This window comes from Bacillus sp. RB3 (assembly GCF_030164735.1).
Lineage (GTDB): Bacteria > Bacillota > Bacilli > Bacillales > Bacillaceae_G > Bacillus_A > Bacillus_A cereus.
On sequence record NZ_JASNGE010000002.1, the window covers coordinates 115344 to 173014 of the forward strand.

Consider the following 57671-nt stretch of genomic DNA (forward strand, 5'->3'; position numbering starts at 1 on the left):
GCAAAAGCTGCTGTTCCTCCAACAGATAAAAGTCCTAATGTAAGGCCAAAAGCAACTAACGATTTTTTCATTGTATAAAACCTCCCTAGTATTTTTATAAGGTTGTCCCCCTTACACTTTTTAGGTTATATTTTGAATTTGGAAGTGTAAAACTAATAATTTAGACAAAATTATACAATTTTCTCAAATATTGTATAAAAATTCATTGTTCAAAAAGTTGTCAAAATTAAAAAGTGTTTCCCTAGAGAAAAAAACGAATAGTTTATACAAGATTTGTATATTAATTTATTGTTGAAATATTCAAAAATGAGTTGATAAAGGTATTTGAAATGATTTTCCTTAAAATAAGTGATTAAGTGAAATGATTTTTTATGCAAAATGGAGGAGTGGAATTAGGTTTTAAAGGAGTAAAGTTTTAAAAATAAATTTTATTCTAGTGAAAATGGATTTCTAGCGTTTTGTGTTATTGATATAGATGAGGTTATTATATTTTACATGTTGTATCATCTTCTTACCCTGCCTGATGGTGGGGATATTTGTGTTTCAGAAAAAAATATGAGGTAGAATTCTGTTAATATAGAAATATTTTTTATTGATTAGGATGATTAAATTTACTATTTTTCATGTTATGATAAATTTCATAGGGAGGATAAAAATCCCAATATAAAAGCCAATCGTATTACAGTACGATTGGCTTTGAAAGGAGGAGAATTATTATATTCGCCCCAATATCCATATCGGATGTTTGCCAATTAGTTCTTCTATTAATTCTTTTAATGGATAGAAGAAATAGCAAACAGTAATCTTTGAAGCTTATTTGTGTTACAGCACAAATAAGCTTTTTCCATACCTATTATATCCGATTTTATTGACTATAGTACATAAAAATAATTTAGATTTTTATAAATTGATGGATTAACAGGAGGCTTTCCATGTCAAGTTTATCAGAAATACGTATGTATTTTGTTAGATCTTTTTGCAGGTACTGGGGGGCTGATGAGTGATGTTTATCGACAAAAGAAGGGACAAACTTGGGGACGCTTTTGAGGATTTTTCAAAACAGAATAACTATTACGCTATACCTATACAGTTCTTTGAAAAAAGAATAGTGTGGGGATAGCGTAACCCCTTTATCAAAACGTTACCGGAGAACGGGCAAGGACGGTAAGAACCCGCAAAAAGGACGAAAAGACCAATTATATTTATATATTCAGCCGCGGTGCGTGAGTGTCGTGGCTTTTGTGTTTCTTATTGAGCCCAGTAATATTGCTGGGGTGATCGGTGATACAAAATATTTTTTCGTGATATTCCCCAAAAATGTCATTTTCAATTTGTGCTATTAATGGATGGGTGGTAGAGTTATTTCATAGGAAGCCCGGGAACCTATAAAGAAAAATGAAAAAATACATAATTTGAATTGGGTTATCATATTAAAATGATTATTTAATGTAGAGTGAGGGAATAAAGTTTGAATTTTAGATGGATTTTCAATTTTTTACTATTGTTATTGGTTGTTACAGGGGTCATAACAGGATTGTATAGTTGGATGTATAATCAAAACCTTTCATTAGAAATCCTTAAAACTATTGCGCAATTTGCAACGGTAATAACAGCTGTGGGTGCTATTATATCAGCTTATTTCGGGGCGAGGAAATATTTTGATGATAAAAATAGGGAATTCATAGAAAGGAGATTAAATGAAGTATATGCTCCGTTATATGGACTACTGGCAAAGCAAAAAGTGTTAAGAGATATTATAGCACCAGGTATGACTGTAGAAGAAATACCAATCATAAGTATTTCACATACAAAAACTACATCAAAATACAATGAAGAGTTAAAGGAATTTGAAAAAAATGTGGAAGAATTAACAAGTATAGCTGATAAAAAGGAGTTTTTATCTATTATCCAAGGGTCAAATATGGGATTAGCTAGCCCTAATCTAGTCGTATTAATTAATAAGTATGAAACAGCCTTGTGGTTCATGAACCTACCTGAATCACATCCTGAAAGAAAAAAAGTTGAAGATTTAATTTTGGAAATTGAAATATCATTGTGCAAAGAAATAATAATTAGTTATAAATCTTGTATTAAAAAATTAGGTTTGGATAAATCAACTGAAATTGATCATTTGGATGTAAAGACGGGATTTTTTAATTAAATAATTTTTGAGAAAAAGCATCTATTTGGGGTGCTTTTTCTTTTGCGCAAAACAAACTCGAGCGTTAGTATATTTTGAGGCCCTTAATGAGCTGAGTAATTTTATTAAGTTCATATGTAACATAATATCTTCCTCTATATATCTGAATTCAAAAATGTAGTGTATAATTAATGGAATCATAATTAGGAGAGAGGGAGAAGTAAATGAACACACAAGCTGCTATAGAAGCTGCGAAAATCGCCGCAGAAACAGCTGCACGAAATGCTTTGATTACAACGATAGTTGCGGTAATTACTTTGCTTATCACGAGTGGGATTTCAATTTGGTCAGTGATGAGAAATAGTAAAATCACTAAGGAATTAGGAGAAAAGAATCTTAAGTCTGCAGAACAAAATAGATATATAGACGCAATAAGTCAAGAGAGAGTAAAATGGATAAATATAATGAGGGATAAATTTAGCGAGTACGTCAAGATTTCAAACCTTCTAATGAACGATATGAACAAATTGAAACATGGTAAAGGTGATGTTGATGATAGCCTAATGAGAGTGAGATATCACGAACTTACATATATAAGTAATAATATATATTTTTTATTAAATCCAACAGAACCTGTTAGTAAAGAAATAAGGAAATTGCAGGGAACAATTAATAGCCAATTACGTAGAGGTAAAATTTCTGAGTTTGATTCTGATCAGATGAGAGATTTAGCTCAAGACTTAGGTTATTTATTTCAAGTAGTACTTAAGTCAGAATGGAAAAGAGTAAAAGAAGAGAATAAAAAAGGTGAAGAGATTGATGATGAAAAAATGGAGCGAATTTATAAAAAGGTAGCTCAAAAGATAGATAATAAAAAATATAATAAATACTTTAATAAGTAAGAAAGGTAATGTGCTCATTTAGAGCGCTTTTTCTTTTGCAGAAAACAAACTCGAACGTGAGGTGGCAGGTGAAATGTAGATGGCGAGGTGTTGTGGCTTTTGTGTTTCTTATTGGGCCTGGTGATGTTACTGGGTTGATTGGTGATATAAAATTATTGTATTATAATATTATAATTCGAATATAATACAGGCATACGGAGGGCGTTTTCATGACCAGAGGTATTTACAGAAGGAATAAACTTTTTATGCAAGTTACTGCTATTCTTACAATAGTAACGATAATTGCTGTATTATCAAATGTATATAGTGATATAGAGAAATTACAAAAATTACTCACTGCAATTTTTCAACAAGGAACAACTGTAGTTATTGCTTTAATAGCAATAACAGTTGCATGTATCTCGTATCAAAGTAGTCAAAAAAGACAAGAGAACAAAGATATTTATTTGAATTATTTAGCTTTAATGTTTATATTGATAATTTTTATGCTAGTAGGTTCTATATTTCAATACTTACCGGAAACGAATAAAATATATTTATTAGTTTTTGTTATGTATTCATTATTGGGATTACTCTTAATTACCACTGCGTTGGTAGAGACTTATAGAATTATTAAAAAAACATTTGAATGAATTCTATAGAAAAGCATCCAATTGGATACTTTTCTTTTGTATGAAACAAACTCGAACGTGAGGTATCATGGCTTTTGTGTTTTTTATTGAGCTTAGTAATTTTTTGTTAAGTTCAATAAGAATTATAAATACTCTTCTTTCAGAATCATTAATATTATATAAAATATTTTTTATATAATGATTCCATAATGTATTATAATTATGTGTATGAAAAACGATGGAGGGTGGGTGAAAATAGGGACATGCAATCAATTATAGCGTTATTTACAGATCCTAGATTTGTAGTTGGTGTTCTTTCTTTATTAGGTGTTATATATACTGTCTATAATACACGTGAAAACGTGAATAAGACTAATAATCTAAAAAAAGAACTAGAGGATCAAGCTAATAACTTAAAAAAAGAATTGGCAGATCAAACTAATGATATTACAAAAGAATTAGGCGAGAAAAACCTTAAAGCTTTAGAGCAAAGAAGATACATAGATGCCATTTGCGCAGAAAGGGTAAAATGGATAAATAGCTTACGGGATAAGTTTAGTGATTTCCTCAAGAATGTAAATCTTCAAATGATTGATGTTTACAAATTAAAAAGTGGTAACTCAAAAGTTGATGAAAATAAAATGAGTGAAAGACTTGGCGAGGTTATGTATTTAGGTAATCATATCTTTTTATTATTAAATCCTACAGAGCCTATTTGTAAGGAAATTAGAATACTGCAATTTCAAATTGGTAAGTGCTTGGAGAAATTTAATGGTTCTGATTCGGATAGACAAAAGTTGAATGATTTAGTAGATCAATTAAGCTTTTTCTATCAAGTAGTACTTAAAGCTGAATGGAAAAGGGTAAAAGAAGAAAATAAAAAAGGTGAAGAAATTGATCGAGAAACAATGAAAAAAATTTATAAAGAAACATCAGAAAATATAGATGTTGAAGTGTATGATAATTTGTATACTAAAACGGAAAGTTAAGGCGCTCTTTTAGAGTGCTTTTCATTTTGTATAAGCGTTTAGCGTAAGGAGTGAGCGATTCTCTTGATGATAATTTATCTTGATATATAAATTTTCTCTTTAATTAATTTATTATTATCCTCTATAATTAGTATGAGGAGGATTTTATGAAGACTATTAATAAATATTTACCATATTTTGTACTTGTTTCAGTTGTTATATTAGATTTGATTATTTTTTATGCGGTCATGGATGCATTGAAAGTATTAGAAAAAGAACTGATAGTGGGATTAATCGCCTTTTTGGGTTCGATTTTGGGAGGACTTATTACGCTAGTGGGGGTGAATGCAACACTTAAACATCGAGATAGAGAAGTGTTTTTACTGAGTGCTACAGAAAAGTTACTAGCGGTAGAACGATTGATTGCAGATCTTAAAGGATATCTGAATACGATTACCATCACTAATGCGAAAAATATGGATATACCAAATAAATGTTTAGAGATACAAGCAATAATTCAGTCGTTTGAAAATGTTTTAAATACTAATAAAGAAATAATTTATAAAAACATAGAGTACGATAAAGTCCAATATATTAATATCTACCATAGCTCGTTAAAATCGATGTGTCATAAAAGATTTATCGATGAACAAGAGAAAGATGAATGTATTGATAAAGTCCAATCAATTTTTGGGATTTTATTAGAAAGTAAGGAAGAAATTCAAAGTAAATATTATAAATATAAAAAGCACAATAATCATTAATTATTGTGCTTTTTCTTTTGCACAAAACAAACTCGAACGTGAGGTGGCATGGCTTTTGTGTTTCTTATTGAGCCTAGTAATGTTGCTGGGTTGATTGGTGACATAAATACCCCTTTTGAAAAACTATTATCTTAGGATGATGGTTATTGCATATCTTAATGATAGAATATAGTATTATTAGTAGTATTAATAATAAAAGGGAGTGGAAATATGAGTTTGGTATCAGTCGTTGCACATGAATTGTTCATTACAGTTGTGTCAGATGGTCTAGCTGTGACAACATATGGTGATGGTAGGGTTGTAAGAAATGAAGAGTGTCCAAAGTTTCATATGATAAGTCCTAAACAATTTGTAGCTTATACAGGTGTTAAAGAGATTAGTGATGAAGTACTAGCAGGTTATCCAAATAGAATAGAAGAGTATAATCTAGGAATTCTTAAGGAAGAACTTAAGGAAAGAGTAAATAGCTTTTCTTATGAGAATGGAAATCGTATCGCTATGGTTGTAGGTGGAGTGTGTAATAATGAGATTGTTGCCTATAGTTTTAACAATGATCCAATGGTTAGAGACATTTCGTTGAATACTGAAGATGGAAATATGCCGTTTGTAGTCTTGCAAAGTCCACTAGTTGAAGAGGATTTAACTAATAAGCTTTTTGAGATGTTGTCGAGTGAAGTGATAACTCATCCGAATGATGTTTTAAGAATTCAAAGGGAATTTACTGAGTACGTAGATGGGATAGACGAAAGTGTTAACGGTAATACTTATGAATCCTTGATTGTTAAGACGCCTTAATGGCGTTTTTTTATTTGATATTTATAATTAGAGTAAGTATTGGGGTAATGATAATATAAAAAATTGACCGCGAGGTGGCAGGTGAAATGCAGATGGCTTTTACAATCTATATTGAAACTGATAAATTCAATAAAATGGAGCAATGCTTTAGAGTTGCTTGCTAATTGAGAGGAGAATGATTACACGGTAAAGAAGATATGTGATGTTACTGGTGTAAGACGTATGGTACTTTATGAAAGAGCAAAAGAAAAGGGGATTATGTAGGAGGGGTAATATGGCTAGAGCTAGGAGTGAAAAAAGCTACGCTGCTTATGAAATATGGAAAAGAGCGAACGGGAAAATATTATTAAAAGATATAGCTAAAGAAATTGGTGTCTCTGAGTCACAGATTAGAAAATGGAAGTATTACTATAAGTGGAATGAACAAAGAGAATGTTTAAATGTTGATGGGAAAAAATCCGAAAATAACATCCAAGAAGATAATAAAAAGACACTTTATCTCCAAGTTCTTAATGTAGTAACCACAGCTATAAAATCTGATGATGTATCCATCGAGAGCAAATTAAAAGCTTGTGATTTGTTAGTTAAATTGATGGAAGACCAGGGATTAGGAAGGAAAATAAACAAAATTGAAAGACGAGTGAACCTTTATCTAGGCGATTCTATTTCGAATGAACAGTGGGAAGAATGTAAAACTTACTTTAGAAATGAAGATAACGAAAGTTGCTGTGCATACTGTGGAGATGTTGCGGATAGTTTGGAAAAGGAACATATCATTTCTGTAGATAAAGGTGGAACATATAGTATCAACAATATCATTCCAGCATGTTCAAGATGTAACAGAACGAAAAATAATCAAGATTTGAACGATTGGTTTAGAAGCCAACCTTTTTTTCACCAAAATCGATTAGATAAGATAGTAGAGTATCAACGAATTAGTAGTGAAAAGTATATAGATTAAAAAAGATCACTTCTTATAAGGTGGTCTTTTTTAATTTGTATACAAGATTGGAGATGAAAAGGTGATGTGACATGAGTAGACGAAGCCCAGAACGAGATAAAGCGTTTGAGATGTACAAGAATTCGAAAGGCGAAATTCCTATTGAAGACATAGCTGGTGATTTAGGAAAGAGTGTTTCTTTAATTAGAAAATGGAAAACGCTTGATAAATGGGATGAAAACATTACTGGTAATATTACCGTTGGTAAAAAGGTAATTACTAATGTTAAAAATCCCAAGACAAAAGCCAAGTTAAAAAAGATGCTAGATGATGAAGAGCTGACTGAACAAGAACGGCTCTTTTGTTTGTATTACGTAAAGTATTTTAACGGTACGCAAGCTGCACTGAAAGCTGGTTATGCAAAGGGGAGCGCACATGTTACGAGTAGCCGGTTGCTGAGGAGAGAACGTGTAGCATCGTACATCAGGGAGATTAAAGGTGAAATGGTTGAGAATATCTTTTTGGAAGCGATGGATGTATTGAATGAGTACATCAAGATTGCTTTTGCGGATATTACGAATTACGTAACCTTTGGTCAAAAAGATGTAGAAGTGATGGGGCCGTTTGGACCTGTAAAAGATGAAGACGGAAAGCCGGTCATGAGGACCATTAGTTATGTTGATTTTAACGAATCTGATATGGTTGATGGTTCTATCATTGCGGAAGTGAAAAAAGGCAAAGAAGGCGTTTCTATCAAGCTTGCTGACAAGATGAGAGCACTTGATAAACTAGCGATGTACTTCGATTTAGTGCCTGATAACTTCAAGCGAAAAATTGAAGAAGAACGTCACAAGATGCATATGGAAGTACAGAAAGCGAACATAAAGAAAGCTAATGCTGAAATTGCAAATTTAACTGGTGATGAAGATGCTGATAATGCAGAAGCAATTCAAGATTTCTTACAAGCAACTGCTCCTGATCCAGAAAAGATGAAAGAAGTATTTGGTGATGCAGATGGCGAGGATTAAAAAGCGGAAAACCAAATCGTTTAAGTTCCAGCCGTTTTCAAATAAACAATTACAATTATTGTGGTGGTGGCGAGATGGTTCGCCATATGAGAATCATGACATCGTTATTGCAGATGGAGCAATTCGTTCTGGTAAAACAATTTCGATGATCTGTAGCTTCTTGCAATGGTCACAAGAAAAGTTTAAAGGTGAGTCATTTATCATTGCTGGTAAATCAATTGGCTCATTAAAACGTAACGTAATCAACCCTATGATACAAATACTTACCGCATGGGGTTGGCGATATGATTACAACCGTTCTGAAAACTATCTGCAAATTGGGTGGAATACGTACTACTTGTTTGGAGCTAATAAGGAGAATTCGCAGGATACGTTACAAGGTTTAACTGCTGCTGGCTCATTAGCTGATGAAGCTGCGCTATTTCCTAAATCATTTATAGATCAAATGATTGGGCGGTGTTCTGTTGATGGCGCAAAGATATTTATGAACTGCAACCCTGGTTCGCCATATCACTTTGTAAAAACAGAGCTTATCGATAAGAAAAAAGAGAAGTTAGTTTGTCATTTGAAATTTACAATGGATGATAATTTATCTCTTTCTGAGAAAGTAAAAGACCGCTTTAAACGTATGTTTAGTGGTGTGTTCTATCAACGCTATATATTAGGTTTATGGGTAATGGCGGAAGGTTTAATATATAGTATGTTTAATGAAGAGGAACATGTTGTACCGTCGCATCCAAGAAAATACGAACAGTACTATATCTCCTGCGATTACGGTACACAAAACCCTATGGCTTTTGGTTTATGGGGCTTATATGGTGGCATTTGGTATAAGGTGAAAGAATACCATCATGACGCTCGTAAGAAGAATTTACAAAAGTCAGATGAACAATATTATGATGATTTAGTTGAGTTTGCAAACGGTCTAACCAAGCGTATTATCGTAGACCCATCGGCAAGCTCATTTATTATTTTACTGAAACAAAAAGGTTGGAAAGTAAAAAAAGCAAAGAACGATGTATTAGATGGAATACGAAATGTAGCAACTGCATTAACAACGGAATTAATTAAATTCTGCGATTGTTGCAAAGAAACGTTCCGTGAATTTTCTTCTTATGTATGGGATGAAAAAGCAATGGAACGCGGGGAAGACAAACCAATTAAGCAGAATGACCATCAAATGGATGCTGATCGCTATTTTGTAAATACCGTAATTATGTCTAATAACAAAGCTAGAGCAGTTAAGTCAATTTATTAAGGAGGTGAGACGATGTTTGAACATTACATTCCGTTACTGGATGAACAAAATGGTGAGCCTACACGGAAGCTGCTCAAGAAGATTATTGATGAGTTTGAACCATTAAAAAAACGCATGATTAATAGGTATGAACGCTATAAAGCAAGCGAAAAGGGTGTACCTATCTTCACACGTGAGTTTAAAGGTGATGGAAATAAGGATAAGGTTAACAACAAGCTGAACAATGACTTCTTCTCTGAAATTATTGATACAAAGATTGGTTATATGTTTGGATTACCTATTTCATATAGCTTAGATCATGAAGATGAGGAAGTATTAAAACAAATCCAAGATTTCTTAAAGGCAAATCATACTGAAGATGCTGATGCAGAAACAGGTAAATTTGCTTCTATCTGTGGATACGGGGCAAGGCTACTTTACCATGATAAAGATGGTGAAGAAAAGGCTATGAATATCAAACCTTATGAAGCTATTTTCCTTACTAATTCAAGCATCGCAGAACCCAAATACGCTATCCGCTGCTATCCAATCAAAGTAATTGACGGTGATGACTTTAAAGATGGATATAAAGTGGAATTTTACAATGATACGCAAATCATTGAGTACACTGGTGAAGATTTAGATAAGCTGAAAGAAACAAATCGAATCACTAATTTATACAAAGGTGTACCACTTATCGGATTTCCTAACAATGAAGAATTGCAGGGGGATGTTGATAAAGCTATTGCGCTTATTGAAGGGTACGACAGAGCACTTTCTGATGTGAACAGTGAAATTGAGCAGTTCCGCTTGGCTTATATGATTTTTAAAGGTGTTGATATAGATGATGATACTATCGAGAAGTTAAAGCAAACTGGAGCTCTTGATGTAGGTGAGAATGGCGAGGCTTCATTTTTAACTAAGGATCTTAATGACAACATCTTGGAACATCATCTAGATAGATTAGAAAAGAATATATGCCGTTTTACAAAGCATGTTAATCTTTCTGATGAATCATTCGGTGGTAACCTCACTGGGGTTGCTATTCGTTATAAGCTACTAGCATTAGAAACGAAATCAGGAACGTTAGAAATGAAATTCACTAAGTCGCTGCGACAACAATTCAAGTTACTATTCGACGCTTGGAATTTACGTTCAAACAAAGCTGAGCTTGATTATCTTTGTATGACGTTCCAATTCACGCGAAACCTTCCAGCTAACTTAGCTGATGAAGCTGATGTGCAGTCTAAACTACAAGGTTTAGTAAGCGAAGAAACACGATTATCTATGTTATCTGTTGTTTCTGATCCGAAGGCGGAGATACAGAAGATGCAGGAAGAAGAGGCTGATTCCATGAATCTCGACAAGGTAGGTGAGCCTAGTGGAATGGGACAAGAAGCAGAAACACCTCCAAAAGATAGAGGACGAGCTGGAAAAGGCGATTCTCTATCTGTATAAAGATGCTCTGGAAGAAGTCAGAGGAATACTGGCTTTTTATTATGCCAAATATGCGGTAAATGAGCAGTTAAGTATGCAGGAAATGCTTCGGTTTAATCGATACAAGAACCTGCGAAGTGAACTACAGCAAGTTATTAATGAAATAACTTATGAGAAAAAGAAAACTCTCAATGAAACACTCTCCACTCAATATGGGGAGTCTTTTTATTATACGAGTTATCTTATCGAAAAAGAGGTTGGTGTATTTCTTTCATATGGGCTGATTGACCCAAACGTCATTAAACGTGCGGTACAAATGCCAATCGATAAAATGACGCTCAATCAAAGGTTAAGTACACATCGAGTACAGATAGTTAACCGAATACGCAGAGAATTATCTATCGGTCTTAGAAAAGGCGAAGGATATGCAACAATGGCAAATCGGATTAAGCCGATACTTGATAGTGATGCGAAGAAAGCTCAAATGGTCGCTTGGACAGAAAGTGCTAGGGTGCAAAACTTAGGTACTTATGACAGTGCTTCTCACGCTTTTGATGAAGGTGTATCAATGAAGAAGATTTGGATTTCTACATTAGATAAACGTACACGTCCTACTCACCAAGCAGCAGATCATCAAAAAGTGCCGTTTAAAGGTTTATTTAAAGTGGGTGGCTATAGCTGCGAATATCCACATGATAGTAATTTACCTGCTAAAGAAGTTGTACGATGCCGCTGTACTTTCATTACTGAGGTAGCGGATGTTAGCCCATTTATTGAGAGAAGGGCCAGAAACCCAACTACAGGTAAGAATGAGGTTATTACCGCAGTTAGTTATGAAGAATGGAAAGACTCTCTTGAATAATAAAAAACACTTGAGGGCTTATAGATTACGAACTTAATAGGGCGCAATTATAGGAACTCAGAGGAGGAATAATAATGAAACAATTACAAAAGCAAGCGGAAGTACAGTTTTTAAAAGAAAGAGAACTAACAAAGTTACGGTTTCGTTTATCAAATCTGCAATTCTTTTCTGATCCTGCAATACCTGCAGATGAGACACTACAGAATGAACAAACATCACCTGCGGATGATATAAAAGATTCACTAGTTGAAGATCAAAAAGAACCGCCAGTTGGTGAACAAAAAGAACCGAAATTAGATGATGCAACAAAAACATTTATTGAGAAGATGGTACAATCAGCGGAAGATAGAGTGCGCTCTAAATATTCGAAAGAACTGAATGCAACAAAAAAGGAATTAGAGAACTATAAAACCGCTTCTATGACTGCACAAGAGAAAGCTGAATATGAGATGAAGCAACTTCAGGAACAACTAGAAGAGCGAGAAAGAGTACTTCATCAGAAAGAAATGCAGAGTGTTGCATCAGATGGTTTATCAGCGGTTGGATTGGATCTTAAATTTGTAGATTTTGTTATTGGTTCAGATGTAGAAGATACAAAAGTTAGGGTGTCAAAGTTTAATGATTTATTCTCTACTGCATTAGAAGTAAAAGTGGCTGAAAAGTTTAAAGCTGCTGGCCGAGAAATCCATGTTAGTGGCGGAACTGGAGGGGGATTTACGAGAGAACAAGTCAATTCAATGAGTCAAGCTGAAATTAATGCGAACTGGGCACAAATTCAGAAGGATATGCGCAATTGGGGTAAGTAGCACTAGGGAAGTTAAGTGATTTGAATGATACATTCAAAAAAATATAAAACGAACAAAAGAGATTGCTAGTTTAGTAATCTCTTTTGTTATGGAAAAACAATAAGGAGGAATTAATATATGTCAGTATCAACTTTTATTCCAACAATTTGGGAAGCGCGCTTGATGGCGAACTTTCACAAGCGTTCTATTGCAGATTTAATTACAACAACGCCAACGAAAATCGAAGGTAATAAGATTATCTTTAATCGTGTAGGCGCAGTAAATGTAAAAGATTATAATGGTACAATCGAATGGGATGATACCAACCCTTCTAAAGTAGAAATTAATATGGATCAACAAAAGTATTTTGCTTTCAAAGTTGATGATGTAGATGCAGTTCAGGCTGCTGGAGATTTAATCGACCCACATACACAAGAGGCAGGAGCGGTACTTCAGGAAACCGTTGATACATTCGTATTAGGGCTTTATAAAGGCGCTCATAAAACTCATACAATTGGGAGTGACTCTAGTCCAATTGAGTTATCACCTAAAAATGCATATGATTACATTGTAGACTTAAATACGATTTTAAATATTAAAAAGGTTCCTAAAACTGAACGATTCACAATCATCAATTCTCAGGTTTTAGGTTTATTATCTAAAGATGATCGCTTTACTAAGCAACCTGTTGTTTTAGAAAATGGTATTGTTGAAGGACAGATTATTAATGGATCACAAATCGTTGTATCAGAAGAAATTCACGGTACTGGTGGTAAGTATAAAATTTTAGGTCTTCATAAGTCTGCCATTGGATACGGGACACAGTTAACTGAAACAGAGGCACAACGTCTGCAAAATTCCTTTGCAGATGGTATTCGTGGTCTTATGGTTTATGGTGGAGATATCCTTCGTCAAGAGTCAATAGCGGTACTTACAGCTACAGTTACATCAATTACTCCGGAAAAACCAGGTGGAGGGGCTTAATAAGCCTTCTCCATTTTTTTCTTTTACGTAAGTAGGTGATTAGATGGAAGATATGAAAGCAGAAATTTTAAAACGTGTAAAACTGCAAGTACCTAATATAAGTGATGAAAATTTATTAATAAGCATTGAAGATACAATGTTAATGGTTGCTGAGTACACCAATAGAACTATTCCTGAATTCCCTCCTGCTTATCCAGGTATTATCGCTAAAATGGTGGTTCATCAGTATATGGAGCAGGAGAGAGAAGGAAAGAAAAGTGAATCGTTAGGTAACTATTCTGTTACTTATGATGATGTGGGAGATTACCCAGAAAGTATTACAAAAGGACTGAAAGTGAGGTTACGTGTCTTATGATTCAATCAATGATTCGTAAATTCGGAAAAGATGCTTCAGTACTTCGTAATGCTAGTTCTGACGATGGTCCATATCCAACAGAAGAGTGGAACGAAATTAACAATGTAAAAGGTGTATTAGATGCTATTCAAGGAACAAAGGATGCCCGTAACAAGAAAGTAGAAGAGAAAAGCACACATTTCTTTTATTGCCTACCATTCGATGTAACAATTCAAGATAGATTAGTTATCGACAAGAAGGTATACAGCGTTACTTATCCGGGCGATCCAATGAATGCGGGTAGATTCTTTCAAATAGAATTGGAGATGTTGCCATATGAGCGTGAAATTCCAATCCAATAGAGCCGCTGTTATGGCGAGACATTTGGCTGCAAAGAAAGCAGCTCATACTGCTATTGGTCAATTTGTATCTTCTAAAGCTAAATTACTTGCTGCTGTAGACACTGGCAATCTAAGAAGAAGCATTAGTTCTAAAGCAGAGCAAGAAAAAGTTGTTATCGGTACTTCTGCTGATCATGGAATTTATGTTGAGAAAGGAACAGGAATCTATGCGGTTGATGGTGACGGGAGAAAAACTCCTTGGATGTACCGTGACCCTAAAACAGGGAAGATGGTTAAAACTCAAGGGCAACATGCACAGCCTTTTCTTAGACCAGCAGCAGAGAGCAATAAACCGCAAATTACACAAGTTGGCACGCGAACCTATTCGTCGTTAATGAGGTAGATAGCATGAATGACTTTATAAATATATTACACAGTGAATTAAAACAGATTCATAAAGAAACGTATTATGAAATCGCTAAAACAACGGCTGAAATGCCTTATCTGGTATTCACGGTAAATGATGACAAAGAACCATGGGGACGAAAGAATATCATGCTTACAATTGATATTTACGGCACTTCCGCTCATCTTAGTAAAATAGATGAACTGATTATGAAGCTAGAAAACAATCTTCATAGAAAAAGGTTAAGCAGTGCTGAATTTGGTGCTGCTATTTCTTATCTTTCGAGTCAGAAAGTACCTGATCCAGACCCGAATATCAGACGTAAAGAAGTGCGGTTCATTTTAAGAACTTATTTTAAACAATAGAAAGGGTTGATTATATGGCAGCTCCACAACCAAAACCAGAGAATGTCCTATTCGGAGATTGGGGTGCATTCTTCTTTAATTATGGAGAAAAAGACGAACTACCTGTAGGTGCTACACAAGGCGGTGGCTCATTTAAATACGAACCAGAGTTTAAAGAAATTGAGTATGATGGTTCTCCTGGTGACACTATGGGGATGAAGCGTATCACTAAATCAAAAACTCAAATCAGTTTTAAGACACTTGAATTTTTGGATAAAGAAAAAATCAAAAACTTTATTGCTGGTTTAAAAGTATCAGAAGAGACTGTTACAAAAGACGGGAAAACAATTAAGTACGACGTGATCGAAGCTACAGAACGTCTAACAAAAGATAGCTATCTTAAAAACGTAGCATGGGTTGGCGAAACTTTAGGTGGAGATATCGTTGAAATTATCGTATATAACGCATTATCTGACGGTTCATTAGAGCTAGGATTTGAAAACGAAAGTGAAGTTGTTCCAGAAGTGACATTCACAGGACATCGTGATCCAGAAAACATTCGAAAAGTACCATGGAAAAAACGTATTTTAACAGCAACAGAAGCAGCTAAATTAATACCAGCAGGTTAAAGAGTAGGGATAATCCCTGCTCTTTTTATTTTAAGGAGGAATAAATATGACTATTGCAATTCAAGAAAAAGAATATAAAGTGAGACAAATTAATGGTGGAGATTTATTTTCTGTAGTTCGTATTTTGAAGAAATCGAAATTCAAGGTTGATATTAATTTACTTAAAGATTTAATGATGGGCGTACGAAATAAAGAAGGAGCAACTCAAGCTGATGTATTAGCTGCACAAGAGACTTTCGGGTATGACATTATCATGAAGTTTATCTTCGGATTAGAAGAAGCAGAACAGGAATTTTTTGAGTTTGTAGCCGGACTTTTAGTTCATGAAGATGAAGGTGGCAAAAAAACATCACCAGGTTGGGAAACGATTCGAACTTTAAATCTAGAAGAGTTGGTTCGATTATTTATTGCAATTAAAGATTCAGAAGTTGGGCTGGTTAAGCTTTTTTCCAATGCGGTGAACTTGATGAAATAGACTTCATCGATACGTTAGCTTCTCGCTATCCAAATATGGAGTATATAAGGAGTTTGGATGCAGAGATAGTTATTAACTTGTATCTCACCGCAAAGAAGAAACAGATGGACCGCATGTTATGGGAGGAATGGTGTGCCCTACAACCGTACTGCGATGAAACATTTCCTCAATTTAAACATAAGCGCGAAAATCCAACGCAAGAACAGGTAAAACAATACAACGATTCAATCGAACAAACACCGAAGCAGAAACTTACAAAAGAAGGAGTGTTTGCTCGAGTTGCAAAAATCCGCGGAAAGGCGGGTGAATAAATGGAACTATTTCGTATGTTTGGTTCAATATTCTTGCGTGATGATGAATTACGAGGTGGATTGAACCGAGCAGAACAGCACGGTCAACGAACTACAGGGATTTTAAATAGAGGTTTTAGTAGCGTCGGTAGAATGGCTGGTTCAATGGGGGCAGCTGTCGGGACTTCCGCTATAGCTATTGGTGGTATGGCAGGTATGGCATTAGGGGCAGGAGCCGCACTTGTTGGTATTGTTTCCGCAGGTGCTAACTTTGAACAAATCATGTCAAAAGTAGCAGCTGTTTCCGGTGCTTCCGGAAGTGAAATGAAGCAATTGGAAGCTCAAGCTAAAGAATTAGGTGCAACAACTCAATTCTCCGCTACACAAGCTGGGGAAGGGATGATGTACCTTGCGCAAGCTGGTTTTAAAACTGGCGATATTATGAAAGCAATGCCTGGCATGTTAGATTTAGCCGCGGCAGGTGCACTTGATTTAGGTACAGCAGCAGATATAGCGTCTAATATCATGAGTGGTTTTGGATTGTCAGCTGATAAAGCGACCCATACAGCAGATGTATTAGCGTTGGCTGCTTCTAACTCAAATACAAATGTAACACAAATGGGCGAAGCGATGAAATACGCTGCTGGAACTGCCCATACTGTCGGTTTCAGTATGGAAGAAACATCAGCGGCAATTATGGCGATGGCAAATAGTGGTTTGCAAGGATCAGTTGCAGGACAAGCTTTCGCTACATCTTTAGGGCGTTTAGCTAAACCGACAAAAGAAATGCGAAAAGTTATGGATGAGTTGAATTTATCTTTCTTTGATCAGCAAGGTAAAATTAAACCTTTACCAACGATTATAAAAGAATTAGAAGATAAAACAGGTAGTATGACAAACCAACAAAAATCAGCTACATTAACAACGTTATTTGGTGCAGAAGCATATAAAAACTGGGCAGCTTTAATGCAAGAAGGTAGCGAGAAATTAGAGAAAAATACAAAAGCATTAGAAAAAGCTGATGGTGCAGCTGCGAAAATGGCTAAAACTATGAATGACAATCTAAAAGGAAAGTGGATTGAATTCACATCTGCGCTAGAAGGTTTAGCTATAACGATTTTTACACTTATCGCTCCTGCATTAGCTGCTATTGTCCTTGGATTAACTCAGGTGGTCCGGTGGGTTGACGGTACAATTAAAAGGTTTGTAGATTTAAACAATTATATAGGTAATATCCAGTTAATAACCAAAGCAATTCAAGATTTTTGGCTCGCGGCTTCTGGTGATAGAAATGCCATGGTTGAGGGATATGACATTCTTACTAAACTTGGTTTCTCTGCTAATTCAATTCAGTTTATACAAGAAACTACAGCGGCAGTGCAGTATGGTGTAGAAACTATGAAAGCCCTCGTATCTGGCGATTGGGGAGCTGCTAGTAATTTCTTAGATAAGTTAGGTTTTTCGCCTGAGAAAAAGGCTGACATTATTATGTTCGTTCAGGATGTACATGCCCAATTAAGTAGTTTTATAGAAAATGTACAATCTCTAATCTCAGCTGCTGCTCCTGTAATTATGGGAATAATCGGGGCTACTTGGGATTTTATTAAAGGTGTATTCAATACAATAGCTCCTTACTTAATGCCTTTATTAACAGATGTGATGTCATTTGTGAACGGGATTATAGAAAAGATTGCAGCATTTTGGAAAGAAAACGGAACACAGATAGTTCAAGCGGTACAAAACGCTTTTTCAATTATCCAATCAATAATTTCTTTTGTGATGCCAGTGGTGATGTCTATTGTGCAATCTACTTGGGGTGCCATTAAGGACATTATCCAGGGAGCCGTAAATCTCATTATGGGGATTATTAAATTTTTTGCATCTGTTTTAACTGGTGATTTTTCTGGGATGTGGGAAGGAATAAAACAGATATTCAATGGTACGATTCAGCTAATTTGGGGGCTTATCCAATTTTCGTTTGTCAAACAAATTTTCGGTGCAGTCAAAGGGCTCGCATCTTCTTTTGGTTCTACGATTAGTAGCATGTGGTCTACTGTAGTTGGATATTTCAAAACATTTATCAAGGAACCGATCGCTTCTGTAGTTCGTATGGCAATCGATATAGGTGAAGCTGCTATGAAAATTAAAGATAAATTGATTAATCCTATTAAAGAAGCTTGGAGTGGGATTATGGGTTGGATTGATAAAATACGAAATGGAATTGCTAATATGTTTAGAGGTATTCATATTCCTGTTCCAAAGATTAGTGTAAATGGATCACTAAACCCTGTTAATTGGGCAAGTGAAGGTTTACCATCTTTCAGTATTAAGTGGGCTGCAAACGGAGCTTTAATTAAGCCTGGTAACCCAACATTAATTGGGGTTAAATCTAGCCCGGTTGTCGAGAAATCGGCAGCATAAAATATTGGGTGAATTCATGGAAACCTAAGTTTATGTATACAAATCATAAATATGGCAATCATGAGCCAAGCCTGTACGGAAACGTCAGGAAGGTGCAACGACTAGATAAAGTAAGCTAAGTAATTAAGGCGATCAAACGATGGTCTTTTTATATGCCAAAATATCCACGAGCGCCCAACACCCTAACGTAAAGTCGAGGGTGATGATATAGTCTGATACCTAAAAAATTTCCATCGAGTGTCGGTTACATATGATATGATAATATAAATAACTTGGTGGTGAATTTTATGTTATATAAAGACAAGAAATGGTTTTGTGAACAAGTAAATCAAGGTAAAACTGTTAATATTGTCGCAGAAACATTTGGTGTTTCAAAAAAGACTATTAACAATTGGGAAAAAATACATGGGATAAAACTAAAACGAGAAAAAAGAAAGTATCAAAGCAGTTGTGACGAAACATTTTTTAACGATATTGATACAGAAGAGAAGGCATATATTTTAGGATTTATAGTAGCTGATGGTTGTATTGGCACTAGTGGTAAAACAGGTAAAGGAAAATATGTGGATATCACAGTGAAAACTATTGATATCGATATATTAGAGAAAATAAAAAAATCCACTAGACTTCTTTCTAATATAAAAGATAAAAAGAATGGAGAACAAAAAAGAATTTATCTAACTTCTACTAAACTATGTGACCAATTAGAAAAATATGGAGTTGTAAAAAATAAGACTCGAACTGTTTTTTTACCTATGTTTAAAAAATCTGAAATGTATCGTCATTTCTTTAGAGGGTTATTTGATGGAGATGGATACATTGGGGAAAGACAATTCGTTTTAGCAACTGGTAGCAAACGTTTAGTTGAAGATTTAATATCTTTTACGAGAGAACAGTTTAGTTTAACTCCTAATATAAAGACAGATAAAAGTGGTAAAAACTATTTAGTCACTTTCAGTAAAAAAGATAAAAGTTTTATAAATTACATGTATGATAATTCTCAGATTTACCTTGATAGAAAATTTGACACTTACAACCGTTATTGGATTTAAATAAACATAGCGAAAGCTTAGGAGTTAAGGATAAAGAGCCTTAACATAACAATTGTGGCGATGCGAGGGGGTATGACGAAACAGTTCTTCCTTTACGCAAACAAACCTTTGATGCAATTGCTAATGGAATAATGGGGTCGCTACCATTAGCACAACAAGTAGGGGCGCAACAATATGCGTCACAAGGTCCAACTATTTTGCAAGTTAATTTAAACGGAAGAGAAATAGCAAGGGAAATATACACAGATGTTAATGAGTTTCAAGAACAAGAAAAAGAAAGACGTAAAGTATTTTAGGTAGGTGATGATATGACCGGAATTAGTTTCTTTAGTTTTAACGGGAAAAGAAATCCAAATGTAATTCCATTGCAGGGGAAAAAACGCCCTGCATGGTCTCCTTTGGAACGTACATTTCTTGAAGTCTCGCATTATCCAGGAGGTAGATTACTACGCACACAAACTAAAATGAGAAAGATTTTAGTTCCTATTGCACTATTATATGATTCAGCTGAAGAAGTTGAAAAACTAAAAGAAGAAATAGCAGATTGGCTCGTTACGGATCAACCGTGCGAGCTTATTTTTGATGATGAAAAAGATCGTACGTTTTTAGCTGTCGTAGATGAAACTTTAGATTTAGACCAGTTAGTTGATCTAGGTGAAGGTACTTTAACTTTCATTTGTCCAATGCCATATAAGTTAGGAAAAGAGCAAACGATTGACTTTAAAAAAGACGCTAATGGGTTAGTTGCTAATGTCCAAAATAAAGGAACTGTTCATTCTAACCCTATCATTGAAATTGATATTACAAAGCCAAACACTTTTTTAGATGTATGGTTTGGCGGGGTATCCTTAAGTGATCGAGATTATTTTCGTATCGGTATGCCGTTAAAAACTGTGGAAACACCTGTAGAAAGAAATCAAAGGATTATATGGGATGAAATGGCTACCACTGTAGGGTGGAGTAAAGTCAGTTCAATGGAAGATGGCAATCCAATTGGTGAAATGAAGTCAGATAAATACCAATTCTATTGTTCTGATTTTGGTACTGCGGTTAAAGGTTGGCACGGCGCAGCTGTTAAAAAGAGTATCCCTGGCGGTCCAGTACAAGACTTTATTATGCAAGCCTACGTTACATGTAAGAGTAAAAAAATCAATGAAATGGGACGAGTTGAGATAGCGATATTGGATGAAAATAGCAAGGTACTTTCAAAAATTGCTATGAACGATCTGTTTTGGCAAGCTGAACAAAATTTCGGGACAATGGTAATTGGATATGACAATAAGCCAGGGAAAACAGGTTTAATTTATGAGAGTGGCGATTATCCGAATACATGGAATCAGTATTTTGGTCGATTGTGGATAGCTAGGACAGGAAATGTATGGGAAGCGTATATTTCAAAATTCCTTCCAGGTACAGAAAAAGATGATTCAGAACGATTTGCACGTTGGACGGATGAAAAAAACTATCATATGGAAAAAGCAGCACAAATTCAGATTAGCATCATGCAGTTTCAAGACGTTCCACCAGTAGAAGCGATGTCAGTTAGTGATTTGAAGTTTTGGAAAGTGAATTTAAATACGAAAAATACACCGCCTTATATAGTAGATGTTGGTGATAAAGTCGTGATCGACACAGAAAACAGTCATGTAACAATTGAAGGAAAGAATGCGATTAACATTAAGGACATTTTCAGTAATTTCCCTGTTATCAATAGAGGCACTAATAAACTTGAAATCATGCCTTCTGATATCGGAACAGCAAGGGTCAAATATAGGGAGCGATTTAGATGAGAACATCAAGTGGAATACTTCATGTTGTTGATTTCAAAACAGATCAGATTATATCAGCTATTCAACCAAAGGACTACTTGGCTGATAACCGTCATTGGGAGATAAAAAATAACATTGATATGTTAGAATTCAAAACTTTTGACGGCACTCCACATGCAGTTACATTACAGCAGCAGAACTTAGTTTTAAAGGAAGTGCGTGATGGTCGCATTGTTCCATATGTTATCAATAATGAAGTAGAAAAAGACTCTGATGATAGATCGCTCACTGTACATGCTTCTGGTGCCTGGGTTCAAATAGCCAAAGATGGGATTATTAAACCTCAACGTATAGAGAGCGAAACAGTTAATACGTTTATTGATATCGCTCTTGCCGATTCAAAATGGCAACGTGGAATAACGGATTATTCTTCATTCCACACGATGACGATTGATGAATTCATCGATCCCCTCACTTTTTTAAAGAAAATCGCGGCTTTGTTTGAGTTAGAAATCCAATATCGCGTTGAAGTATCCGGTTCTCAAATTACTGGATGGTACATCGATATGATAAAGAAACGAGGGAGAGAAACAGGGAAGGAAGTAACCTTGGGAAAAGACTTAGTAGGCATTAGACGCATTGAACATTCCAGGGATATTTGTACCGCCTTAGTCGGATTTGTACGGGGCGAAGGTGATAAACTTATCACGATTGAGAGTATTAATAACGGGCTTCTTTATATTACAGATAGTGATGCCTTTCAACGCTGGAATGAACGTGGTAAACATAAATTTGGTTTTTATACACCAGAAACAGAAGAATTAGACATGACTCCAAAACGTTTAATGACTTTAATGGAAATAGAATTAAAAAAACGTGTCAATTCTTCCGTTTCTTATGAAGTAGAAGCACAATCGATTGGACGTATTTTCGGACTAGCACATGAACTAATTAATGAGGGCGATACGATCCGAATCAAAGATACAGGATTCACACCTAAGTTATACCTTGAAGCACGTGTAATTGCTGGTGATGAATCTTTTACGGACCCTACACAAGATAAATATGTGTTTGGAGATTATCGCGAAATTACTGATCCAAACGAAGAACTACGGAAAATTTACAATCGAATCTTAGGATCATTAGGCAATAAACAAGAGCTGATAGATCAGTTAGATAAATTAGTGGAAGATGCAAATGAAACAGCTAGTAATGCTAAGAAAGAATCCGAAGCAGCGAAAACATTGGCTGAAAAAGTGCAAGAGAATCTTAAAAATAACACGGTAGACATCATTGAAGCTAAGAATCCACCGACAACAGGACTGAAACCTTATAAAACACTTTGGCGTGATATTAGCAATGGGAAGCCTGGTATTTTAAAAATATGGACAGGCGCAGCTTGGGAATCGGTTGTATCAGATGTTGAATCCGTTAAGAAAGAAACACTTGAGCAGGTTAATAAAGATATTGAATCAACAAAAACAGAATTAAATCAAAAGGTTCAAGAGACACAAAATCAGGCAACGGGACAATTCAACGAAGTAAAGGAAAGTTTACAAGGTGTCAACCGTACAATTTCTAATATTGAAAATAAACAAGGTGAAATTGATAAGAAAGTAACTAAGTTTGAACAGGATTCTAATGGATTTAAAACTTCTATTGAATCATTAACGAAAAAGGATACTGAAATTAGTAATAAATTAAATACTGTCGAATCAAATGTGGAAGGTACAAAAAGGGCTATTTCTGATGTGCAACAAACAACAAGTGAACTAAAGAAAACCACAACTGAAATTACAGAAAAAGCTGGCCAGATTAGTGAGAAGTTGGAGAGCGTAGAAAAGAAAGCTAATAACGATAAAGCTGGAGGTCGTAATCTTTTATTAAAATCAAATGTTAAATATGAGAAGACCGATTATTTAATCAATCAATACAATTCTACTGAAAATTTCTCTACAGGCGAGGAATATACCTTTGTAATTAAAGGGAGTGTCCCGCAAGGTCAGAAATTTGGAATTTGGCAGAATGGCGGGGCTAGTAATGTTGGATATGCAACAAGTGTTTACGCTAATGGAATCACTTATGTAACCTTCAAAGCTGTTGCGGCTACAAGTGGAAATGAACGAAAGTTAAGCTTATATAACTATCCGAGTAGTACTACGAAATCTATTGTGGAATGGGTTGCCTTGTATAAAGGGAATAAGCCGCAGGATTGGACGCCGCCGCCTGAAGAGCAGGTAACTACCGATGAATTTACGAAGAAAACAACCGATATTGAAAAAAGTGTGGATAGTATAAAAGAAAATATAACTAAGGTTGAACAAAATCAAACGGGATTTGATAAACGTGTAACAGCAGTAGAGAAAAACGCGGATAGTATTTCACAAAGCGTCGGTAAAGTACAAGAAATACAAACTCAGCAAGGGAAAATGCTTAATGAGGCTACTACAACAATAGGTCAACATTCTGAAGAGTTGAAATTGGCAATGAAAAAGAAAGATGTTGAGGATTATGTAGGTGGTTTAGGTACTGTAAACGAGTTGCGTGATGCTGATTTTAAGTTAGGGCAGAAATATTGGTTTTGGAATAGTGGTAATGGGGCTGCTGGTTCTGTTGATACTAACTTAAAATACAAAGGTATGAACTCATTTTCAATTACCGGTACTGGCCATACTCAAGATCGTTGGTGGGGACTTACAAGTCAATTCATTGAGTGTCAGGTTAATGAAGCCTTTGTTGCATCAGGTTATTTCAATACTGATGGGGAAACACCTATTGATAGTGGTGGTGCATTTATTGAAATTGAATGGTGGACGGCTGACAAAAAAACTTGTGTTAAAACAGCTAGAACGAATGTCAAAGTTGTAAATAATACGTGGGTTCGTGCTATATGTACAGATAAAGCGCCAGCTAATGCAGCGTTTGTGAGATGGCGTTATTACGTTACGAGAAATGGGCGTTTATGGTGTGCTGCACCTATGTTACAGCGTGGTACTATAGCTACAGAATTTTGGTTACATCCGAAAGATCAAACGGATGCTGATAAAATGCTAGAAGATCTAGCCAATAGAGTAGCTACTGAAGATTACAATAAAAAAGTTACAGAATTAGAAAGAAGTATTAGTGCTAATGAAAAAGGCGTTTCAATCATCTCTGGAAAACAAGAAACGTTTATAAATGAGACTTATAATGCCTATGTAAAGAAAACGGAATCTAAGTTAGAAGTGCTAGATGAGGGGATTATAGCGCAGATTTTAAAGGACGGGATTGTCACTGCCATCAATATGTCCCCTGGCAAAATTACAATTAATGCTGCAAAGCTGGATATTAATGCTGACACAATGGTCAAATGGTTAACAGCAAAAGGCATAGATACAAATCTTATTAGAATTGATGGTGATAAGATCACCATTGATAAAGATGGTGTAACTGTTAAAATGCTAGACTTCCTATTCCAAGATGAATGGGGCACAAATACAACTGCGGTATCAAGACGAAACCTAATAGCAGATCCAGACTTTTCTAGTGTTATAAAGAAAAATATCGGACATAACGATTATTATGGATTTGAAGGTGGATATGGTCTTACTTGGAAGTCATGGGGAAATGTCGTAATAGAAAAGAATACACATATATTTGACTACGAGCAAATGGTGAATGCTGCAAGGGTAGATATGTATAACTATCCAGAAGCAATCGTGAATAATGGTATACATCCTGGTAACGAATATACAGCATCCGCACACTTTAGAACTGCCATGATAAATGGCGTGCGAAAGACAGGAAAACCGAGAATACACGTGTGTTGCGTTAAATTCCGAGACAACGTTAGTTACGACATATTGAGTGAACAAAAGATGGACTTCCCTGAGCCGTCTACATTTTACGGAGAAATCAGAAGGTATTCTTTTACTTTCAAAGTCCCGACAAACTATATTCCACAAGAACACGCATTGATTATTAAAGTTTGTTCTGGAAATGCTGACATGAGACAAGGGACAGCGATTTGTGTAAGTGGTGTAACGTTATACAGTGGCAAATATGCATCTATGTATAATTGGGATCGTGCTGCAGCAGAAAGAGCAGAAGGTATTCAGCCGTTTAACTCACTTGCTGTAGGTGGTGTGAATAATAATATATCTCCAGCACCAGACGGACAAACGTTTGATATAAGTACTGAAAAAGAAGTGAAAATCTTTAGGAATATACGAGCAATGCAGGGAATTAACTTAGGTGGCGGTGGATTCCAACAATGGGGGCATATTCGTTTTACAGACGGTAATGCTGGAGCGGGTTTTTATGTGAGTACTCCAAGTGGTTGGAAATTTAACGCACTTGGATAGAGAGGAAGGATTGGACATGGATATTAACTATATGATGCCTTTTCAGGAAGGCGAAATGCTTCCTTATATGGGAAGAATAGTAGATGTAAAACGAACAGAAACAGGAGTTTTTATACAAGTACCTGCTGACATGTTAGATAATGCAGGGATTGCCAACGACACAAGTAAAGTTGAGGTGTGGAGGGACATGGCTGACGGGACTATTGGTTTTAGAGTTTTAACGAAATGTGAGTTATGTGGTTGTGGAGCCAAATTATATGAATTGAACTTAGGAGTTGCTAAAAGGCGCATTTGTGCAAATGATTATTTTAAACTAACAGGTGAATATCCTCCACAAGAACCGCCAACATCAACTAATGAAAATAACACACAAACAGAGCAGGAGCAGCCGTAAGCTGTTTTTTATTTTGCACAAAATACGGCTTTTGTTTTGGAATTTCTGCGATGCATTCACCATAAATAAGGTTGTCTCATATCATGTAGAGATTGCTTTATTAAGATTTTAAAAGGATGTGAGTACAGTGGAAGATGTATATGTAAAAATAGACAGTTTAAAAGCAGAACAAAAAGAAATTATGCGAGATATTCGTAGTTTAGAAACTCGCACAACAATTAATGAGAAAGACATTGCTACAATTAATAAGCAATTAGAAAAGATTAGCATGAATACAACTTGGATTTTACGAATTATTATTAGTGCAATTACTATGTCAGTCTTGGGTTTAATACTAAAAGGGATGATTTAATATCCTAAAATAAAAGTACTTATTGAGAGAGGGACAAGCGTCTCTCTTTTTTATTATAAATAAGGAGATGGAAAGATGGATCGTATTGATATATTAATGAAAGCATTTATAGCTACATTTGGAGGCATTTGTGGGTATTTTTTGGGAGGATGGGATGCAACATTGAAAATCTTAGTAATGATGGCAGTTATTGATTATTTAACTGGCATGATTGCAGCAGGTTATAACGGAGAGTTAAAAAGTAAAGTTGGTTTCAAAGGCATCGCCAAAAAGGTGGTGCTTTTTCTTTTTGTTGGAGTGGCGACTCAGTTAGATACAGCACTTGGAAGCAATAGTGCTATTCGTGAAGCGACTATTTTCTTCTTCATGGGTAACGAATTACTTTCACTTTTAGAAAATGCCGGACGAATGGGTATTCCGCTTCCGCAAGCTTTAACAAATGCAGTTGAGATTTTAGGCGGTAAACAAAAACAAGAAGATAGAAAAGGAGATGTTAAGTAATGGGACAAATTATTGATATTTCAAAATGGAATGGTGACATTAACTGGCCTATAGCAAAGCAATACATTGATTTCATCATCGCTCGTGTACAAGATGGTTCAAATTATGTAGATCCATTGTATAAAGGATATGTACAAGCCATGAAGCAACATGGTATTCCTTTTGGTAACTATGCATTCTGTCGTTTCGTTTCTGAAAATGATGCAAGAATAGAAGCTCGTGACTTCTGGAACCGTGGAGACAAGAGCGCGACAGTCTGGGTTGCAGATGTTGAAGTAAAAACAATGAATGATATGAGAGTGGGCACACAAGCATTTATTGATGAACTACGCCGATTAGGTGCTCAGAAAGTTGGTTTATACGTTGGTCATCATATCTATGCTCCGTTTGGTATGGCAAATGTAAAAGCTGACTTTGTTTGGATTCCTCGTTATGGCGGTAATAAGCCAGCTTATCCATGCGATATTTGGCAATATACAGAGACAGGTAATGTACCTGGTATCGGTAAGTGTGATTTGAACCAATTGATTGGTAGTAAATCGTTATCTTGGTTTACAGGGGAGGAACAAACAGAACAATCTGTTGCTAATGGCGGCTATCAATATGTAAAATCTGGTGGGTTTGGCATTTCACTGGTTCAGGAAGTCGTAAATGCTATGAATGAGCGTGGAACTAAAGGGCAAGTTATTTCTGATCCATCAACTGGTATAGCATACTTACAAACTGAAGTATTACCTAATGGTGATTTAGACAAAATCACAACTTGGATGGATGAAAGACCTGAAGGGAAATGGTTTTACGACTATATAAAAGTTAAATAATAGTTAAAGCCGTCCTGTTGGGCGGCTTTTTAAATTACATCTTCAATTATTTCGTTTTCGATTTCTTCTATTTTAGTAAGTTCTACTTCAAAATCTTTGATTTCTAATAGCCCATCTTCACCTTTACCAAATACTTTCATCTCAACATTCTTTACATTTTGCAAGGCACGATATATTTTACTTGAATAATTAGGGGCGATTGTAATCATGCGAACTTCTTCATCAAAACAAGTTGGATAATAAGCTGATTGCCATGTAATTCCTTTATCATCATCAACAATTTTTAATTCAATAACACATTTAACTCCATTTTTATCTTCAGCTAAGATATCGATGACACCATATTCTACTTTGTGTTGCCTTTCAACAAATGTCATACCATCTTCAATTAGGTCTATAAAATCACATAGAAAATCCTCTAGTAGGCTCTCAGTGCTATTAATTATTTCGTTAGTTATTAATTTCTTCCACATCATGTCCATTTTTTCTTTCTGTTCTTTAATATCCTTGTTGTTTTCCCATTCCTCTCGAGGTATACAGTAAGTCGAACATAGGCCGAAAAATACAGAAGGTTCTTTACTAGTAATATCCTCTACATGTGACCAATCAAGATTATTTATTGAAAATAATATTTCACTTTGTAATAATTGTTTAGTTTTCTCAGGTGTCTTCTCCCAAAAACCATGAAACCAGTATTTTGTTTCTTTTGTGTTAGATAATCTTTCTACCTCTTTTTTTCTAAAACACTCTTTGCAAAAAAACTCCCTAATTCAAGAAAGAATACTTGTGATTTTATCGAATCTATAATTTCTTCATCTTGTGTAACCATGAGTAACTTTCCTGTATTAAAATCCCATTCTGGCAGGGCGTTATCGAAAGCATAAATATAATATCTTCGGTTCTCATATTCTCTGTATTCTATTTTTACACAACCGTATTTTTCCAAAAAGGTATCTTTATCGAGTAAAAGTTCCACACCATTATTAAAATAATCATCCATCACCTAACACCTCCACTAGCATTATGGAAATGTTAGGTGAATATTATACAAAAAAATATATAGCCACCTTATTGCGCAGCTTTTTATATTTTTATCCAATACCTTCTTAAAAAACTTTTCTAAAAGAACGTTGGTTCGCATCTAATTAGAACGAACATTCTGTTGTTTAAGGAGGAAATGACAGTGTGTGACTATTCAATATTGCCAAATCGAATTGCTTTATGTGTAGATCTTCGTTCGTTTTATGCCAGTGTATCGTGCATCAAGATAGGATTAGATCCTCTACATACCAAGTTAGCTGTAGTTGGTGATGTGAATAGGAGTGGCTCAATTGTTTTGGCTGCAACTCCACCATTAAAAGAGTTAGGCGTAAAGAAAATGGCAAGAGCCTATGAGATTCCTCGTCGAAAGGATATTCTTGTTGTGAATCCAATTATGGGAACATAAATTAAATGCTCAAACTACATAACGAAATTGGCTCTTCAATACGTTCCAATTGAGGATTTTCATCAATATTCCATCGATGAATTTTTACTGATAGTATACATTTGTTTGCTAACGCTCCGTATGAGTTCGCATTGAAATTCAAGCGTGAAATATATGCTCAAACACGAATTGAATGCACGATAGGAATTGGACCTAATCCTTTAATGAGTAAGGTAGCACTGAGAATACTAAAGATTAATCTGTACATAAATAAGATGCGTATGATAGTAATATTTAGCAACTAATTTTGGAGTGTACATTATCTGTGTACATTAATCTGTAATGATATAAGGAGATTTTTGTATGTCTAAGTATATTTTTGCTAAGTTTTTTAAAGATACAGTTCATATCTAGGTTTAAAGTTAAGGAGAATTTTAAAAGGTTGTTAATTAAATGGAATTATAAGATGCTTTTATTTAACAGTTCATATACAATAAAATGTAGAGATCTCATTGAAGTAAAATAGTTGATAATAAAATTATTTTATCAGTACATAAAAATATTAGATATTGAGTAAAGTTTTATTAAATAAGCTCATGGTAATCCTATATGAAATGAAACATACGAAAGTGGTGAGAAAATTGAATTGGCAACATTTTCAAACTTATAACGATGCCCCGACGCAAGCTTTTGAAACTATGTGTAATCAATTATTTGAACTTTGGTGTAAAAGAGAATATAAATATTCTTTAGATTCAGTTACTGTAGTTAACGGAAGTGGTGGTGACGGTGGAGTAGAAGCATTCGCTACTTTAAAAGACAGTTCAATAGTCGGTGTACAAGCTAAATGGTTTCCTTCTAGTATAACCGCTGGTCAAATGACTCAAATAAAAAAATCTATTAAAACAGCAATGGAGGTTCGACCAAATTTAATCCGATATATTGTATGTATTCCTAGAGATTTAAATTCAATAAAAAAAGGAAAAGATGGTAAGATTGTTACTAATACAGAATCAACTAGATGGGATTCATTAAAAAAAGCAATTAAAGAAGAATATCCATTGTTAGAAATAATCCTGTGGGATGAAACAAAGATATTATTTCAACTTCAACAACATGAGGCTAACGGTATATATAGATATTGGTTTGAAAAGTCTGAAATGAATTATGAGAGTTTGGAATATTCTTACAACCGCCAGAGAAGTGGATGGCTTTCTCAAAAGTATATACCTAACCTTCATCAAGAGGGGGCTATTAACAATCAGGTATTACAGTACTTAGGTACCTCAGAAACTAGAAAAAATATATTTGTTCAATTAAAAAATATAAAAGAATTATGTAATTGTATTAAGCGTTCGATAGACGATTATGTAGAATTTATTGAATTTAGGAAAATAGATAGGTCAGATCTTGACAATCTAGCTCAAATAAAAAATACGTTTGAAGACATAGAGGGTAAGGTTGCCCAATTAATTGAAATTCTAGTAGAAGAGAAACTAAATCAAACATTACTTAGTTATCATGATTTTTTAATTGATATAGATTTTATTTACTCAATATTAGATGAAAGAAATATTTCTGATGATAAGCGTTATTTTCATATTAGGGAAATAAAAAAACATATAACTGAATTCGAATTACATGATTTTTATTCAATTTTATCTGAAATGGAATTCACACTAAATCAAAATCTTTTTGTAATTGTTGGTAATCCCGGAGTGGGTAAAACTCACGGGATTGCGGGTGCCATTGAGGATATCTTTGAGGGAGAATTTCATATACCTATTTTAATTAGAGCTAAGGATATAAATCCTTCTAGTAGTTGGAAAGATATTATGACAAATGTCTTAGGTCTCTCTAGTAACTGGGGAGAAGTAGAGATTTGGAGAGGGCTTGAATCTTTATCTTATAGAAATGAAACAATAGAATTATATAAAAATATTTGTAATGAATTTAAATTAGTACCTAAAGTAATTATTTTTATAGAAGGGTTAGATGAGTCGAGGCCATATGATAAATGGATAGAAAAACTTCGTGAAGCTAGCAGTATAACAGAAGTGTATTCAAGAATAAAGTTTTGTGTTACAAGTAGACCATATGTATTTGAATCTATATCACATGCAGATAATCTGCTGGAAAATATTTTTAGGCTTCAATCAACTGGAGATGTGCCAGTAAATCAACTTTTCTCAATTTATATTAATCACTTTGGTGTAGATATAGGTAGTTCAAATTGGATTAAATGGAGCTTAAAGTCACCATTAAGTTTAAGACTGTTTTGTGAGAATTATAAGAATCAAAATGTGAGCAATATAGATAGTACAGCTATGACTATAACAAATCTATTAAAAGAAAAAATAAAAATACTTGAAGAAGAATTTACTAAAACTCACGATTTAAAAGTTGGAAGGAATAGTCATATAATTAAAAGTAGTCTAATAGCAATCTCAAGTTTATTTATTGAAAAGGAGCGAATACCTCTTTCTGAGATTGAAAAAGTATTGATTGATTCAATCCCTGTGATTAATAGTCAGGAAATAGTAAGTTCATTGATACAGTACTTAGAGAACTATGGATTACTTCAAAGTTTTGAGGAATATTCAGAATCCTTCTTCAGTGATTCAAAAAGGATATTTTCGATTGGTATGCAACCCATATTTGATTATATTTTTGCACTTAGATTATATGAAAGTGGACATAATTATGATGACATGAAAATACCTGGGCAATTCCTGAAACAAAATGGTGTAATAATGATGCTTGCAATTTTGTTAATGGAAGAATATTCATATCTTCTATCAAAAAATAGCTGTATAAAACAAGCTTTTTCAGATTCGAAAAGATTGTCTTTAACATGTTTTACTTTAGCTAATGTTTCTATTACTGCAGCTGAAAAATATAAAGAATATATCGCTGAAGTAATGCGAATAGATGCTGAACATTTAAAGAAAATTGTTAATTCTTTAATTAAAGTAGTATCTCGGGTTAAAGGGCATCCACTTGGTAGTAAGATGTTACATGATTATATGATGGAGTTCAGCCTACCTGCTGAAAGAGATATAATTTGGTCCGTCCCAAGTAACATAGTGTATGGTATTAATGAAAAGTGGGTTTCTAGTATTTCTATTCAGTTAGACCATGAAACTTTCCAATTAAAAGCCGATGATTCTTTCGATGGTTTACCATTAATTTATGCATGGTTATTAACAACTGTAAATAATTCAGAAAGAGTAAGGTATAGAGCAACTTTAGGAGAATGGGCGGTTAGTCAGCCGTTAGAATTCTTTAAGCTGTTTCAATTAGTAATCGAAACTAATGATATGCAAATGCAAGAAGACATTTATTCAATTGCAGCTGGAAGTGTTCTTGCAAATCAAACGAATGAAGAATTTGTTAAATTATTTTGTGATTGGATAATACAATTTGTTTACCCTGATGCTAATACATGCCTCACAAACAATATCGCGATTAGGTACTATACTCGTTCTATATTGGAAAGTGCATATAGAAAAGGATATATTAATGAGGCAACTATTGAAAGATGTCGTCCACCTTACTTTAATAATATGGATATACCAATAGATATTACTGCAAGAACCGGATCAAGAATGGGAGGATATGGACCAATTGATTACGATTTATCAAGGTATGTACTAATTGACCCAATTAATTCGAACTTCTTTTATCCAGAAAAAGTATGTTCTGAGAATGAAAAGGATGAAATAGCTGGATTAGCAGAATATTTTGAGTTAGATGAAGTTAAAGTACTATTAAAAGTAGAGGATTTGGAAGAAGAAATCAAAATAAAATTGAATAAACTTGTTGATTATTATGAGAATCAACAAAATTTTTGGTTGAGAATTGATTCTTTAGAAGACTATACTGATTCGGATAGTAATTCCAACATTAAAGAGAAAAATGATGTGGGAATAGTTGAAAGCAAAGAAACTCTTAATTTAAAATATAATATTAAAGCTGAAAAGTTATTGAATCGATATATGGAGAAGTATGATGTTCAAAATCTTACTTCTGATCAATTTATACTTTGTGCTGCTTATAATTATCTAATGAAGCAAGGCTGGAAGAAAGATATATTTTCAACATATATTTCTTCAGATGGTGAAGAACGTATTGTCGGGATTGACTCGGCCATTCTTGGGAAATTCCATGCGGCTACACATGGTGCAAAAAGTGGAGTAATGAGTTTTTGTGAAAAATACATTTGGACTGCCAAAAATGAAATTTTAGGATATTTAGCTGATAACTTATTATTTAGAGGTTATGATAAACCACCTTTTATTATAGAAAATTATACCCTTCTTTCAGATTTTCCGAGTTCATTACAAGAAATCTCTCAGATTGATCCAAAAGAGAAAAGAAAACAGACAGAGCTTTATTTACCAGAGAATCTTTCTCCGGAGATAGAGGGAGTAGTTAGTGAAGAAGCAATCAATTTATGGATGAAAGATACCCCAGAGCCTACACTGGAAAATTGGATTTGTTTAAAGGATGAAAAAAATGAGAAGGAATCAGATAAGGTTTTATCATTATTTGGGTATCACTCCTTGTCAAATCAAACTGGTGGAGAAACGAATATGTGGATTACTTCAGTAATAATTGATAAGGAATACCTTTCAATTTTTAAAAGTGATTTTTTAAACAAAAAGCCATATCTATTAAGCATGTTTAATGATATTTCTGATGCCCATGCTACAATAGATAACTCGTGTTATATAACTCCAAAAGAGGTTTTACTTTTAGATGAAATTGAAGAGGTCGATGCTATTAAAAGGGTAATCACTTTTAAAGATAAAGATTTTAAAGAGTACTTTTTTAACTATACAGCAACGGAGTGTGTTTCTCATTTTCTTGAATTTGGTGATGTATATTATATTATGCCATCTAAATATATACGAAACCTCTTAAATATTACTGGTGGAGATGGATATGAATTCTATAACGAAAATTTAGAAGAAGTTGGTTTTTATAGAATAGCAGGGGAACCATGGTTTGATGAACAATCGTACTTATGTGTTAATAAAGAGAAGTTATTAAAGAATTTAGAAAGTGAACAAAGATCTATAGTATGGATTGTAAGAGTTATGAGAGAGGCAACACCTAAGGCTAGAGAAAAATACCGAAATGTGAATGGAAGATATAATGAATATTACATGCTGTGGTTTGAAAATGGAGAGATGCAGCAAATCAAGATTCATTCAGAGGATGACTAATATTACGATATTCTCTCGAATTTTATATAAATTTAAAATGTTTTTTGAGAGAGTAAATTACTTATTTATTGAGCTAACATTTAAAAATAATGTTAGCTTTTTTGTTAGTGTATAATATAAATGGAAGGAATAATTTGTAAAATGATAGTTCATTGTTAAAAAGGATTACTAATATTTTGTATAAGTGGAGGCGTTTAATTGAATGCTTATGATTTTGGAAGGCAAAGTGTAGAAAAGTTGAAAAAAGAGAGTAAAAGGTTTTCTAATTTATTTGATTTCTGTAGTAGTTTATCTGGTTATCAAGAACTTAGATTTGTAGAAGCTTCTGAAAGTAGGGGAAGGATAGAATATAGAAAAATGGTGAGAAGAAAAGGATTATCCCTGATGTGAAGTTTCGCGATGAAGAAGGCATACTTCATGCAGTTGAGGTAGATCGGTCGCAGAAAATGAAAGTGAATGAAGAGAAGTTAAAAAAATATGAAGAACTTACGCAAATTTATAAACAGAAGCATAACAGAAAAGTGCCAGTCATTCATTTTTTTCAGTTACACAGTACAGAGTAAAGAAACTGGAAGAGTTAGCAGCTAAGTATGATGTTTTTGTGAAGGTGTATGTAATAGAAGAAATATAAGATGATAGGTTAATCAAAATTTGATATAACAACGTTTGTATAACCCATTTTTATAAATTGCAAACATTAGTTATCCAAAGATGCTTTTATCAAAGTTTTTAACAGCTTCTTCTTGCATGTTTGGTAAGACATGCAAATAAAGCCTTAGTGTTAAGTTGATAGGAAATACATTGCTTATGGTGCAGGATCAGAAACAAATAAACGATTTGTTCAAGCAGAATTATGCGAAACGAGGGATTGCGAGAAATTCAAACGTAGCTATGATAAATACGTTGAGTTATTAGCTAAAATCCTTCGTGATCGTGGATTATCAGTAAAAAAGATTATGGACTCTATACTATGTAACAGCAAATGAGGCTTATGTATTTATGAAGTAAAAAAACAAGAGCCGTCCTTAATCAATTGGACAGCTCTTGTTTTTGTAAAATTTTAATAACTATTTCCAATTCTATATTCTGCATTAAACAATAAAAATTATCACGAGATTGTTTATTATCTATAAGACATTCAATTGTTTGAAGAATATGTCCCTTCACAAATAAAGTACCTTTGTCTATTACAATTTCTTTTGAATGCGAATTTGCTCTCTCTGTTCTCTTTGATAACAATAATTTACTTTCAGTTAAAATTACATCTTGTGAAATGTTTTGAAAACCTATAATCCTATTCTTAAAATCTATCACTTCTTGTAAGCTAATTTCTGTTTTATATCTACCCAATTCAATTGGTAATTCACCTGTTATATAGTTCTCAAATTCTATTTCTTTTTTCTTTACTATGCTATTGTGTATAGGAACCCACGATGATTCTACTTTATTTATTCTTGGAATATCACTCGTATTTTTTTTTATATCCAATTCGAAAAGAATTCTATTTTCAAAAATCTTAGAAGAAACCATTTTACAATAGGGCTCTTCATAATAATAATTTGAGGTAGTTATTAATTGTGTCTCTAATTCACAGAATTCATTATTAGTATTGTTATTTTCAAATAGAAACACTTCTTGCCTTCTTTCACTTAAAATAGGATTCGTCAAAAAATTTGTTACTTCTGACACAACAGAAAAAGGTATTTTTACCACCATAGCATTCACTCTATTACTTTGCCTCATTTCAGAAAATACTTTCTCTTTTACTTTCTCTTTTACTTTTTTTTGTTTTTTCTTTGAAACTAATTGCTCATTTAAATTTTTAATGTTATAAATTTTATGCCCCATATTATTACCAGACCATGGCTTATTCATCAGTAAAACACATCCCATCCGATGAATTTATAACTAAATCCATTTCAGTTATATACACTCATTGTTAATATTATGTATGTTTTATCAAAACAAAAAAGACATTATCTTCTATAAAGAAGATAATGTCTTTTTCTGTTTATTAAACAATACCAGCTCGTACTTGTTGTACTTGCAACACTTTTAGTGTAAGATCTAACACAATTTTTTCACGTAAAGCATCAAATGTTGCTTCTAACGCTGTAGGACATGGAGAAAAATCTAATTCATAAAAATTAGCACTGATTATTTCAACAGTAGGTTGCTCGTTATAAACTACATGATTTTCGAAGAAGTATTTATCCAAACGAGGTAAATCGCCATCCTTTGGATTAATAAAATGAGAGGCTGTATCTGAAGAAGCTGCAATTAAAGGTAAAGTGAAAAAATCACCTTCTGTTAAATCTGCAAATCCAGAAAAAGGAACATTAGCAATACGATCATATAAAGCTGCATTACATTCACCAGATGCATATTCAATATTTTTACGAATATAACCTGATACAAATAATTTTGCTCTTGTAACACGACGATAAGGCGTACCTTCTACTGGAGTAAATGCTACAGGAACTAATTTACCTTGTGTTAAAAATACATTTTTTAAAACACGTTTAATTTCAGATGCTGGTGGATCTAATGGAACATCTGCTTCTACAACAATTTGAAGTGTTCTCTCCGCTAAAACTACTGGAACTTTTATTATAGGATTTACTGTAACAATAGGTTCTGCTGGTGCATTAGATAAAGGTGTTTGTGTTTGACTGACAACTGGACACGGAGCAATAATTGGACACGGTTCATTTGACATTTGATAATTTTCCCCCTTAAATTAAATCTGAATTTTATACGTTCGCAATTATATTATGTATTTTTTATAGTAATGAGTGGGTTTTTATGGTAGTCTTTTTTATCATTCTGTTTTTTGAATATGGATTCAAATGGTAGCATGTATGTTTTCTCCTATTAATATGATGTATAAAATGAAGCCTCATGAAACGAAAAGGTATTTTTAGAATGAAAAAAATAGAAAAATAATAGTACTTCATTTCTTCATACATACCAAATACAAAGAAAAGAAACTGGAAGAGTTAGCAGCTAAGTATGATGTATTTGTAAGGGTGTATGTAATTTTTTAATAATAAACTTTATAAATCTTACATTTGAGAGTGTGACAAGAAAGTAAAAGTGAACTTAATGAAAGTCTAAAGGGGTATATATGGGAATGGCGAATAATAATATATATTTCTGGATTTTTTAAAGAAAAATAGGATGGAGGATGTAATATGATTCAATTTCCGAAAGAAAATGCTGAGCAATTTTTCAGGTCATATAGTATTAGTGATTTTACGGTTAGTGAAGATGAAAGAAGATTACTTTTCAATACAAACTTAAATGGGCATTTTAATTTATGGTCGATAGATTTACCTAATTTATACCCTTATCCCTTAACATATTGTAATCAATCAAGTAATTTTATTAAAATAGATCCCGCGAATAGATTTATTTTAGCTGGATTTGATAAAGATGGAGATGAAAATTATCATATTTATGCATTGAAACCAGTGGGTGGAGAATTGCTTGAGTTGATTCCAGCAGGAGAGAAAGATTATTATGTGCATTTAACAGAGGATGGGGAAAGACTATACTATGTCACAAGTAAAGATAACCCAAGGTTCTTAAACTCTCGTTGTTATAATATACGTACAAAAGAAGATACTCTCCTGTTTACCGGCACAGAGACACCTACATATGTGAAGGCAGTGAGCCCGAATGAAACAAATTACATTGTTTTAATGTCATATAGTAATACATATAATGTAGGATATGTGAAAAGTGGAGAAGAATTCACTTGTATAGTACCTTCCAGCGAGCTAGAGCACACCATAGCATCCGTTTGTTATGTCGATGAAAATACAGTGATTTTTGTTACAAATTATGAAGAGGAGTTTTCCTATGTAGCTTCTTTTGATTTGAATGAAAAGAAATTCAAGCCAATTTTGCAAAATAGAAAGTGAAGACATATCTGATATAAAATGGCACCCAGGATCAGCAACTTGTTACATCGTTACTGCCAAAGGTGTTACCGATAAATTATATAGATTTGAATGGGGTAAGCAAGAACTAACTTTATTAGATACTTCAGTAGATACAATCAAACAAATTCATGTCGCTAAGTCTGGAAACTTATACTTATTGGGTGAGAGTGCGACGAAAACAGCGAATATCTACTGTAAGGAGTCTAATAGTACCGAATGGATAACTCTGACTAGAAACCATGTAGTTGGGCTTTCAGAAGATTCTCTTGTGGAGCCTGATGTGATTACGTATTCTTCGTTTGATGGGCTAATTATAGAAGCACTGTTATTCCAAGCTAAAAAAGGAGTGCAAAATGGATATACTATATTCTGGCCTCATGGTGGTCCACAAAGTGCTGAGACGAAAAAGTTCAGGGCAATGTTTCAATATTTATTAGGGCAAGGTTATACTATTTTCGCTCCAAACTTTAGAGGTAGTACAAGGTATGGTTCAACATTTACGAAAATGATTGAAGGTGATTGGGGAGAAGCCCCTCGATTAGATTGTGTAGCAGGAATAGAATGGCTATTTAAACAGGGTATTTCAACTCCTAATAAATTATTCGTTGTAGGCGGTAGTTATGGAGGGTATATGACTTTATTACTCTACGGGCGTCATTCAGAGTATTTCCGTGCAGCCGTAGATATTTTTGGCCCTAGTGATTTATTTAGTTTTATAGAATCTATGCCTGAGAATTGGAAGCCACTTGCAGTTAATTTAATTGGTGATGTTAAGAAAGACAAAGATAAGCTTAGAAAAGATTCGCCAATCACATATTTACATCAAATGAAAAAACCGCTTCTTATCATACAAGGGGCAAATGACCCTCGAGTTGTAAAGTCGGAGTCGGATCAAATTTTTCGAGCGCTGCAAGAAAAAGAAGTGGATGTAGAGTACCTAGTACTAGACGATGAAGGACATGGATTTTCAAAAAAAGAAAATGAAATATATGTATATCGTCGCATAACAGAATTTTTAGCAAAGCATAAGTGAAATAAATGGCACCTTGGAGGATATGGTTATCAACTATAGTAGAGGTTGTTTCTTTTTTCTAAAGGGCAAGTGTAGGTAAAAGGAAGAGCCCTAAAATCGCGCCAGAATAGGAATGTATAAAAAGATGCATAGAATTATAGGGAAAGAAAAAGGCCAATTTCTGGTGAGAATAAGATTCCACCTTTTCCCTTGCTACCGATAATGAGACGTTATGTCAACCTAACATGTATAGGATATACACTGTTCCTTATTCAACTAAATAGCAGGTTAGTTGAAGTTTATTTTGGTTAATATAGGAATTTTTAGATGCCCGCTAGAATATAAAAAATATAGATTGTATTATAGGAGGTATATAATGAAACAAAACATTTATGATAATCCGTTTTTCTTTAAAAATTATAAGTCATTACGTGAAAATGGATTTACCTTTAATGATTTTGTTGAACAGCCAGCAATTAAATCTATAATTGCTAATCTTACAGATAAGTCTGTATTAGATTTGGGATGTGGAACTGGTCATTTTTCTATGTACTGTGTAGAAAATGGTGCCTCGAAAGTTATAGGAGTGGACATCTCAAGAAACATGATTGAACAAGCTGAAATGTATAACAAAAACGAAAAAATAGATTATATGTGTGTACCAATAGAAGAACTTAATTTGCCAAATCAAAAATTCGACTTAATAACAAGTTCTTTAGTTATACATTACATAGAAGATTACTCACATCTAATTAAGAAAATAAGAGATCTGTTAAAAAATGATGGTGAATTTATCTTTTCAACAGAACATCCAATAGTAACAGCTCGAAAGGAAATGAATAATTGGTTTAAGGATAATAATGGAAACAGATTGCATTGGGCATTAGATAATTACCAGGAAGAAGGAAAAAGGGAGGAACATTGGTGGATAGATGGTGTTGTTAAATATCACAGAACAATTTCAACATTAATTAATACTCTTATAGACAACGGTTTTGTAATTGAGAAAATTATTGAGCCAGAGTCAACTCCAACAGGATTAGAAAAAATGCCAGAATTAATAAATGAAAAACGGAGACCATCTTCTATTATCATTAAATCAAGAAAATATTGAGATTAAACCCTCGTTGATTAACTTCCGCTTTCGAATGTTATGTCATCAACGCTTATAATAAAATGCAGAAAAGTAAAAATTTCGTTTTGGGGTACTATAAATTTTTGGCTTGATGGGCATGGGGTAGTACCAACAAAACACTAACATTACAGCCTAAGAAAAATTTGAAAAAGAAAAAATTTCTGTACGTTAAGGAAGTGACTATTATAAATTGTTTCTTTAATTGATGATTTGCATCATAATGGCAGTGAGTGTGATGTGTAATAGAAGAGATACAATGAAGGTTTTTAACAGAAGAGTATAAAAAGTAATAACATGTTTTAAAACGAATTGCTTAACACTTGAAGTTTATCCTAGGTAGTATTTTGGAAAATATGTTATTTATGGTTTAACATTGACTTCCACTGTACCTTGAAAAGGAGGTAGCTTCAACAGGAGAGGATATTTGCAAACAAAAAGCACCCACTTTAGGGTGCTTTTGCAACTTATAGATAACATATTTATCATGTCTCTAATTTCTAATACATCGTGTAATTTGAAATTAGGATAATTTAATTAGATTAATTGATGCCGCAAGTTTTCTACCATCACAAGTATCTATAACTTCATCTAATACATTTCTCAGTTGAACAGTAGCATTGGCTGGGATAAATACAATAGATCCACCAGAAACAGTGGCACAAACATTACGATCGGCTTCATAATCAGAAACTCCAAATCGCGTTTGATTGTTGGGAACTTCCACCCCGTTTATGAATAGTCCCAAATCCCTGTCACCACCAGGAGTATTGGGACTATAATTCACGCTTACATAGTAATCAATATAGTATGCCCCAGCTTGAGTAACGTGGATAGTCACTCCATCAGAGTCAAGATTTACTCCACCAGATGTCTGCCCTGTAGCATTCCAAGGCATGGGTTGGTTCATGACCAATGTGACAAAGTTAGTCTGATAAAAATTTCCGAAAGCCGGTGAAAATACACTCGGTGCCCCCTCGATAACAACCTTTTGTACACAAGTTTTACATTCTTTATAACACCTACAGTTACAATGTCTATGTCCACACTTCTTACAACGTTCAGACAAAAAAACATCTCCCATCTTATCAATTAGCTAATAGTTAATAGCTATTACTAAGATATTAATTTTTTACTAATGCGAAACGGATACTTGTCCTAAGAGGTTGGATTTATTTATCAAAAGCCTAATATATAATTAATAGAAGAAATATAAAAAAGTGCTAACAAGTTTGCAAACAAACTTGCTAACACTTATACAAAATAGACATAAATTATCGCTGATATGTCGTCTTTGAAACTAGCTTTAATCAGTTAAATCACACTAATACGAAATGCTCATAAAAATAGTCTTAATATCAAGAATATAATCATCCAGATATTCCTTTACTTTTAAGACGGAAACGAGGCATGATATTGATTTCTACCTCAGAGTTTGCGTCAAATAATAAAAAAATACGGTTTGTAAAACTAAAAATACAACAAGCTACAACCGGTATGAAATGGATTAAAATATTTAGAAATTTAAAAGATGATTTTCAAATAGGGGGAGAGGTGGATTTAGACCATATTCTCCAATATCCGAAAGATTATATTGTAGGGGAAAATAAAAGGGTGTTATTTCCATACAATGAGAGAATTTATAAAGTTCAAGGTACTAAAATAGAACCGGGTATAAAAGTAAAGGAAAGAGAGTATTTATTTAAAGAATTTCAGCGTAAATTCTCTTATTTCACAATACTTCCAGAATGTAAAAAGATAGCAACAAATAACAAAAATGAATTATTTCCTTTATTTGCACCAAAAGGATTAGAGACATTAACATTAGAAGTTTGGTCTGAAAATATAGTGCTGGAAATAGAACAAGCATTACTTGAGAGTCAAATTGTTTTGACTAAAGTTGGTGAAAATTCTTATGTATTGAATACAGATTTTCCAGTGTTATTAAAGATTGTGAGATACAATATTGAAAAGGTGTTACAAAATCCATATAAAATGCAATATTGCCAAAAATATAAAACAAATCTTGTAGATGATGTTACGAAAGCTGTCTATGCTACCGCGGGCGAGCGCAGTTATGCGACATTAGCATTAATCGCATTGAAAAATTGTGATGGACGAGAAAAAATTGATCCAAAACAAATCATTAGAGAGGGATTTGCACGAGCAAACCGTATTTCAACATTTATTAATTTATTTATAGGCCAAAGTGTATCGCGTAAAACAATTGTAAATAGTGTTTTTAGTTTATTAGAGCAAAAAGGATTTTTGAAACGTAGTTGGAATAAGATAAATTTACCTTGTATATATGTTAATTTATCAATTGAACGAATATCGAAATTTGATTTCTTACCTATTCTTTCAAAAATAAAAGGAAAAGAAATTTTATACAAATTATATGGGAATACAGAATGGCAAACGATTGATTACGTATTATTAAATATAAATAAACATAATGCATTTTTACCACAACCATCAAAGAGAAATGATATGGGAGCTCTTTTTAAACAATATGTTTCCGAAACATTAATGGAAATTGTAAAATATGCAAAAGAACAAAATGAACAAGTTTACTTCATTGTAGATGCAAATTTGAGAAGGTATTGGATAAAAAAGTTACAAAATAAAGAAATTAATACAGATATTTTACCTGATATTGTTCCAGAGGTGTTAAAGGTTCCAAATTTAAATATTATTAGAATAAATACAGGTTTTGATGTACCAAGTTACGGTGTAATAGAATGTGATGATGCTCTAGATAGCATTGGCTTATATGCAGATCAAAAAGGGATGTATTATAGCACTGGTGAATATTCACTTAATTGTAGTGGGATTTTTCAGCGATATATACTTGAAATTCTACCATTAGGTGTAAAACCTGTAGAAAGGGATTATATCGCTAAAATGATACATTACATGTGCTGTAATTCTAGTATGCTTTCGAAAAAGAATGTACACATGACATATTCCATGCATATGGAAAAGGTAATAAAGAGTTATATTACTGACATAGATGCAAGAGAGTTTAAAGAATTTGATGATGAATTGGATGTAGATGTAATAAAAGTAGAAAAGAAAGATTCAATTATTCTACTTTAAATACTAGTAAACAAATCCTGCTCGTTATATCGATCAGGATTTGTCATTTTTTCATGTAAATAAGGATATCCTTTGTCAAGTATCTTTTCGTTTACATATTTACTTTATGTGCAGACAGGATTAATATGTTTTTTAGAAATACAAAAACTATTTCATATGGAAAAACGATTTTTATTAATTGAAAAAATTTGAAAGGAATGGGGAATTGTGAAGAAATTAGATGTGCTCTTAATGCTACTGAGCGGCCTCTTTCCAATTGCAGGACTTACAAAGCAAATCCCTCTAGAACAATCTATATATATTGGAGGACTTTTATTTTTTACTAGTTTCGGTAGTTATTTTGCTAAAAAGATGTATTCACGTATATGCAGTTGGATAGCGTATGCGCCATTTATAACATTACTGTTAGTTATTTGGCATCAAGATATTTCAACAAGCTCAATCATAGCAAATGCGAAAATTGCTGCATGTGTCGCGTTAATTCCATGTTTATTCCGTTTTCGTACATATGGACTTACTTTGGGCTTATTCTCATTATGGGCCGCTTTACTATGGGATATAAAAGAAGTACAGTCGTTAGTCATACTTGAACGCATAACGAGTTTAATGACAAGCCATTATGTATATATATTACTATTAATTGGAGGACTTGTAATAGGAGGATTACTTGCGATGTTCATTCACCGCAAAGAGAAAGATAATAATAAAGAAAATATAAATCTACTTGGACCAAAAAAGAAACGCAAAAGATTATCATTTAAGATTCGTCTTCCAAGATTACCGAAATTAAGGATGAAACTATTTAAGTTTGGTGGGAAAGAATCTAAAAGTAAAATGCCAGAAAAAATCCATGAATATAAGTACGAAGAACCAGCTGCAACATATGAAATGACAGAGAAAATAGATCCATACAAAGAAAATGCAGTTCAAGGTCAAACAAGGATGGAACGCCGAAGAAATAGGTATAATGCATAATGAAGTTTAATAACCCCGTAATGACTTATCTTAATATTGATAAATCATTACGGTTTTTTTATGTAATGAAATGAAGGTTGCTATTGCGGAGGGGAATAGCATATTTTATAGATAGGAACTAAAATAAGGGGAGGATAAAATGCTTATCATTACATATATATCTGCTTGCATATTATTCTTAGTTAGCTTTTTACATGTATATTGGGCTTTCGGAGGTAATTGGGGGACAAATAGTGTTATTCCAACTAAATCAGGGGAAAAGGCGTTTACACCTCGCGCCGGAATGACATTGTTCATTGCATTATTATTAAGTATGGCAGCAATAATTTTGTTGCAACAAGCAAATATTGTTCATTTTGCAGTTCCTAATGTTATTATTCAAGTCGGTTCCTGGATTTGTATGATTGTCTTTTCTATTAGAGTGATTGGTGAGTTTAACTATTTTGGTATCTTTAAACGACAAAAAGATACGCACTTTGCAAGAATGGATACCGGTTTATATATTCCACTTTGTGCATTTTTATCTTTATCTTTCTTATTAGCAATAATTTTGTGAGTGAATAATAGTAGTTTCTTTTCTCAACATATATGTAAACGTGAGAAATCTAAGAGTAAATAAAAAGGATGTAAGCGCCTTCTTGTCGAAATGTAAATTATTATGAAAGGCGGTGACACTATGAAGTATGTAAAAGTTAGTATGAATGGTGGAAGTGAACATAAATTCTCAATGACTTTAGATCGGTTTAAAGAACTTATTACTACAGAGAATGGGATATTAGAAAATAAATTAGTATGTATTGAAAATGTAATGATTAATCCTACTAATATATCTTCTGTAGTTGAAAAAATTGGTGTACCGGCTAAGTTTATGGAAGCTTAAAATGTTAGATAAAAAACATCCATTAGGGATGTTTTTTAATTTATAAATATGATAATCGTACAGTAAATATTTGAGTAGATTTTATAGCAATGACTATGCATATATTAAGTACCTGAACATGGTTCTTAATACATGCACGAAATAATAAGTACAAGCATATATTATATAGTAGGACAAGATCTTCGTGTCCTACTTAATACTCAGAAAAAACCTCTAATCACATAAGAGCATCCAATTGCAGGGTGCTCTTATTTTTTATGAAAATCTACTACGAGTCTTATTTTATAGTAGGATGCAATAATAAAGGGCTATTTTGAAATAGTGTTCTTTAGCCTTTAATGTTAAATTTATCTTTAACGTTAATAAATATTAAAAATAATATGATAGCAGAAATTAAGTTAGATAAGTAGAAATTTTGATGAAACAGTAGTTCGAAGATGACATAGAAAGTAACGAATAAGGCAATAGCAGGTAGTATGCAAATAAATATAAATCTCCAATTTTTTAAGTAATGTTTATAATTAGTAAGTACTTTCTCCATAAATATAGCTCCTATATTTTTGTTTTTATATAATTATACATTTAGATACAAAGATTTTCAAAGTAAAATATTTAGCAATTCAAAAATATAAGGAGAGCTTTTGTTGAAAATCCAGATTGCTGTAGTAATCTGGATTTGACTTTAAAGAACTATACTAAAATGATACACTATAATCTACGTTATTTTTGAAATGAATAGAGGGATTTGTGTGATAGATAAAATTAAAAATGCTGTAGAGGATATGTACGAAGATGAGGCTAAAGATTTACTTCAAAGTATTCTCATACAGTTAAACTTATTAGAAGAAAACTACAGTGAAGATACAATTAAAAATTTGATGGATATTCCGAAACAATTAACGAGTAATCCTACTTATAAAAGGAATGTAAAAGAAAGTACGCACGTACATATTGCTTTTGATGATTCAACGGCTGGTTGCTTAAAATATATGTTAAGTCAAGAAGAATTATTTGAAGAGAGTGTTGTTGCTTTTTCGGAATTCTTTTCAATTGGACCGATATATAGGTTGCATACGAATGAGGGGCAACTAGTAAGACAGAAGTGGTTAATAAATAACTTAACTGCTTATGATAGTTATTTTGAAGAAGAATATTTATCAAGATTTATAGCAACTATAGAAGAACTACATACTATTCCTGTTGAAATGCCTATTACAATTTGGAAGGCTGATAATGCACATGAACATGTAGGCCTAAGTTTTGTAATGGCACAATTAAAGGATAAGAAAAATATTCGAGTTATTAATACGTCTGAAGCAAGTAGAGAAATATTAAAACAAGAGTATGATATTCGTGGAACGGGAGAATTACCACCTGAAAGTTTAGCTCTATTCCAAAAAAGTTTTATAAAGCTACCTTATTTAACTGAAGAGAAGCGCATGAAGTTTGAAAATGAGTGGGATAGATTATCGGAAAGCATAGAATGTTTAAGAGTTTGGAAAGAAAATGAAGTGCATTCTGTACAGGAAGATTATTTTGATCAATTTATAATTGAATGCGCGAAAAGTGTGGGTGCTGATCGAGAGTTCCTTAAAGCTCCTAGAGTAATTGGTGAAGCACTTGGTCTTGTTGAACAGTTAGTTGGAGATACTTTCTTAGAATATCGCTTGAAACAATTAATTAAACAAGAAGTATTTGAATTTGAAGGTTCGATAGATGAAATGCGTTTTTATAGTGTGAAGTTAAGGAAATAATAAACACATTCTATTTTTGAAAGGCTCGTATTTTTAATAATACGAGCTTTTTAAGTTGAATTTGGGCTATACATAAGCTTCCCAGAGAGGGCATATCACATATGAATGGTAAAGGTAATGAATGAAAAGAAGGTGATTTGTTAATATGTATAACCAACAAAATTATCCATATGATCAAGCGATGTATTATAATCCACATGACTACGGGTATGAACCTACAAATGAAGTGAGAGATATTGAACAAGAAGATTACAGACCAGATGATGCAGAAGATGCTCCAACGTCACCACCTCCGTCACAAGCGCCGTCGTTACCGTCTACATTTGCTTCTCCAGCACAACCAGGTAATATGAAATCATGGATGTGTAACTGTCTAGGAAGATGGGGCTATTTACGCTTACATCGTCCTGGTCCTTTCGGAAGAGATTTATGGTTCTTCCCGACTGAAGTGAGAAGAAATGGAGTGTCAGGTTACACGTGGCAAGGTGGTCGTCGTCGTAAAGTAAGTTATCGCTATCAACAAATTAGTAATTTTATGTGCTTCGCATAAAGAGAAGTGGGAGAGTGAAACGATTTTACTCTCTCACTTTTTTATTTTTCAATATACGAAGTAAGATTTTGATTAAAAATTTACAATTTTCACGTTTTTATTAGAGTATAATGCATATGTTGGGTTGATTTTCAAAAACAAATGAGAGTGAGGGAATACAATGTCAATGAAAAACAAAGTTGGGTTAAGCATAGAGGATGGCATTAATTTAGCTTCAGCTCAGTTTAAAGAAGATGCGTATGAAATTTATAAAGAATCGCGAAAAAAACAACCTATATTATTTGTAAACCAAGTTGAAATCGGTAAAGAATGGCTCATTACTAGATATGAAGATGCTCTGCCACTTTTAAAAGATAATCGTTTAAAAAAAGATTGGACAAATGTGTTTTCTCAAGATATAAAGAACATGTATCTTTCCGTTGATAATAGTGACCACTTAACAACACATATGCTAAATTCAGATCCACCTAACCACAGTCGTTTACGATCTTTAGTTCAAAAAGCTTTTACACCGAAGATGATTGCACAATTAGACAAAAGAATTGAGAAAATAGCAGATGATTTGATAAGTGATATAGAGCGAAAAGGTACATTAAATCTTGTGGATGATTATTCATTTCCATTACCGATTATTGTAATAAGTGAGATGCTCGGTATTCCAAAAGAAGATCAAGCGAAATTTAGAATTTGGTCTCATGCTGTTATTGCATCACCAGAAACACCTGAAGAAATAAAAGAGACCGAAAAACAACTATCTGAGTTTATTACATATCTTCAATATTTAGTTGATATTAAACGAAAAGAGCCAAAAGAAGACTTAGTGAGTGCTTTAATACTTGCAGAGAGTGAAGGGCATAAACTTAGCGCTCGGGAACTATATTCAATGATAATGCTATTAATTGTAGCAGGACACGAGACGACAGTGAATTTAATTACAAATACGGTATTAGCACTTCTTGAAAATCCAAATCAATTACAGTTATTAAAAGATAATCCAAAACTAATTGATTCGGCTATTGAGGAAGGATTGCGTTATTATTCTCCAGTTGAGGTTACAACTGCAAGATGGGCAGCGGAACCTTTTCAAATTCACGACCGAACAATCGAAAAAGGAGATATGGTTGTCATTGCCTTAGCTTCTGCAAATCGTGATGAAACTGTATTTGAAAACCCAGAAGTATTCGATATTACTCGGGAAAATAATCGTCATATTGCCTTTGGTCATGGTAGCCATTTCTGTTTAGGCGCTCCACTTGCGAGGTTAGAAGCAAAGATTGCTATTACTACTTTGTTTAATCGAATGCCTGAACTACAAATAAAAGGGAATCGTGAAGAAATTAAATGGCAAGGTAACTATTTAATGCGTTCTTTAGAGGAATTGCCTTTAACTTTCTAGAATAGTTAAAAGGAGACATGCATACATCGAAAATGATTTACATAGAGTATGTATGTGTTATTTAAATTCGAAACGGAAGGGTGAAAACATCCCAATGATCAACTAATTCTATTTGTAAGAGATCTTCGTTAAAAAACGAAATATTCTTCTGAATAGGGTTAGTCTGTACATTTATAGAAAAGGGATGTATTTCGCTCTGCGAATATATAGTCTTTTTATATGATTTGTGCTGCCTCCTGTTCAGAACATGAAATAGGAGGCTTTTTTATGTCGACAAATGTAGTAACGAAACAAAACAATGGGGTATCACAAGTATTAAAAAATCGGTTTGTTCAAGGGATTTTAGCATCAGCATTATTTTTACAAATAGGAATATGGGTTCGAAACTTTGCGGTATTACTATATGTAATGGAAATGACAAAAGGTGATGCTTTTGCTATTTCGATGATTTCAGTTGCTGAATTCGCTCCAATTTTTATTTTTTCATTTATTGGCGGTACTTTTGCTGATAGGTGGAAGCCAAAGAAGACAATGATATGGTGTGAAACGTTAAGTTCCATTTCAGTATTCGTTGTATTAATTACGCTTATGTTTGGAACGTGGAAAATTGTGTTTTTTGTGACACTCATCTCTGCAATCCTTTCACAGTTTTCACAACCATCTGGAATGAAGTTGTTTAAACAACATTTATCAACGGAACAAATTCAATTAGCAATGTCTATATATCAAACGATATTTGCAATATTTATGGTATTAGGACCAATACTAGGGACATTTATCTTTCATAGTTTTGGAATTTATATTTCAATCATCATAACAGGTATTTCGTTTTTACTTGCGGCAGTTGTATTGTTATTCCTTCCGAAAGATCTTGAAAACGACGTAGAAAAGAAGGATATCACTCTGTTGCAGGAGATGAAGGATGGTATTAAGTATGTCAAAAAGAAAAAAGCATTAACTTTGCTAGGGCTTTGTTTTATGGCTGCAGGACTAGGTATAGGATTAATTCAGCCATTAGGTATATTTATTGTGACTGAGCAGTTAGGATTATCAAAAGAGAGTTTACAGTGGCTACTAACAGTAAATGGTGCGGGAATGATTGTTGGCGGAGCATTAGCAATGGTATTTGCGAAAAACGTTGCTCCGCAAAAGATGTTAATTATCGGTATGCTTGGTCAAGCAATTGGTATTGGCATTATAGGATATTCTACAAATTTATGGGTGACACTTACAGCGCAGCTTTTTAGTGGTTTAGCTCTTCCTTGTATCCAAATTGGTATTAATACGCTTATTATTCAAAATAGCGATACCGATTTTATAGGTCGTGTAAATGGTATTTTAAGTCCGCTTTTTACCGGTTCAATGGTAGTAACGATGAGTATAGCTGGCTCATTAAAAGAGATGTTTTCATTAAGTATGATGTATGAAGGGACGGCTTTACTTTTTATAATTGGATTATTGTTTATTTTACCTATATACAATTTAAAGCCAGTAATAGCGGTAGAAAGTGAAATAAGTGGTAAAGGAAGTGCTATACAAAATGAATCCTAATCCAAATGTTAAATACCCTATTGAAGGCAATCAAAACGTTCAATTTATAAAAAATATAATAACAAAACCTAATATACTTGTTGGTGACTATTCTTATTATGATGCGAAAGATGGAGAAACATTTGAAGATCGAGTATTACATCATTATGAATTTCTTGGAGATCGCCTTACTATTGGAAAGTTTTGTTGTATTGCATCTGGAGTTAACTTTATTATGAACGGAGCCAATCATCGGATGGATGGATTTTCGGCATATCCATTTAATATATTTGGAAATGGGTGGGAGAAGTATACACCTAGTTTGTCTGATTTACCTTATAAAGGTGATACAGTTATAGGAAATGACGTTTGGATTGGTATGGATACAACAATTATGCCCGGAATAAAAATAGGGGATGGTGCAATCATTGCAGCTAAATCTGTTGTGACTAGAGACGTCGCACCATATACAATTGTTGGTGGAAACCCTGCAAATAAAATAAAAGAGAGATTTTCAAATGAAATAATTCAAGAATTATTGCAAATTCAATGGTGGCATTTTGATATTGAAAAAATAACTGGAAATATTGATGCTATTGTACGCGGAGATATTGAACCATTAAGAAAGCTAAAAAGGGAATGGAAAATGGATGACAAATAGTATCATACCTCCGAATTTTGTTAATGATAATAGAACAAGGAGGTGTGATACTATGGCACAAGACGTTTTATGTGAAGTAAACAACTGTAAATTTTGGGCGAACGGTAATAAATGTAGTGCAGAGGCAATTTACGTAGTAAGTCATAAAGGTAAACATGCATCTACAACGGAAGAAACAGATTGCAAAACATTTGATCCAGAAGTGTAAATTCTTTAAGGGTAGCCAAATCGTGGTTGCCCTTTTATTAATGATAGTATTGATAATAAATATCATTTTCATTCATTAATTTTAGCTTTTTTTGTTATTTTTTCATATTTTCTTCATAAGTGATGTAATCCAACTCAATTCATGTTCAATTCGTGATTTACTAAATTCAATGACTTCAGTAATAAAGGCTGAGGTAACCTCTAGAGACTGAATAGCGGTAAGTTGACTATGTAGTACGTTTTGACGTACAGTCAAAATCTCTTTTCTAGCTTCATATTCAAGTTTTTCAAATAGCGCGATACGAACAAGAAATTCTGCATTATTTGTCGCAAGTTTTTCGGGAAACTCTCGTAACATTTCAGAAAAAATTTCTTCTCCTGTTTCTGTTATATCGTACATATTTCGGTTTGGTTTTCCAACTTGTTTATGTATTTTTTTCGTTATAGCACCCATATTTTCAAAGCGCCGAAGGGCAGGGTAAAGCATGTTGTGATTTAATTCAAAATTCTCACCTAAACGATTTTGAACATTTTTTTTGATTTCATATCCATGTTTTGGTCCGGTCGTTAATTCTGCTAGTAGTAAAATATCAACGTACATAAAAATCCCCCTTATATATTTCTCAAGTTCTTTAATGAAAAATCCCCTTTAGTATATGTTAAAATAACATATGATAGTTTATACAACTTTGAACTGCCGACCTATCACTTTTATTGTAAAAGAAAAGGGAGGAAAGAACTATGGCTTCACCTGAAAATGTTATTTTAGTTCATGAAATTTCAAAGCTGAAAACAAAAGAAGAATTATGGAATCCATATGAATGGTATCGTTTGATGAGGGATAATCACCCAGTTCATTATGATGAAGAGCAGGATGTATGGAATGTTTTTTTATATGATGATGTAAATCGTGTTTTATCAGATTATCGCTTATTTTCAAGTAGAAGGGAGCGCAGACAATTCTCAATCCCTCCTTTAGAAACTAGAATAAATATAAACTCTACAGATCCACCAGAACATCGCAATGTACGTTCCATTGTTTCTAAGGCATTTACTCCAAGAAGTTTAGAACAGTGGAAACCTCGAATACAGGCTATCGCAGATGAACTTGTACAACATATCGAAAAATGTAGTGAAGTTAATATCGTTGAACAGTTTGCTGCACCTTTACCTGTTACCGTTATTTCTGATTTATTAGGAGTCCCAACAACAGATCGTAAAAAAATTAAAGAATGGTCTGATATTTTATTTATGCCGTATAGTAAAGAAAAGTTTAATGATCTGGATGCTGAGAAAGGGATAGCATTAAATGAATTCAAAGCATACCTTCTCCCGATTGTTCAGGAAAAGAGATATCATTTAACCGATGATATCATTTCTGATTTAATTCGAGCTGAATATGAAGACGAAAGATTAACCGATGAAGAAATTGTAACCTTTTCATTAGGTTTACTAGCAGCTGGGAATGAAACCACTACAAATTTAATTATTAATAGCTTTTATTGCTTTTTAGTAGATTCACCTGGAATTTATGAAGAGTTAAGAAAAGAACCTAACTTAATTTCAAAAGCGATTGAGGAAGTATTACGCTATCGCTTTCCTGTTACATTAGCCCGGAGGATTACAGAGGATACAAATATATTTGGTTCTTTAATGAAAAAGGATCAGATGATTGTTGCGTGGGTTAGTGCAGCGAATTTAGACGAGAAAAAATTTTCACAAGCCTCTCAATTTAATGTACATCGAACAGGAAATGAAAAGCATTTAACCTTTGGGAAAGGTCCTCACTTTTGCTTAGGAGCACCACTTGCACGTTTAGAGGCTGAGATTGCATTAACTACCTTTATAAATGCTTTTGAAAAAATAAAGCTATCTCCATCTTTCTGTTTAGAAAAATGTATATTGGAAAATGAACAAACATTAAAATACTTACCTATTCGATTGAAAGCTAAATAAAAATCTTAACAAGGTGCATACATTTGCATCTTGTTTTTTGTTTCTCAATTGTGAGTTTTCGGTAATCACCTTAATATGGAATTGTATAAAACGTAGAGGAGGATTCTTATGTTGACTTGTAATGGAAGTAAATCATTTCAAAAGTTTATTAAAGGTGTTACAGATCTTATGGAAAACGGTTTATTTGCAGAAGAAATAGTGTATGGCATTGAAAAGTTACTAGAAGAACTTTTAGAAAAGAAAACATGGCTTCCGTTAGATAAACAGAAGGCCAATTTGACTCAATATGCACGACATTTATTGTATGAAGATCCGCTCAAACGTTTTGAAGTACTAGCTCTCGTATGGAAAGATGGACAATCTACACCTTTACATGATCATGACGGCACATGGGGAGTAGAAGGCGTTTTTTCAGGAAGGATTATGGTGCAGAACTTTATACAAACGAAACAACTTGGAAATTCACTTGTTTATTTAACACATACAGGAAATCTTTATTTGGGAGAAGGAGAAACAGATAAAGTAATTCCACCAGCGGATTGTCATATTCTTGAAATTAGCAAAAATGAAAGCGTTATTACGATTCATGTCTATGGAAAACGGTTAGAAAAGTTTAAAGTATATATACCAACTGAAGAAAAAAATGTGTACATGTGTGAGACAAAATACATTAGTTATAATTCATAGTTTAAAATCCAAAGCTTTTTTAAAAAGAAAAGCTTTGGATTTTATTTTTAATTATTTCTTGACCTGAAACGCTTTTCATAAATTATAAATAAGAAGTACCTCACGAGGATTGTATGAAAACGATACCTAATAATTAATTAGAACTCGTGTATTTATAGAAAGTGGTGAAGAAATAATGAAATTAATCGCAATTGATTTAGATGGAACTCTTCTTTCGGGGAATAAAATGATAAGTAAAGAAAATGCAGAAGCAATTCGAACATGTCAAGAAGCTGGCCATGTTGTAGCAATTTGTACAGGACGTTCAATTGTTGACATTGAGCGATTATTGTTAGAAGTTGATTTAGAGTGTCCAATCATTGCGGAAAATGGTGCTCTTATATATAAAGATAAAAAAATGATGAAGAGATATCCAATTCAAAATATGCAGGCACTTGAAATTGTAGAATATCTTGAAGAGAATGGTTTATATTATCAGCTCTATACTGATAAAGGTGTGTATGTACCGGATTATGGAGTAGAGAGTGTACGTAATGAAATTGAGCATGTGAAGAATTCAAAAGAAAATTTCGACTTGAAAGAGTTAGAAACAATCGCAGCATTATATCTTGAGCATACAGCGTTTCATAGTGCGGAAAGTTGTAAACCAATTGTAGAAACAGATATACATGTGCATAAACTATTACCATTTTCTTATGAAATTGAGAAATTAAAAAAACTCAAAGAAACATTTCTTCATAATACAGATTTAGCAATTACATCTTCATATTGGCACAATTTAGAGATTAATCATCGAGATGCTCAAAAAGGGAATGGATTATATACTTTAGCAGAACATCTTAATATTCCAGTTGAAAACACTGTAGCGATAGGTGATGGGCTAAACGATGTTTCTATGATGGAAAAAGCGAACATATCAATTGCAATGGGGAATGCAGTAGAAGAAATAAAAGCAATGTGTAAATACGAAACGTTATCAAATGAAGAACATGGTGTGGCACATGCTTTATATAAATATGTAATGTAATTAAAAAAGAAAAAAGAATCCAAATGGATTCTTTTTTCTTTTTTATTAGGGGTAAGGTATTCTATGAGATTCATAGAAGCCTTATTACATTTTATTATATAGAATATATTGGAATAAATGTTTATATTTTTCATAAAAATTGTGAATATTTTATGAACTTTATACTTATTGCATGTTTATACCGCTATTAGTAACGTGTATGACTCTCAAGTGAAAATTCAGTGAATGTAAGGAGGAATTCAAGTTACTAGACAATAAGTGAGGAATCAACGAAATATATACTAATTAAAGGTATATTCAGTATATATATTCTTTTCTTATTTTAATTGAAAAATAAAATTTGTTCGAATAATTATTCTACAGCTATATACCTACACTAGCTTTCTTCGTATAATGGAGAAGTATGAATTTTAGATTTGTATTAATTTTACATATTGAGGTGAAAAAGGAATGAATTCGCGGCTAATGGAACTTATTGATGTGAGTACAATAGAAACCATGGCAGAACAATTTTATAAATTAACTAATATATCACATCAACTTCTTGATGCTGAAAAAGAATGTGTTTTTTCATTCGGAATGAATGAGATAAAAAAGAGTAAACTTCCAAAGATTGAAATCCCCATTTTCTTATACAATCAACATTTAGGATCTTTTGTTGTATGGTCCAAAAAAAGTGAAATTTTCAGTTGTCAAAAATACTTTGAAATGCTCTCAAGTTTAATTTTAGATGGCGCAATAAAAGTATTTCAAAGTAAAAGTACAACGTTGCTTTCTCGGAAAGAGGAGGAACTACATACGATTTTACAAAACATGCCTGTTATGGTCGATGCGCTTGATTATAATGGAGATTTTGTTTTGTGGAATCGAGAATGTGAAATTGTAACAGGTTATACCGCTGAAGAAATAATTGGAAATCCAAATGCACTGCAATTATTGTATCCTGATTATAATTATCGCCATCAAATACAAAAGAAATTTTTAACTTGTGGAAAAAATTTCAGAGATTGGGAAATGCACTTAACATGTAAAAATGGTGAAATCAAAACAATAATGTGGTCGAATATATCAGAACAGTTTCCTGTAACAGGATATAGTTATTGGGCTGTTGGTGTAGATATTACACATTTAAAAGCGATAGAAGAGCAGTTAAAACAACAAACATCTGAACTGGAATTAATTTTTAAAGCTTTACCAGATTTATGTTTCTTAACAGAAGATGATGGTACAATTATAGATTACAAGGCAGGATCTCCTACAAAGTTTTACGTACCCGCAGAAGCTTTTATGGGAAAAAAGTTTTACGAAGTATTACCATCTTCAGTAGCACAGCAGTTTCAGGAAGCCATTAATCAAGTGAAGGAAAAAGGAACGAATGTAATTGTAGAATATCCACTCACACTTAATGGAAGTATTGATTTCTTTGAGGCTAGGTGCTTACCATTATTACATGATAAAATTATGATTATTGTACGCGACATTACAGAGCGAAAAAAGACAGAAGAATTGCTAAATAAATCAGATACGCTTGCAGCAATTGGTCAATTAGCAGCTGGCGTGGCTCATGAAGTAAGAAATCCTTTAACTGTAATTAAAGGTTTTATACAGTTATTTCAAATTAATAAAGAAGATCAAGAAAAATATTTTGATCTTATGCTCTCTGAAATTGAAAGGATAGAAGCGATCCTGCAAGAATTTCTGGCAATTGCTAAAACAGATGAGATAAATACAGAAAAGAAAAATATTTATCAAATTTTTAAAAATGTCGTATCGTTAATGAATACAAAAGCAATTATGACAAATATTCAAGTTGAACTATTTACGGATGACAAAGATATAATTATTGAATGCTCAGAAAATCAATTGAAACAAGTATTTATTAATATTTTGCAAAATTCAATCGAAGCTATGCCAAATGGTGGGGAAATTTCAATTCACATAAAAGAAATAAATGATGATGGTGTCATCATTCATGTAATAGATGAAGGAATAGGAATACCTGAAGAAAGAATTAAGAGATTAGGTGAACCTTTTTATAGTACGAAAGAAAAAGGGACTGGTATTGGATTAATGTTAAGTTATAAAATTATTGAAAGTCATCAAGGGACAATTAGCATCATGAGCGAGGTTGGTGTCGGGACAACAGTAACTATTTACTTACCGAAAGTACTAAGTAAACAATCTCTTTCTAATTGTGACGATAAATGTATAGCAATACGCACTATTAGTAATTCTTAAATCAATTAATACCCAATAACAAAGCGATTAGTGAAAAC

The 57671-nt window shown here is 33.3% G+C and carries 53 protein-coding genes and 8 pseudogenes (1 of these 61 only partly in view); 52 read left to right on the top strand and 9 right to left on the bottom strand.

The window, feature by feature from the left end; all coding sequences use genetic code 11:
- Window positions 1-71 carry the start of a hypothetical protein gene (locus QO049_RS03460; RefSeq protein WP_284489143.1) on the bottom strand. It extends 280 nt beyond the left edge of the window, so only the first 71 of its 351 coding nucleotides appear in the window; it begins with the start codon at window positions 69-71; the stop codon falls past the left edge of the window.
- A 1397-nt stretch (window positions 72-1468) separates the two neighbouring features.
- Between QO049_RS03460 and QO049_RS03465 the strand changes: the two genes are divergently transcribed.
- From QO049_RS03465 to QO049_RS03610, 30 genes and pseudogenes are all read left to right on the top strand, one after another.
- The gene (locus QO049_RS03465) at window positions 1469-2161 is read left to right on the top strand and encodes a hypothetical protein (protein WP_137026296.1); all 693 of its coding nucleotides are present in this window, start codon (window positions 1469-1471) and stop codon (window positions 2159-2161) included.
- Between the two features lie 203 nt (window positions 2162-2364).
- Window positions 2365-3042, top strand: coding sequence for a hypothetical protein (locus tag QO049_RS03470; RefSeq protein ID WP_098607639.1), 678 nt, complete (start codon window positions 2365-2367; stop codon window positions 3040-3042).
- A gap of 209 nt (window positions 3043-3251) precedes the next feature.
- Window positions 3252-3674 (top strand): hypothetical protein, encoded by a 423-nt coding sequence (locus QO049_RS03475; RefSeq protein WP_284489144.1) that lies wholly within the window; start codon window positions 3252-3254, stop codon window positions 3672-3674.
- Between the two features lie 242 nt (window positions 3675-3916).
- Window positions 3917-4642 carry a hypothetical protein gene (locus QO049_RS03480; protein ID WP_284489145.1) on the top strand — a complete coding sequence of 242 codons (726 nt, stop codon included), beginning with the start codon at window positions 3917-3919 and terminating at the stop codon, window positions 4640-4642.
- A gap of 146 nt (window positions 4643-4788) precedes the next feature.
- Entirely contained in the window at window positions 4789-5385 is a 597-nt protein-coding gene (locus QO049_RS03485; RefSeq protein ID WP_284489146.1) for a hypothetical protein, read from the top strand.
- Window positions 5386-5595: 210 nt separating this feature from the next.
- Window positions 5596-6180, top strand: a complete 585-nt coding sequence (locus QO049_RS03490) for a hypothetical protein (RefSeq protein ID WP_098607638.1) — start codon at window positions 5596-5598, stop codon at window positions 6178-6180.
- A 141-nt stretch (window positions 6181-6321) separates the two neighbouring features.
- Window positions 6322-6444, top strand: a pseudogene (locus QO049_RS03495) (recombinase family protein); the annotation flags it as partial.
- A 10-nt stretch (window positions 6445-6454) separates the two neighbouring features.
- On the top strand, window positions 6455-7141 hold the full coding sequence (locus QO049_RS03500) for a phage terminase small subunit-related protein (RefSeq protein WP_284489147.1): 687 nt from the start codon (window positions 6455-6457) through the stop codon (window positions 7139-7141).
- Window positions 7142-7212: 71 nt separating this feature from the next.
- Window positions 7213-8148 (top strand): terminase small subunit, encoded by a 936-nt coding sequence (locus QO049_RS03505; RefSeq protein ID WP_284489148.1) that lies wholly within the window; start codon window positions 7213-7215, stop codon window positions 8146-8148.
- Entirely contained in the window at window positions 8135-9406 is a 1272-nt protein-coding gene (locus tag QO049_RS03510; RefSeq protein WP_284489149.1) for a PBSX family phage terminase large subunit, read from the top strand. The genes QO049_RS03505 and QO049_RS03510 overlap by 14 nt, the downstream gene beginning before the upstream one ends.
- Before the next feature lie 12 nt (window positions 9407-9418).
- Window positions 9419-10843 carry a phage portal protein gene (locus QO049_RS03515; protein WP_284489150.1) on the top strand — a complete coding sequence of 475 codons (1425 nt, stop codon included), beginning with the start codon at window positions 9419-9421 and terminating at the stop codon, window positions 10841-10843.
- A gap of 73 nt (window positions 10844-10916) precedes the next feature.
- A complete protein-coding gene (locus QO049_RS03520) occupies window positions 10917-11684 on the top strand; it encodes a phage minor head protein (protein WP_284489151.1) in 768 nt (255 codons plus the stop codon).
- Window positions 11685-11758: 74 nt separating this feature from the next.
- Complete coding sequence (locus QO049_RS03525) at window positions 11759-12490, top strand: DUF4355 domain-containing protein (protein WP_284489152.1); 732 nt, start codon at window positions 11759-11761, stop codon at window positions 12488-12490.
- 117 nt (window positions 12491-12607) lie between these two features.
- Window positions 12608-13453 carry a phage major capsid protein gene (locus tag QO049_RS03530; RefSeq protein ID WP_000116908.1) on the top strand — a complete coding sequence of 282 codons (846 nt, stop codon included), beginning with the start codon at window positions 12608-12610 and terminating at the stop codon, window positions 13451-13453.
- A gap of 43 nt (window positions 13454-13496) precedes the next feature.
- Window positions 13497-13808 (top strand): head-tail connector protein, encoded by a 312-nt coding sequence (locus QO049_RS03535; RefSeq protein WP_284489153.1) that lies wholly within the window; start codon window positions 13497-13499, stop codon window positions 13806-13808.
- Window positions 13805-14149: a head-tail adaptor protein gene (locus QO049_RS03540; RefSeq protein WP_284489154.1), complete on the top strand. Its 345-nt coding sequence runs from the start codon at window positions 13805-13807 to the stop codon at window positions 14147-14149. Before QO049_RS03535 ends, QO049_RS03540 begins: the two co-directional genes overlap by 4 nt.
- Window positions 14124-14531, top strand: a complete 408-nt coding sequence (locus QO049_RS03545; RefSeq protein WP_016513765.1) for an HK97-gp10 family putative phage morphogenesis protein — start codon at window positions 14124-14126, stop codon at window positions 14529-14531. The genes QO049_RS03540 and QO049_RS03545 overlap by 26 nt, the downstream gene beginning before the upstream one ends.
- A gap of 5 nt (window positions 14532-14536) precedes the next feature.
- Window positions 14537-14899, top strand: a complete 363-nt coding sequence (locus QO049_RS03550; RefSeq protein WP_029441608.1) for a hypothetical protein — start codon at window positions 14537-14539, stop codon at window positions 14897-14899.
- A 14-nt stretch (window positions 14900-14913) separates the two neighbouring features.
- Window positions 14914-15507: a hypothetical protein gene (locus tag QO049_RS03555; RefSeq protein ID WP_000729988.1), complete on the top strand. Its 594-nt coding sequence runs from the start codon at window positions 14914-14916 to the stop codon at window positions 15505-15507.
- Window positions 15508-15553: 46 nt separating this feature from the next.
- Complete coding sequence (locus QO049_RS03560) at window positions 15554-15982, top strand: hypothetical protein (RefSeq protein ID WP_087995056.1); 429 nt, start codon at window positions 15554-15556, stop codon at window positions 15980-15982.
- Between the two features lie 104 nt (window positions 15983-16086).
- Window positions 16087-16293: a hypothetical protein gene (locus QO049_RS03565; protein ID WP_284489155.1), complete on the top strand. Its 207-nt coding sequence runs from the start codon at window positions 16087-16089 to the stop codon at window positions 16291-16293.
- Window positions 16294-18693, top strand: coding sequence for a phage tail tape measure protein (locus tag QO049_RS03570; protein ID WP_284489156.1), 2400 nt, complete (start codon window positions 16294-16296; stop codon window positions 18691-18693). It begins immediately after the preceding gene.
- A gap of 287 nt (window positions 18694-18980) precedes the next feature.
- The gene (locus QO049_RS03575) at window positions 18981-19745 is read left to right on the top strand and encodes an LAGLIDADG family homing endonuclease (protein ID WP_284489157.1); all 765 of its coding nucleotides are present in this window, start codon (window positions 18981-18983) and stop codon (window positions 19743-19745) included.
- A 56-nt stretch (window positions 19746-19801) separates the two neighbouring features.
- Window positions 19802-20041: pseudogene (locus QO049_RS03580) on the top strand (hypothetical protein); the annotation flags it as partial.
- Window positions 20042-20053: 12 nt separating this feature from the next.
- Window positions 20054-21535 carry a distal tail protein Dit gene (locus QO049_RS03585; protein ID WP_284489159.1) on the top strand — a complete coding sequence of 494 codons (1482 nt, stop codon included), beginning with the start codon at window positions 20054-20056 and terminating at the stop codon, window positions 21533-21535.
- Complete coding sequence (locus QO049_RS03590; protein WP_284489160.1) at window positions 21532-25857, top strand: phage tail spike protein; 4326 nt, start codon at window positions 21532-21534, stop codon at window positions 25855-25857. Before QO049_RS03585 ends, QO049_RS03590 begins: the two co-directional genes overlap by 4 nt.
- A gap of 16 nt (window positions 25858-25873) precedes the next feature.
- Complete coding sequence (locus tag QO049_RS03595) at window positions 25874-26251, top strand: hypothetical protein (protein WP_000354139.1); 378 nt, start codon at window positions 25874-25876, stop codon at window positions 26249-26251.
- A gap of 127 nt (window positions 26252-26378) precedes the next feature.
- The gene (locus QO049_RS03600; RefSeq protein WP_000390484.1) at window positions 26379-26603 is read left to right on the top strand and encodes a hemolysin XhlA family protein; all 225 of its coding nucleotides are present in this window, start codon (window positions 26379-26381) and stop codon (window positions 26601-26603) included.
- Between the two features lie 75 nt (window positions 26604-26678).
- Complete coding sequence (locus tag QO049_RS03605) at window positions 26679-27104, top strand: phage holin family protein (RefSeq protein WP_284489161.1); 426 nt, start codon at window positions 26679-26681, stop codon at window positions 27102-27104.
- Complete coding sequence (locus tag QO049_RS03610; protein WP_284489162.1) at window positions 27104-27925, top strand: GH25 family lysozyme; 822 nt, start codon at window positions 27104-27106, stop codon at window positions 27923-27925. The genes QO049_RS03605 and QO049_RS03610 overlap by 1 nt, the downstream gene beginning before the upstream one ends.
- Window positions 27926-27954: 29 nt before the next feature.
- Here QO049_RS03610 and QO049_RS03615 read toward each other — a convergent pair whose 3' ends face one another.
- Complete coding sequence (locus QO049_RS03615; protein ID WP_284489163.1) at window positions 27955-28401, bottom strand: endonuclease NucS domain-containing protein; 447 nt, start codon at window positions 28399-28401, stop codon at window positions 27955-27957.
- A gap of 248 nt (window positions 28402-28649) precedes the next feature.
- A complete protein-coding gene (locus tag QO049_RS03620; RefSeq protein WP_284489164.1) occupies window positions 28650-28925 on the bottom strand; it encodes a hypothetical protein in 276 nt (91 codons plus the stop codon).
- Window positions 28926-29108: 183 nt separating this feature from the next.
- On the opposite strand from QO049_RS03620, the pseudogene QO049_RS03625 reads away from it, so the two are divergent.
- From QO049_RS03625 to QO049_RS03640, 4 genes and pseudogenes are all read left to right on the top strand, one after another.
- Window positions 29109-29599 (top strand): annotated as a pseudogene (locus QO049_RS03625) (Y-family DNA polymerase); the annotation flags it as partial.
- A 393-nt stretch (window positions 29600-29992) separates the two neighbouring features.
- Window positions 29993-34582, top strand: coding sequence for a P-loop domain-containing protein (locus QO049_RS03630; protein ID WP_284489165.1), 4590 nt, complete (start codon window positions 29993-29995; stop codon window positions 34580-34582).
- A 198-nt stretch (window positions 34583-34780) separates the two neighbouring features.
- Window positions 34781-34972 (top strand): hypothetical protein, encoded by a 192-nt coding sequence (locus QO049_RS03635; protein ID WP_284489166.1) that lies wholly within the window; start codon window positions 34781-34783, stop codon window positions 34970-34972.
- Window positions 34936-35213 (top strand): annotated as a pseudogene (locus tag QO049_RS03640) (replication-relaxation family protein); the annotation flags it as partial. The gene QO049_RS03635 and the pseudogene QO049_RS03640, both read left to right, overlap by 37 nt.
- A 70-nt stretch (window positions 35214-35283) precedes the next feature.
- Here the strand turns inward: QO049_RS03640 and QO049_RS30895 are convergent.
- Window positions 35284-35373: pseudogene (locus tag QO049_RS30895) on the bottom strand (tyrosine-type recombinase/integrase); the annotation flags it as partial.
- Here QO049_RS30895 and QO049_RS03645 point away from each other — a divergent pair.
- Window positions 35371-35560 (top strand): annotated as a pseudogene (locus tag QO049_RS03645) (N-acetylmuramoyl-L-alanine amidase); the annotation flags it as partial. The pseudogenes QO049_RS30895 and QO049_RS03645 sit on opposite strands and share 3 nt — an antisense overlap.
- A 51-nt stretch (window positions 35561-35611) precedes the next feature.
- Here the strand turns inward: QO049_RS03645 and QO049_RS03650 are convergent.
- Both QO049_RS03650 and QO049_RS03655 read right to left on the bottom strand, forming a co-directional pair.
- The gene (locus QO049_RS03650; RefSeq protein ID WP_284489167.1) at window positions 35612-36457 is read right to left on the bottom strand and encodes a DUF7852 domain-containing protein; all 846 of its coding nucleotides are present in this window, start codon (window positions 36455-36457) and stop codon (window positions 35612-35614) included.
- A 139-nt stretch (window positions 36458-36596) separates the two neighbouring features.
- On the bottom strand, window positions 36597-37301 hold the full coding sequence (locus QO049_RS03655) for a CsxC family protein (RefSeq protein WP_135238834.1): 705 nt from the start codon (window positions 37299-37301) through the stop codon (window positions 36597-36599).
- 214 nt (window positions 37302-37515) lie between these two features.
- On the opposite strand from QO049_RS03655, the pseudogene QO049_RS30900 reads away from it, so the two are divergent.
- The 3 genes and pseudogenes from QO049_RS30900 to QO049_RS03665 form a co-directional block, all read left to right on the top strand.
- Window positions 37516-37629: pseudogene (locus tag QO049_RS30900) on the top strand (replication-relaxation family protein); the annotation flags it as partial.
- A 147-nt stretch (window positions 37630-37776) separates the two neighbouring features.
- A pseudogene (locus QO049_RS03660) lies at window positions 37777-39562 on the top strand (S9 family peptidase).
- 355 nt (window positions 39563-39917) lie between these two features.
- Complete coding sequence (locus QO049_RS03665) at window positions 39918-40655, top strand: class I SAM-dependent methyltransferase (RefSeq protein ID WP_000812398.1); 738 nt, start codon at window positions 39918-39920, stop codon at window positions 40653-40655.
- A 541-nt stretch (window positions 40656-41196) separates the two neighbouring features.
- Here the strand turns inward: QO049_RS03665 and QO049_RS03670 are convergent.
- Complete coding sequence (locus tag QO049_RS03670) at window positions 41197-41742, bottom strand: hypothetical protein (RefSeq protein ID WP_246962978.1); 546 nt, start codon at window positions 41740-41742, stop codon at window positions 41197-41199.
- A gap of 347 nt (window positions 41743-42089) precedes the next feature.
- On the opposite strand from QO049_RS03670, the gene QO049_RS03675 reads away from it, so the two are divergent.
- The 4 genes from QO049_RS03675 (at window position 42090) to QO049_RS03690 (ending at window position 45627) form a co-directional block, all read left to right on the top strand.
- Window positions 42090-43772, top strand: a complete 1683-nt coding sequence (locus QO049_RS03675; protein ID WP_246962980.1) for an RNaseH domain-containing protein — start codon at window positions 42090-42092, stop codon at window positions 43770-43772.
- A 207-nt stretch (window positions 43773-43979) separates the two neighbouring features.
- Window positions 43980-44747 (top strand): DUF3959 family protein, encoded by a 768-nt coding sequence (locus QO049_RS03680; protein ID WP_246962982.1) that lies wholly within the window; start codon window positions 43980-43982, stop codon window positions 44745-44747.
- 139 nt (window positions 44748-44886) lie between these two features.
- On the top strand, window positions 44887-45303 hold the full coding sequence (locus tag QO049_RS03685; protein WP_000905571.1) for a DUF3995 domain-containing protein: 417 nt from the start codon (window positions 44887-44889) through the stop codon (window positions 45301-45303).
- A 120-nt stretch (window positions 45304-45423) separates the two neighbouring features.
- Window positions 45424-45627: a hypothetical protein gene (locus QO049_RS03690; protein WP_000878372.1), complete on the top strand. Its 204-nt coding sequence runs from the start codon at window positions 45424-45426 to the stop codon at window positions 45625-45627.
- A gap of 328 nt (window positions 45628-45955) precedes the next feature.
- Here QO049_RS03690 and QO049_RS03695 read toward each other — a convergent pair whose 3' ends face one another.
- Complete coding sequence (locus QO049_RS03695) at window positions 45956-46168, bottom strand: hypothetical protein (RefSeq protein WP_000416828.1); 213 nt, start codon at window positions 46166-46168, stop codon at window positions 45956-45958.
- Window positions 46169-46376: 208 nt separating this feature from the next.
- Between QO049_RS03695 and QO049_RS03700 the strand changes: the two genes are divergently transcribed.
- The 6 genes from QO049_RS03700 to QO049_RS03725 all read left to right on the top strand — a co-directional run bounded on the left by QO049_RS03700 (window position 46377) and on the right by QO049_RS03725 (window position 51726).
- Window positions 46377-47381 carry a DUF1835 domain-containing protein gene (locus QO049_RS03700; protein WP_284489168.1) on the top strand — a complete coding sequence of 335 codons (1005 nt, stop codon included), beginning with the start codon at window positions 46377-46379 and terminating at the stop codon, window positions 47379-47381.
- Between the two features lie 145 nt (window positions 47382-47526).
- Window positions 47527-47931, top strand: a complete 405-nt coding sequence (locus tag QO049_RS03705) for a hypothetical protein (protein ID WP_000282680.1) — start codon at window positions 47527-47529, stop codon at window positions 47929-47931.
- Window positions 47932-48091: 160 nt separating this feature from the next.
- Window positions 48092-49327: a cytochrome P450 family protein gene (locus QO049_RS03710; protein WP_000062125.1), complete on the top strand. Its 1236-nt coding sequence runs from the start codon at window positions 48092-48094 to the stop codon at window positions 49325-49327.
- A gap of 267 nt (window positions 49328-49594) precedes the next feature.
- Window positions 49595-50878, top strand: coding sequence for an MFS transporter (locus QO049_RS03715; protein ID WP_098616589.1), 1284 nt, complete (start codon window positions 49595-49597; stop codon window positions 50876-50878).
- A complete protein-coding gene (locus QO049_RS03720) occupies window positions 50868-51518 on the top strand; it encodes a Vat family streptogramin A O-acetyltransferase (RefSeq protein ID WP_048567664.1) in 651 nt (216 codons plus the stop codon). The genes QO049_RS03715 and QO049_RS03720 overlap by 11 nt, the downstream gene beginning before the upstream one ends.
- 52 nt (window positions 51519-51570) lie before the next feature.
- Entirely contained in the window at window positions 51571-51726 is a 156-nt protein-coding gene (locus QO049_RS03725) for a DUF1540 domain-containing protein (RefSeq protein WP_000046095.1), read from the top strand.
- 102 nt (window positions 51727-51828) lie between these two features.
- Here the strand turns inward: QO049_RS03725 and QO049_RS03730 are convergent, their stop codons facing one another.
- Window positions 51829-52326, bottom strand: coding sequence for a PadR family transcriptional regulator (locus QO049_RS03730; protein WP_000289122.1), 498 nt, complete (start codon window positions 52324-52326; stop codon window positions 51829-51831).
- A gap of 140 nt (window positions 52327-52466) precedes the next feature.
- On the opposite strand from QO049_RS03730, the gene QO049_RS03735 reads away from it, so the two are divergent.
- From QO049_RS03735 to QO049_RS03750, 4 genes are all read left to right on the top strand, one after another.
- Window positions 52467-53681, top strand: coding sequence for a cytochrome P450 (locus QO049_RS03735; protein WP_246962986.1), 1215 nt, complete (start codon window positions 52467-52469; stop codon window positions 53679-53681).
- A 108-nt stretch (window positions 53682-53789) separates the two neighbouring features.
- Window positions 53790-54368 (top strand): cysteine dioxygenase family protein, encoded by a 579-nt coding sequence (locus QO049_RS03740; RefSeq protein ID WP_088344671.1) that lies wholly within the window; start codon window positions 53790-53792, stop codon window positions 54366-54368.
- A gap of 175 nt (window positions 54369-54543) precedes the next feature.
- Complete coding sequence (locus QO049_RS03745) at window positions 54544-55395, top strand: Cof-type HAD-IIB family hydrolase (protein ID WP_000766385.1); 852 nt, start codon at window positions 54544-54546, stop codon at window positions 55393-55395.
- A 450-nt stretch (window positions 55396-55845) separates the two neighbouring features.
- Window positions 55846-57633: a PAS domain-containing sensor histidine kinase gene (locus QO049_RS03750; RefSeq protein ID WP_141539901.1), complete on the top strand. Its 1788-nt coding sequence runs from the start codon at window positions 55846-55848 to the stop codon at window positions 57631-57633.
- Window positions 57634-57671 lie beyond the last annotated feature (38 nt).

Coding starts and splice junctions, on each gene's coding strand:
- QO049_RS03470 (WP_098607639.1), top strand. CDS start 2,365: ATGAACACACAAGCTGCTATAGAAGCTGCGAAAATCGCCGCAGAAACA.
- QO049_RS03475 (WP_284489144.1), top strand. CDS start 3,252: ATGACCAGAGGTATTTACAGAAGGAATAAACTTTTTATGCAAGTTACT.
- QO049_RS03480 (WP_284489145.1), top strand. CDS start 3,917: ATGCAATCAATTATAGCGTTATTTACAGATCCTAGATTTGTAGTTGGT.
- QO049_RS03485 (WP_284489146.1), top strand. CDS start 4,789: ATGAAGACTATTAATAAATATTTACCATATTTTGTACTTGTTTCAGTT.
- QO049_RS03490 (WP_098607638.1), top strand. CDS start 5,596: ATGAGTTTGGTATCAGTCGTTGCACATGAATTGTTCATTACAGTTGTG.
- QO049_RS03500 (WP_284489147.1), top strand. CDS start 6,455: ATGGCTAGAGCTAGGAGTGAAAAAAGCTACGCTGCTTATGAAATATGG.
- QO049_RS03505 (WP_284489148.1), top strand. CDS start 7,213: ATGAGTAGACGAAGCCCAGAACGAGATAAAGCGTTTGAGATGTACAAG.
- QO049_RS03510 (WP_284489149.1), top strand. CDS start 8,135: ATGGCGAGGATTAAAAAGCGGAAAACCAAATCGTTTAAGTTCCAGCCG.
- QO049_RS03515 (WP_284489150.1), top strand. CDS start 9,419: ATGTTTGAACATTACATTCCGTTACTGGATGAACAAAATGGTGAGCCT.
- QO049_RS03520 (WP_284489151.1), top strand. CDS start 10,917: ATGCAGGAAATGCTTCGGTTTAATCGATACAAGAACCTGCGAAGTGAA.
- QO049_RS03525 (WP_284489152.1), top strand. CDS start 11,759: ATGAAACAATTACAAAAGCAAGCGGAAGTACAGTTTTTAAAAGAAAGA.
- QO049_RS03530 (WP_000116908.1), top strand. CDS start 12,608: ATGTCAGTATCAACTTTTATTCCAACAATTTGGGAAGCGCGCTTGATG.
- QO049_RS03535 (WP_284489153.1), top strand. CDS start 13,497: ATGGAAGATATGAAAGCAGAAATTTTAAAACGTGTAAAACTGCAAGTA.
- QO049_RS03540 (WP_284489154.1), top strand. CDS start 13,805: ATGATTCAATCAATGATTCGTAAATTCGGAAAAGATGCTTCAGTACTT.
- QO049_RS03545 (WP_016513765.1), top strand. CDS start 14,124: ATGAGCGTGAAATTCCAATCCAATAGAGCCGCTGTTATGGCGAGACAT.
- QO049_RS03550 (WP_029441608.1), top strand. CDS start 14,537: ATGAATGACTTTATAAATATATTACACAGTGAATTAAAACAGATTCAT.
- QO049_RS03555 (WP_000729988.1), top strand. CDS start 14,914: ATGGCAGCTCCACAACCAAAACCAGAGAATGTCCTATTCGGAGATTGG.
- QO049_RS03560 (WP_087995056.1), top strand. CDS start 15,554: ATGACTATTGCAATTCAAGAAAAAGAATATAAAGTGAGACAAATTAAT.
- QO049_RS03565 (WP_284489155.1), top strand. CDS start 16,087: ATGGACCGCATGTTATGGGAGGAATGGTGTGCCCTACAACCGTACTGC.
- QO049_RS03570 (WP_284489156.1), top strand. CDS start 16,294: ATGGAACTATTTCGTATGTTTGGTTCAATATTCTTGCGTGATGATGAA.
- QO049_RS03575 (WP_284489157.1), top strand. CDS start 18,981: ATGTTATATAAAGACAAGAAATGGTTTTGTGAACAAGTAAATCAAGGT.
- QO049_RS03585 (WP_284489159.1), top strand. CDS start 20,054: ATGACCGGAATTAGTTTCTTTAGTTTTAACGGGAAAAGAAATCCAAAT.
- QO049_RS03590 (WP_284489160.1), top strand. CDS start 21,532: ATGAGAACATCAAGTGGAATACTTCATGTTGTTGATTTCAAAACAGAT.
- QO049_RS03595 (WP_000354139.1), top strand. CDS start 25,874: ATGGATATTAACTATATGATGCCTTTTCAGGAAGGCGAAATGCTTCCT.
- QO049_RS03605 (WP_284489161.1), top strand. CDS start 26,679: ATGGATCGTATTGATATATTAATGAAAGCATTTATAGCTACATTTGGA.
- QO049_RS03610 (WP_284489162.1), top strand. CDS start 27,104: ATGGGACAAATTATTGATATTTCAAAATGGAATGGTGACATTAACTGG.
- QO049_RS03615 (WP_284489163.1), bottom strand. CDS start 28,401: ATGATGTGGAAGAAATTAATAACTAACGAAATAATTAATAGCACTGAG.
- QO049_RS03620 (WP_284489164.1), bottom strand. CDS start 28,925: ATGGATGATTATTTTAATAATGGTGTGGAACTTTTACTCGATAAAGAT.
- QO049_RS03650 (WP_284489167.1), bottom strand. CDS start 36,457: ATGAATAAGCCATGGTCTGGTAATAATATGGGGCATAAAATTTATAAC.
- QO049_RS03655 (WP_135238834.1), bottom strand. CDS start 37,301: ATGTCAAATGAACCGTGTCCAATTATTGCTCCGTGTCCAGTTGTCAGT.
- QO049_RS03665 (WP_000812398.1), top strand. CDS start 39,918: ATGAAACAAAACATTTATGATAATCCGTTTTTCTTTAAAAATTATAAG.
- QO049_RS03685 (WP_000905571.1), top strand. CDS start 44,887: ATGCTTATCATTACATATATATCTGCTTGCATATTATTCTTAGTTAGC.
- QO049_RS03690 (WP_000878372.1), top strand. CDS start 45,424: ATGAAGTATGTAAAAGTTAGTATGAATGGTGGAAGTGAACATAAATTC.
- QO049_RS03695 (WP_000416828.1), bottom strand. CDS start 46,168: ATGGAGAAAGTACTTACTAATTATAAACATTACTTAAAAAATTGGAGA.
- QO049_RS03705 (WP_000282680.1), top strand. CDS start 47,527: ATGTATAACCAACAAAATTATCCATATGATCAAGCGATGTATTATAAT.
- QO049_RS03710 (WP_000062125.1), top strand. CDS start 48,092: ATGTCAATGAAAAACAAAGTTGGGTTAAGCATAGAGGATGGCATTAAT.
- QO049_RS03715 (WP_098616589.1), top strand. CDS start 49,595: ATGTCGACAAATGTAGTAACGAAACAAAACAATGGGGTATCACAAGTA.
- QO049_RS03720 (WP_048567664.1), top strand. CDS start 50,868: ATGAATCCTAATCCAAATGTTAAATACCCTATTGAAGGCAATCAAAAC.
- QO049_RS03725 (WP_000046095.1), top strand. CDS start 51,571: ATGGCACAAGACGTTTTATGTGAAGTAAACAACTGTAAATTTTGGGCG.
- QO049_RS03730 (WP_000289122.1), bottom strand. CDS start 52,326: ATGTACGTTGATATTTTACTACTAGCAGAATTAACGACCGGACCAAAA.
- QO049_RS03735 (WP_246962986.1), top strand. CDS start 52,467: ATGGCTTCACCTGAAAATGTTATTTTAGTTCATGAAATTTCAAAGCTG.
- QO049_RS03740 (WP_088344671.1), top strand. CDS start 53,790: ATGTTGACTTGTAATGGAAGTAAATCATTTCAAAAGTTTATTAAAGGT.
- QO049_RS03745 (WP_000766385.1), top strand. CDS start 54,544: ATGAAATTAATCGCAATTGATTTAGATGGAACTCTTCTTTCGGGGAAT.
- QO049_RS03750 (WP_141539901.1), top strand. CDS start 55,846: ATGAATTCGCGGCTAATGGAACTTATTGATGTGAGTACAATAGAAACC.